Origin of the sequence: Xanthomonas sp. D-109, assembly GCF_017746095.1 — a bacterium.
GTDB lineage: Bacteria > Pseudomonadota > Gammaproteobacteria > Xanthomonadales > Xanthomonadaceae > Xanthomonas_A > Xanthomonas_A sacchari.
In genome coordinates this window covers 56,729-99,988 of sequence record NZ_JAGHWV010000017.1, presented here as the reverse complement: position 1 = coordinate 99,988, position 43,260 = coordinate 56,729, and the positions used below count along the sequence as shown (strand labels likewise).

General features: G+C 70.5%; 42 protein-coding genes and 1 pseudogene. 31 read left to right on the top strand and 12 right to left on the bottom strand.

Features of this window, described 5'->3' with window-relative positions:
* Window positions 1–53: 53 nt before the first annotated feature.
* Window positions 54–677 carry a DUF998 domain-containing protein gene (locus J7357_RS16705; protein WP_209248212.1) on the bottom strand — a complete coding sequence of 208 codons (624 nt, stop codon included), beginning with the start codon at window positions 675–677 and terminating at the stop codon, window positions 54–56.
* A gap of 154 nt (window positions 678–831) precedes the next feature.
* Here J7357_RS16705 and trxA point away from each other — a divergent pair, with 154 nt between their 5' ends.
* From trxA to J7357_RS16680, 5 genes are all read left to right on the top strand, one after another.
* A complete protein-coding gene (trxA, locus tag J7357_RS16700; RefSeq protein ID WP_209248210.1) occupies window positions 832–1,692 on the top strand; it encodes a thioredoxin in 861 nt (286 codons plus the stop codon).
* A gap of 187 nt (window positions 1,693–1,879) precedes the next feature.
* Window positions 1,880–2,329, top strand: a complete 450-nt coding sequence (locus J7357_RS16695; RefSeq protein ID WP_209248208.1) for a DUF4442 domain-containing protein — start codon at window positions 1,880–1,882, stop codon at window positions 2,327–2,329.
* Window positions 2,330–2,534: 205 nt separating this feature from the next.
* The gene (locus J7357_RS16690) at window positions 2,535–3,212 is read left to right on the top strand and encodes a DUF502 domain-containing protein (RefSeq protein WP_209248206.1); all 678 of its coding nucleotides are present in this window, start codon (window positions 2,535–2,537) and stop codon (window positions 3,210–3,212) included.
* On the top strand, window positions 3,209–3,991 hold the full coding sequence (locus tag J7357_RS16685) for a queuosine precursor transporter (RefSeq protein ID WP_204243685.1): 783 nt from the start codon (window positions 3,209–3,211) through the stop codon (window positions 3,989–3,991). Before J7357_RS16690 ends, J7357_RS16685 begins: the two co-directional genes overlap by 4 nt.
* 199 nt (window positions 3,992–4,190) lie before the next feature.
* Window positions 4,191–6,065, top strand: a complete 1,875-nt coding sequence (locus J7357_RS16680) for a DUF885 family protein (RefSeq protein ID WP_209248204.1) — start codon at window positions 4,191–4,193, stop codon at window positions 6,063–6,065.
* Between the two features lie 414 nt (window positions 6,066–6,479).
* On the opposite strand, the gene mmuM is transcribed toward J7357_RS16680, so the two are convergent.
* Entirely contained in the window at window positions 6,480–7,418 is a 939-nt protein-coding gene (gene mmuM, locus J7357_RS16675) for a homocysteine S-methyltransferase (RefSeq protein ID WP_209248202.1), read from the bottom strand.
* Window positions 7,419–7,556: 138 nt separating this feature from the next.
* Here mmuM and J7357_RS16670 point away from each other — a divergent pair, with 138 nt between their 5' ends.
* The 18 genes and pseudogenes from J7357_RS16670 to J7357_RS16585 all read left to right on the top strand — a co-directional run bounded on the left by J7357_RS16670 (window position 7,557) and on the right by J7357_RS16585 (window position 23,504).
* Complete coding sequence (locus J7357_RS16670) at window positions 7,557–7,898, top strand: VOC family protein (protein WP_280515407.1); 342 nt, start codon at window positions 7,557–7,559, stop codon at window positions 7,896–7,898.
* Window positions 7,899–7,900: 2 nt separating this feature from the next.
* Window positions 7,901–8,290 (top strand): VOC family protein, encoded by a 390-nt coding sequence (locus tag J7357_RS16665; RefSeq protein WP_209248220.1) that lies wholly within the window; start codon window positions 7,901–7,903, stop codon window positions 8,288–8,290.
* A gap of 126 nt (window positions 8,291–8,416) precedes the next feature.
* Entirely contained in the window at window positions 8,417–8,869 is a 453-nt protein-coding gene (locus J7357_RS16660) for a DUF2147 domain-containing protein (RefSeq protein WP_010342365.1), read from the top strand.
* A gap of 367 nt (window positions 8,870–9,236) precedes the next feature.
* Window positions 9,237–11,300: a methionine--tRNA ligase gene (gene metG, locus J7357_RS16655; RefSeq protein ID WP_209248198.1), complete on the top strand. Its 2,064-nt coding sequence runs from the start codon at window positions 9,237–9,239 to the stop codon at window positions 11,298–11,300.
* A 93-nt stretch (window positions 11,301–11,393) separates the two neighbouring features.
* The gene (locus J7357_RS16650; protein WP_209248196.1) at window positions 11,394–11,984 is read left to right on the top strand and encodes an HAD family hydrolase; all 591 of its coding nucleotides are present in this window, start codon (window positions 11,394–11,396) and stop codon (window positions 11,982–11,984) included.
* Between the two features lie 4 nt (window positions 11,985–11,988).
* On the top strand, window positions 11,989–12,579 hold the full coding sequence (locus J7357_RS16645) for a hypothetical protein (RefSeq protein ID WP_209248194.1): 591 nt from the start codon (window positions 11,989–11,991) through the stop codon (window positions 12,577–12,579).
* Between the two features lie 107 nt (window positions 12,580–12,686).
* Window positions 12,687–13,097, top strand: coding sequence for an Rnf electron transport complex subunit RnfB (gene rnfB / locus J7357_RS16640; protein WP_209248192.1), 411 nt, complete (start codon window positions 12,687–12,689; stop codon window positions 13,095–13,097).
* A gap of 90 nt (window positions 13,098–13,187) precedes the next feature.
* Window positions 13,188–13,976: a hypothetical protein gene (locus tag J7357_RS16635; protein ID WP_209248190.1), complete on the top strand. Its 789-nt coding sequence runs from the start codon at window positions 13,188–13,190 to the stop codon at window positions 13,974–13,976.
* 88 nt (window positions 13,977–14,064) lie between these two features.
* Window positions 14,065–14,436: a hypothetical protein gene (locus tag J7357_RS16630; protein WP_019801199.1), complete on the top strand. Its 372-nt coding sequence runs from the start codon at window positions 14,065–14,067 to the stop codon at window positions 14,434–14,436.
* A 58-nt stretch (window positions 14,437–14,494) separates the two neighbouring features.
* Complete coding sequence (locus tag J7357_RS16625) at window positions 14,495–15,052, top strand: sigma-70 family RNA polymerase sigma factor (protein ID WP_209248187.1); 558 nt, start codon at window positions 14,495–14,497, stop codon at window positions 15,050–15,052.
* Window positions 15,049–15,837: an anti-sigma factor gene (locus J7357_RS16620; protein ID WP_209248185.1), complete on the top strand. Its 789-nt coding sequence runs from the start codon at window positions 15,049–15,051 to the stop codon at window positions 15,835–15,837. The genes J7357_RS16625 and J7357_RS16620 overlap by 4 nt, the downstream gene beginning before the upstream one ends.
* 844 nt (window positions 15,838–16,681) lie before the next feature.
* Entirely contained in the window at window positions 16,682–17,659 is a 978-nt protein-coding gene (locus J7357_RS16615) for an acyl-CoA desaturase (protein ID WP_209248183.1), read from the top strand.
* Window positions 17,656–18,909 (top strand): FAD-dependent oxidoreductase, encoded by a 1,254-nt coding sequence (locus tag J7357_RS16610; protein ID WP_209248181.1) that lies wholly within the window; start codon window positions 17,656–17,658, stop codon window positions 18,907–18,909. Before J7357_RS16615 ends, J7357_RS16610 begins: the two co-directional genes overlap by 4 nt.
* 86 nt (window positions 18,910–18,995) lie before the next feature.
* Window positions 18,996–19,775, top strand: a pseudogene (locus tag J7357_RS16605) (DUF1365 domain-containing protein); the annotation flags it as partial.
* Window positions 19,772–21,085, top strand: coding sequence for a cyclopropane-fatty-acyl-phospholipid synthase family protein (locus tag J7357_RS16600; protein ID WP_244667610.1), 1,314 nt, complete (start codon window positions 19,772–19,774; stop codon window positions 21,083–21,085). The pseudogene J7357_RS16605 and the gene J7357_RS16600, both read left to right, overlap by 4 nt.
* Window positions 21,082–21,627, top strand: coding sequence for a DUF2878 domain-containing protein (locus tag J7357_RS16595; protein ID WP_209248177.1), 546 nt, complete (start codon window positions 21,082–21,084; stop codon window positions 21,625–21,627). The genes J7357_RS16600 and J7357_RS16595 overlap by 4 nt, the downstream gene beginning before the upstream one ends.
* Complete coding sequence (locus J7357_RS16590; RefSeq protein ID WP_209248175.1) at window positions 21,624–22,406, top strand: DUF1295 domain-containing protein; 783 nt, start codon at window positions 21,624–21,626, stop codon at window positions 22,404–22,406. The genes J7357_RS16595 and J7357_RS16590 overlap by 4 nt, the downstream gene beginning before the upstream one ends.
* 21 nt (window positions 22,407–22,427) lie before the next feature.
* Window positions 22,428–23,504, top strand: coding sequence for a cyclopropane-fatty-acyl-phospholipid synthase family protein (locus J7357_RS16585; RefSeq protein ID WP_209248174.1), 1,077 nt, complete (start codon window positions 22,428–22,430; stop codon window positions 23,502–23,504).
* 214 nt (window positions 23,505–23,718) lie between these two features.
* Here the strand turns inward: J7357_RS16585 and J7357_RS16580 are convergent, their stop codons facing one another.
* Together J7357_RS16580 and J7357_RS16575 are read right to left on the bottom strand one after the other, a co-directional pair.
* Window positions 23,719–24,063, bottom strand: coding sequence for a RidA family protein (locus tag J7357_RS16580; protein ID WP_010342343.1), 345 nt, complete (start codon window positions 24,061–24,063; stop codon window positions 23,719–23,721).
* Window positions 24,060–24,761, bottom strand: a complete 702-nt coding sequence (locus J7357_RS16575) for a DUF998 domain-containing protein (protein ID WP_209248172.1) — start codon at window positions 24,759–24,761, stop codon at window positions 24,060–24,062. Before J7357_RS16575 ends, J7357_RS16580 begins: the two co-directional genes overlap by 4 nt.
* Window positions 24,762–25,236: 475 nt before the next feature.
* On the opposite strand from J7357_RS16575, the gene mprF reads away from it, so the two are divergent.
* On the top strand, window positions 25,237–27,801 hold the full coding sequence (gene mprF, locus J7357_RS16570; RefSeq protein WP_209248170.1) for a bifunctional lysylphosphatidylglycerol flippase/synthetase MprF: 2,565 nt from the start codon (window positions 25,237–25,239) through the stop codon (window positions 27,799–27,801).
* 353 nt (window positions 27,802–28,154) lie between these two features.
* Here mprF and J7357_RS16565 read toward each other — a convergent pair whose 3' ends face one another.
* The 5 genes from J7357_RS16565 to J7357_RS16545 all read right to left on the bottom strand — a co-directional run bounded on the left by J7357_RS16565 (window position 28,155) and on the right by J7357_RS16545 (window position 31,763).
* Window positions 28,155–29,579 carry an AcvB/VirJ family lysyl-phosphatidylglycerol hydrolase gene (locus tag J7357_RS16565; protein WP_244667609.1) on the bottom strand — a complete coding sequence of 475 codons (1,425 nt, stop codon included), beginning with the start codon at window positions 29,577–29,579 and terminating at the stop codon, window positions 28,155–28,157.
* Window positions 29,580–29,701: 122 nt separating this feature from the next.
* Complete coding sequence (locus J7357_RS16560) at window positions 29,702–29,887, bottom strand: oxidoreductase-like domain-containing protein (protein ID WP_010342339.1); 186 nt, start codon at window positions 29,885–29,887, stop codon at window positions 29,702–29,704.
* A 62-nt stretch (window positions 29,888–29,949) separates the two neighbouring features.
* Complete coding sequence (locus tag J7357_RS16555; RefSeq protein ID WP_209248168.1) at window positions 29,950–30,549, bottom strand: hypothetical protein; 600 nt, start codon at window positions 30,547–30,549, stop codon at window positions 29,950–29,952.
* Window positions 30,546–31,166 carry an RNA 2',3'-cyclic phosphodiesterase gene (thpR, locus tag J7357_RS16550; protein WP_209248166.1) on the bottom strand — a complete coding sequence of 207 codons (621 nt, stop codon included), beginning with the start codon at window positions 31,164–31,166 and terminating at the stop codon, window positions 30,546–30,548. The genes J7357_RS16555 and thpR overlap by 4 nt, the downstream gene beginning before the upstream one ends.
* A gap of 141 nt (window positions 31,167–31,307) precedes the next feature.
* Complete coding sequence (locus J7357_RS16545) at window positions 31,308–31,763, bottom strand: PA2169 family four-helix-bundle protein (RefSeq protein WP_041500455.1); 456 nt, start codon at window positions 31,761–31,763, stop codon at window positions 31,308–31,310.
* A gap of 585 nt (window positions 31,764–32,348) precedes the next feature.
* Between J7357_RS16545 and J7357_RS16540 the strand changes: the two genes are divergently transcribed.
* Window positions 32,349–33,365, top strand: a complete 1,017-nt coding sequence (locus J7357_RS16540) for a tetratricopeptide repeat protein (protein WP_244667608.1) — start codon at window positions 32,349–32,351, stop codon at window positions 33,363–33,365.
* Between the two features lie 6 nt (window positions 33,366–33,371).
* On the opposite strand, the gene J7357_RS16535 is transcribed toward J7357_RS16540, so the two are convergent.
* Entirely contained in the window at window positions 33,372–34,574 is a 1,203-nt protein-coding gene (locus J7357_RS16535; RefSeq protein WP_209248164.1) for an MFS transporter, read from the bottom strand.
* A 256-nt stretch (window positions 34,575–34,830) separates the two neighbouring features.
* Here J7357_RS16535 and J7357_RS16530 point away from each other — a divergent pair, with 256 nt between their 5' ends.
* A complete protein-coding gene (locus J7357_RS16530; RefSeq protein ID WP_209248162.1) occupies window positions 34,831–35,919 on the top strand; it encodes an alkene reductase in 1,089 nt (362 codons plus the stop codon).
* A gap of 41 nt (window positions 35,920–35,960) precedes the next feature.
* Here J7357_RS16530 and J7357_RS16525 read toward each other — a convergent pair whose 3' ends face one another.
* Together J7357_RS16525 and J7357_RS16520 are read right to left on the bottom strand one after the other, a co-directional pair.
* Window positions 35,961–38,486 (bottom strand): alpha/beta fold hydrolase, encoded by a 2,526-nt coding sequence (locus J7357_RS16525; RefSeq protein ID WP_209248160.1) that lies wholly within the window; start codon window positions 38,484–38,486, stop codon window positions 35,961–35,963.
* Between the two features lie 321 nt (window positions 38,487–38,807).
* Window positions 38,808–39,149: a zinc ribbon domain-containing protein YjdM gene (locus J7357_RS16520; RefSeq protein ID WP_209248158.1), complete on the bottom strand. Its 342-nt coding sequence runs from the start codon at window positions 39,147–39,149 to the stop codon at window positions 38,808–38,810.
* 90 nt (window positions 39,150–39,239) lie between these two features.
* Here J7357_RS16520 and J7357_RS16515 point away from each other — a divergent pair, with 90 nt between their 5' ends.
* The 5 genes from J7357_RS16515 to J7357_RS16495 all read left to right on the top strand — a co-directional run bounded on the left by J7357_RS16515 (window position 39,240) and on the right by J7357_RS16495 (window position 43,123).
* On the top strand, window positions 39,240–40,196 hold the full coding sequence (locus tag J7357_RS16515; RefSeq protein WP_209248156.1) for a cation diffusion facilitator family transporter: 957 nt from the start codon (window positions 39,240–39,242) through the stop codon (window positions 40,194–40,196).
* Between the two features lie 126 nt (window positions 40,197–40,322).
* A complete protein-coding gene (locus J7357_RS16510) occupies window positions 40,323–40,793 on the top strand; it encodes a peptidylprolyl isomerase (RefSeq protein ID WP_010342327.1) in 471 nt (156 codons plus the stop codon).
* Window positions 40,794–40,914: 121 nt separating this feature from the next.
* Window positions 40,915–42,273, top strand: a complete 1,359-nt coding sequence (locus J7357_RS16505; protein ID WP_209248154.1) for an Hsp70 family protein — start codon at window positions 40,915–40,917, stop codon at window positions 42,271–42,273.
* Between the two features lie 306 nt (window positions 42,274–42,579).
* Entirely contained in the window at window positions 42,580–42,906 is a 327-nt protein-coding gene (locus tag J7357_RS16500; RefSeq protein ID WP_209248152.1) for a YkgJ family cysteine cluster protein, read from the top strand.
* Window positions 42,907–42,922: 16 nt separating this feature from the next.
* Window positions 42,923–43,123, top strand: coding sequence for a hypothetical protein (locus J7357_RS16495; RefSeq protein ID WP_209248150.1), 201 nt, complete (start codon window positions 42,923–42,925; stop codon window positions 43,121–43,123).
* Window positions 43,124–43,260 lie beyond the last annotated feature (137 nt).

Genomic DNA, 43,260 nt, shown 5'->3' with positions numbered 1-43,260 from the left:
CCCCGGCCACGGCAGCGCCCGCCGCGCCGGCCAACTGCGCAAGCCCGGCAGGGTCAGCCGCGGCGCGCGACCGCCCGGGGGCCGGGCCAGCACGCCAGCAGTGCCAGCCAGCCCCACCACAGCAGGAACACCAGCCGCTGCGCCAGCGCCGGCGACAGCAGCCGGTCCAGCGCGAACGCGCCCAGCGCCACCAGTAGCGCCATCGCCAGCGCCAGCGCGGCCCAGCCGCGCGCGGCGGGATCGCGGCGCGCGCCCAGCCCCAGCAGGGCCGCGGCCGCGACCAGCGCCACCACCCACAGCAACCAGGCGCTGGCATGCAACTGGGTCGCGCGCGCCTCCAGGTCGGTCGGGTCCAGCGGCAGCAGGCCCATGCCGGCGAAGGCCAGGCCGGCCAACAGCAGCAACTGCCCACCGACCCGCACCGACCAGGGCGCCTGGCGGCCGGCGCGGCGCAGCAGCCGCAGCGCCAGCGCCAGCGCCAGGGCCCCGGGCAACACGAATGCCAGCAGGTTGAACGCCCAGGCATGCGGGATGCCGCGCGCACCGAGCAGGGCCAAGGGATGCGACCACGGCAGATAGCCGGGCAGCACCGCGCCGAAGCCCAGCATCGCCGCCACCGCCGCCACCGCCAGCAGCGGCCCGATCCAGCGCAGCACCCGTTCGCTCACCTCGCCCATCCGTTACCGTCCTTTCGCGCCGCCATGGCGCCCGAAACCCGGCATTGTCGCCGCTGCGGCCGCGGCCGGCATCCGTGGCGCGACGCCGCCGCCCTTGCATCGGCGCCGCCGCGCCTCCATACAGAGCGTCTTCTCGACTGCGATGACGCCGCCCATGTCCGACACGCCCCACGTTTTCGACGCCAAGACCGAGACCTTCGAAGCCGATGTATTGCAGCGCTCGCTGCAGACGCCGGTACTGGTGGACTTCTGGGCGCCCTGGTGCGGCCCGTGCAAGACCCTGAGCCCGATCCTGGAAAAACTGGCGGCCGAGTACAACGGCGGCTTCGTCCTGGCCAAGGTCGACGTGGACCAGGAGCAGCAGATCGCGGCGGCGTTCCAGATCCGCTCGGTGCCGACGGTGTTCCTGGTCAAGGGCGGACAGTTGGTCGATGGCTTCCCCGGCGCCCTGCCCGAGGGCCAGTTGCGCGAGTTCCTGACCCAGCACGGTATCGTGCCGCTGGCGGCGCAGGAGCCGGCCGAGGACGTGCCGGCCGCGCCGCTGGATCCGCAGGCCGAGGTACAGCGCCTGCGCGAGGCGGTGGAGGCCGAGCCGGACAAGGATGAGTTGAAGCTGGATCTGGCCCTGGCCCTGGTCAAGGTCGGCGCCGCCGCCGAGGCAGAGACGCTGATCGATGCGCTGCCGGCCAACCTGGCCACCGACGAGCGCGCGGTGCGGGCACGGGCGCGGCTGGGCTTCGTCGGCGCGCTGCAGGCCGCGCCGCCGCTGGAAGCGCTGCAGGCCACGCTGGCGCAGGATCCGAGTGATTTGAAGGCGCGCTACCTGCTGGGCGTCCGCCACCTGGTCGGCGGCGACGACGCGGCCGCGCTGGAGCAGTTCCTGGAGATGCTGCGCCAGGACCGCACGTTCGAGGACGGCCTGCCGAAGAAGGCGCTGATCGATGCGTTCCGGGTGATCGAGGACGAGGACCTGGTGGGGCAGTACCGCCGCAAGATGTCCGCCCTGCTGTTCTGAGGCGGCCGCGGCACGGGCGTCGGCGGGCCGCGTGCACCGCCGACGCCGTCGGCGGCGGTTGGTCATGCGGACTGGCCGCTGCTGCCGACGTGTCAGACGCGCCAGGGCGCGCAACAGGCGCCCCACCGATGCACCATACGCATGCGTCTGGTAGGCTCGCGTTCTCTGTTCCAGCCCTTCCCGCACGATGAAGCCATCGCTGTTCCGCCTGGGCCTGAACCTGTGGCCGCCGTTCCTGTTCGCCGGCATCCACGTGACCGCGCTGAGCGCCGACTACCGCCATGCGCGGGTCGAACTGCGCATGCGCCCCTGGAACCGCAACTACGTCGGCACCCATTTCGGCGGCAGCCTGTTCGCCATGACCGACCCGTTCTGGATGCTGCTGACCATGCAGAACCTGGGGCGCGACTACTACGTCTGGGACAAGGCCGGCAGCATCGAGTTCGTGCGGCCGGGCCGCGGCACGGTCAGCGCGCGGTTCGACCTGGACCAGGCGCTGCTGGACGAGCTGCGTGCCGCCACCGCCGGCGGCGACAAGCACCTGCGCTGGTTCGAGACCGACGTGGTCGACGCCCAGGGCGAGGTGGTGGCGAGGACGCGCAAGCAGCTGTACGTCAAGCGCAAGCCGGCGCGATAGCCGGTCGACCCGCGGTTTCGCCAAGACCGGCCCTGTCTCTGCGCAAACACGTACACACCGCGAGCTGATGCGACCTCACCTTCCGCGCGCGGCGCGACGATTCGGGTGGCGTGCGCATGCTCCGGCCCAATCGCAGCTGCACAGCCGCGCCGCGAGACCATGCCGCGCCGCACCAACGGCCATCAGGCGCCGCTACACTACGCGGATGTCGCCCGATCTCGCCGCCCCCGTTCCCCGCCCGTCCCTGCAACGGCTGTTCTTCACCGGCCTGCTGACCCTGTTGCCGATCTGGCTGACCTGGGTCGTGGTCAAGTTCGTGTTCGTGCTGCTCTCGGGCATCAGCAGCCCCTGGGTGGTGCCGCTGTCGGTGCGCATCGCCGCCTCGTTCCCGCGCGAGTTGGGCTGGGCCACCGCGCAGTGGGTACAGAACACCATCGCCCTGATCGCCACCCTGGCGGTGATCCTGCTGGTCGGCTTCCTCAGCAGGCGCGTGATCGGCCAGCGCCTGCTGCGCTGGTTCGAGGCGGTGATGCGCCGCATCCCGCTGGCCAGCGTGGTCTACGACAGCGTGCGCAAGCTGGTGGACATCCTGCAGACCCAGCCCGGCAGCACCCAGCGCGTGGTGCTGATCGACTTCCCGCACCGGGACATGAAGTCGGTGGGTCTGGTCACGCGGGTCATCAAGGAACACGGCACCGGCCGCGAGCTGGCCGCGGTGTACGTGCCGACCACGCCCAACCCGACCTCCGGCTACCTGGAGATCGTGCCGGTGGAACTGCTCACGCCCACCGACTGGAGCGTGGACCAGGCCATGAGCTTCATCATCTCCGGCGGCGCGGTGGCCCCGGAGAGCGTGCCGTTCACCCGGACCGTGGACCGCTGACGCCGATGCGCCGCGGCACGCTCGACGATCGCGCGGTCCGTCTGTTCATCGCCCTGGCGGCGTTCTTCTGCGTCAACGCCGCGCTGGCCGAGTTCATCGGGGTCAAGATCTTCGCCCTGGAAGACACCCTGGGCATCGCCCCGCTCAACTGGAACCTGTTCGGGCAGACCGGCTCGATGAACTTCACCGCCGGCACCCTGCTGTGGCCGCTGGTGTTCATCCTCACCGACACCATCAACGAGTTCTTCGGCCGCCGCGGCGTGCGCTTCATCTCCTGGTTGGCGGTGGCGCTGATCGGCTACGGCTTCCTGTTCGCCTTCGCTGCGATCGCGCTGGCCCCGGCCGGGTTCTGGGTCACCGCCGCGCAGAACCAGGGCGTGCCCGACTACCAGGCCGCGTTCGCCGCGGTGTTCGGCCAGGGCATGTGGACCATCGCCGGCTCGCTGGTCGCGTTCATGGCCGGCCAGCTGATCGACGTGGCGGTGTTCCACCGCATCCGCAGCGTGACCGGCGAGAAGCACGTGTGGCTGCGCGCCACCGGCTCCACCGCGGTCTCGCAGCTGATCGACAGCTTCGTGGTGATCTACATCGCCTTCGTGCTCGGCCCGCAGCACTGGTCGATGCAGTTGTTCCTGGCGGTGAGCACGCTGAACTACATCTGCAAGATGCTGCTGGCGGTGCTGCTGATCCCGTTGCTGTACCTGATGCGGCGCCTGATCACCGACTATCTGACCCCCGAGCGCGCCGAGCAACTGCGCGAGGAAGCCGCCGCCGACTGAACGCCGGCACACGCGCGAGCGCCCCGCGCGCCCTCGCGCGCGGCCATCGTGCAGCGCCGCAGAGGCCGCTGCCGCCTGGCCCGTCGCGCCACGGCGCCCGCCCGCGACAGGCCGGCGGGCGCCCGCGGGCAGCGGCCATGGGTGGCCTCGGCGGAGCGGATCGGGCAAGCTCCCCGCTCGCTTGTCGTTGGAGCCCGCAATGCCGCCCCGCTTTTCCCGCCTGCTGTCCCTCGCCATCGCCACCGCCCTGAGCCTGTCGCTGGCGGCCCCGGCGGACGCGGCCAAGAAGAAGACCACCAAGCAGACCACCGCGCAGACCCGCGCCAAGGCGAGCAAGGCCCGCAAGGCGCGGCCAGCGCCGGCCCCGGTGGTGCTGACCAAGGCACAGCAGTTGAACAAGCTGTACGACGACTACTGGGAAGCCTCGCTCAAGCTCAACCCGCTGCAGGCCACCTTCCAGGGCGACAGCCGCTACAACGACCAGTTGCCGAACTTCCTCTCGGCCGCGTTCCGCCAGCAGTCGCACGACTTCACCGTGGAGTGGCTGGGCAAGGCCGAGGCGATCGGCAAGGACGGCCTGACCGGGCAGGACCTGCTCAGCTACGAAATCTTCGTCGGCGACGCGCGCAACGCGCTGGAGGCGGAGAAGTACCCGAGCTGGATGCAGCCGGTGAACCAGTTCTACAACGTCGGCAGCATCATGGTGATGCTCGGCTCCGGCACCGGCGCGCAGCCGTTCCACACGGTCAAGGACTACGACAACTGGTCGCGGCGCGCGCTCGGCATCCCGGCGCTGTTCGACCAGGCCATCGCCAACATGCGCGAGGGCATGAAGGCCGGCGTGGTGCAGCCGCGCGCGCTGATGGAGAAGGTGCTGCCGCAGCTGGATGCGATCATCAAGCCCACCGCCGAGGAAAGCCTGTTCTGGGGCCCGGTGCGCAACCTGCCCGCCGACATCCCCGAGGCCGAGAAGCAGCGCATCACCGCCGAATACAAGCGCATGATCGAGTACCGCATCATGCCCGCCTACCGCTCGCTGCGCGGCTTCATCGCCACCGAGTACCTGCCGGCCACGCGCAGCACCGCCGGCGTCGGCGCCCTGCCCGGCGGCGATGCGTGGTACGCCTGGAACGTGCGCCAGAGCACCACCACCGACCTGACCCCCGCCCAGATCCACCAGATCGGCCTGGACGAGGTGGCGCGCATCCAGGGCCAGATCCAGGCGGTGATGAAGCAGGTGCGCTTCCGCGGCTCGATGCAGAAGTTCTTCAAGTTCATGCAGACCGACAAGCGCTTCAGCTTCAGGAGCGAGGACGAGCTGCTGAGCTACTACCGCGGCCTGGAGGGCCGTGTCGACGCGGCGGTGCCGCGCATGTTCTCGCTCAAGCCCAAGGCCGCGTTCGAGATCCGCCCGGTGGAACCGTACCGCGCGCAGTCGGCGGCCAGCGGCTCGTACATGCGCCCCAGCGAGGACGGCCGCCCAGGCATCTTCTACGTCAACACCTACGACCTGCCCAGCCGCAAGACCTGGGATGCGGAAGACCTGTACCTGCACGAAGCCATTCCCGGCCACCACTTCCAGCTCGGCCTGCAGCAGGAGCTGACCAACCTGCCCAAGTTCCGCCGCTTCGGCGGCGAGACCGCCTTCATCGAAGGCTGGGGCCTGTACGCCGAATCGCTGGGCAAGGACCTGGGCCTGTACCAGGACCCGTACAACTATTTCGGCTATCTGCAGAACGAGCTGTGGCGCGCGATCCGCCTGGTGGTGGATACCGGCCTGCACAGCAAGGGCTGGACCCGCGAGCAGGTGATCGACTACATGCTGCAGAACTCGGCCACCAGCCGCACCGACGCCGAAGCCGAGGCCGAGCGCTACATGGCCATCCCCGGCCAGGCGCTGTCCTACAAGATCGGCGAGATGAAGATCCTGCAGTTGCGCGACTACGCCCGCACGCAACTCGGCGACAAGTTCGACATCCGCGAGTTCCACGCCGAAGTGCTGAAGGACGGCTCGGTGCCGCTGAACGTGCTGCAGGAGAAGATCGAGCGTTGGGTGGCGAGCAAGAAGGGGTAAGCGGGGCGCCGCTTCGCGCGCGGGGCAAGCGGCCTGATGCGTCGCGGGGGTTTTTGTAGGAGCGGCTCTTGTCCCCTTTTCGGGGATCAGCCGCGACGGGGCATTCCTGGTGAAGCCCGGTCGCGGCTGATCCCCGAAAAGGGGACAAGAGCCGCTCCTACGAAAGGCCGCATCGGCGGCTGCGCCATCGCCTTCCCGCTGCGCCCATCCCACTCGGTGCGGATAGCGCGCCGGTTCCATCAAGGCATCGGACGCAAACGAACCCATTGTGGGAGGGACTTCAGTCCCGACGCCCTTCACTGCAACGCGTCGGGACTGAAGTCCCTCCCACAACAGCAGGAGGCCGCCGACATCAGCTGCGCCCCCACCGGCCAAGACGGCGTACGGTCGCGTGCAAGGCGACCCACCTCCTCGCTACGACGATGCCAGACGCAGCGCCAGCTGCGCGATGTCCTGCGGCGTGGTGCGACAGCAGCCGCCGATCAGGCGGGCGCCGGCCGCACGCCAGTCGGCGAGGTGGTCGGCAAGGGTGCCGGCATCGGCACTGTCGGCCTGCCAGCATTTGCGGTCGGCGTCGTAGCGCTCGCCGGCATTCGGATACACCACCAGCGGCACGCGGGTCAGTGTCGCCAAGTGGCGCAACGCCGCGGTGGCCAGCGACGGGGCAACGCAGTTGACGCCGAGCGCGACCACCTGCGGATGGCCGTCGAGCAATGCCACCACCTCACGCAACGGCGTGCCGTCGCTGAGATGCGTCGCATCGCGCAGCGTGCAGGTGAACCAGGCGACGATCTGCGGGAATGCCTCCAGCACCTCCAGCAAGGCCACCATTTCCACCAGTGACGGCTGCGTCTCGCACGCCAGCAGGTCCACACCCGCCTCCACCAGCGCGGCGATGCGCGGGCGGTGGAAGTCACGCAATGCCGCCTGCGGCAAGGCGTAGTCGCCACGGTACTCGGACCCGTCGGCCAGGAAGGCGCCATACGGACCGACCGAGCCGGCAACCAGCAACGGCCCCGCCTGCGGATGCCGCGCGAGATGCGCCTGCCGCGCCTGTTGCGCAAGTTCGACGCTGCGCGCGATCAAGCGCTGTGCTTGCGCGAGGTCGATCCCGCGTGCGGCAAACCCCTGCGGCGTGGCCTGGTAGCTGGCGGTGATCGCACACTGCGCACCGGCGGCGAAATAGTCGCGGTGCACCTGGCGGATCAGGTCCGGCTGTTCCAGCAGGATCTTCGCCGACCACAGCGGATCGCGCAGATCGCAGCCGCGCCGTTCCAGTTCGGTGGCCAGCGCGCCATCGAGCACCAGGCAACGGTCATCGGCCAGCAGCGCGGCGAGCGGGTTGTGCGGCATGGCTTAGCCTCGCAGCGACGGAATGCGCAGTGTCGCAGACGGCGGCGGCACGGTCGCGACGCTGCGCTATGCTCCGCAGATGGATCGCTTCCCTCGCTCGCGCCGGGTCAACCCGTGACCTTCACTTCTTTGACCCCAATGCTGCGCTGTGCCGACCTGACCGCGGCATTGGCGTTCTACACCAAAACGCTGGCGTTTCGCCTCGACAGCGGCACGGTGGCGACGGGCTGGGTGTCGCTGCGGCACGGCCCACTGGCGCTGATGCTGGCCACGCGACTGTCGGAGGACGAGGCAACCGTCTCCGATGTCGCCTGCTCGCTGTACTTCCGCACCGACCAGGTCGATACCTGGTGGCAGCGGCTGCAGCCGCACGCGCGTATCGTCTATCCGTTGCAAGACTTTGCTTACGGCATGCGCGAATTCGCGATCCGCGATCCGGACGGCCATCTGCTGCAATTCGGACAGGCGCTGTGCCGATGAGCCTGACCCTCGACGGCCTGCACCACGTGGCGATCATCGCCTCCGACTACGCGCGCTCGAAGGATTTCTATTGCCGCGTCCTGGGCCTGCCGGTGATCGCCGAGGTCTACCGCGATGCGCGCGACTCCTGGAAGCTGGACCTGGCCCTGCCCGACGGCAGCCAGCTCGAACTGTTCTCGTTCCCGACCCCACCGCCGCGACCCAGCCGCCCGGAAGCCTGCGGCCTGCGCCACCTGGCGCTGCGCGTGCGCGACCTGGACGCCGCCGTCGCGCACCTGCAGGCGCACGGCGTGGCGGTCGAACCGATCCGCGTCGACGAATACACCGGCCGCCGTTTCACCTTCTTCGCCGATCCCGACGACCTGCCGCTGGAACTGTACGAAAACGGCTGAACGCCCACCGCCGCCCACGCTGAACCGCATGACGCAGTGCAGATTCCCAGCACCATACGCTTGGGTATACAGTCGGATCAGGCCGGCATCGCGCCGGCCGCACCGGACATCCCTCGGGAGGGGAACATGCGCACGAGCTTCAAGACCCTGATGCTGGCCCTGCCGCTGAGCGCGGCGGCATTCATGGCGCACGCCGCCGACACCTCGCCGGTCGGCCGCTGGCAGACCATCGACGACGAAACCGGCAAGCCCAAGTCGATCGTGCAGATCGAACAGGCCGGCAACGGCACGCTGAGCGGCAAGGTGGTGGAGATCCTGCAATCCAACCACGGCCCCAACCCGATGTGCGACAAGTGCGACGGCGAGCGCAAGGGCAAGCCGATCAAGGGCATGACCATCCTGTGGGGCCTCAAGCCCGACGGCACCGCGGTGTGGGACGGCGGCTCGGTACTGGACCCGGCCAAGGGCAAGACCTACAAGGCCAAGATCACCCTCACCGACGGCGGCAAGAAGCTGCAGATGCGCGGCTACATCGGCATCGAGGCGTTGGGGCGGACGCAGACCTGGATCAGGGAGTGACGGAAGCCGGAAATCGGGAGTGGAGAATCGGGAATCGTAAAAAGCGGCATCTGCCGGCCTGAGACCACCCCACTCCGACAAGGCGCCTGCAAAGGCGCCTTTTTCGTTGCCAATCAGTTCGCAGGCCACCGCTCTTGCGATTCCCCATTCCCGACTCCCCATTCCCGCGAATCGGGAGTGGAGAATCGGGAATCGTAAAAAGCGGCATCCGCTGACCTGATGCCGCCCAACTCCGACAAGGCGCCTGCAAAGGCGCCTTTTTCGTTGCCAATCAGTTCGCAGGCCACCGCTCTTGCGATTCCCCATTCCCAATTCCCCATTCCCCGCTCCATGCAATAATCCCCGGCCCCCAGAAACGCCGGCCGCCATGACCACCGCCCTCGTCACCACCGCCCTGCCCTATGCCAACGGACCGCTGCATCTGGGGCATCTGGTCGGCTACATCCAGGCCGACATCTGGGTGCGCGCGCGGCGGTTGCGCGGCGACCGCACCTGGTTCGTGTGCGCCGACGACACCCATGGCACGCCGATCATGCTGGCCGCGGAGAAGGCCGGGGTCACCCCGGAAGACTTCATCGCCGCCATCCAGGCCAGCCACGAGCGCGATTTCGCCGCGTTCGGCGTGGCCTTCGACCATTACGACTCGACCAACTCGGACGCCAATCGCGCCCTGACCGAGGCGTTCTACGCCAAGCTCGACGCCGGCGGCCACATCGCGCGGCGCTCGGTGGCGCAGTTCTACGACCCGGCCAAGGGCATGTTCCTGCCCGACCGCTACATCAAGGGCATCTGCCCGAACTGCGGCAGCGCCGACCAGTACGGCGACAACTGCGAGGTCTGCGGCGCCACGTATGCGCCGACCGAGCTGAAGGAGCCCAAGTCGGTGATCTCCGGCGCCACGCCGGAACTGCGCGATTCGGAGCACTTCTTCTTCGAGGTCGGCCGCTTCGACGGCTTCCTGCGCGATTGGCTGGCCGGCGACGTCGCCCTGCCCGGGGTCAAGGCCAAGCTGATGGAGTGGCTGGACAGCGAAGGCGGCCTGCGCGCCTGGGACATTTCCCGCGACGCGCCCTACTTCGGCTTCCAGATCCCCGGCCAGCCGGGCAAGTACTTCTACGTTTGGCTGGACGCGCCGATCGGCTACCTGAGCAGCTTCCAGACCCTGTGCGCGAGCCTGGGCGAAGCCTTCGAGCCGCACCTGGCCGCCGGCACCGCCACCGAACTGCACCACTTCATCGGCAAGGACATCGTCAACTTCCACGGCCTTTTCTGGCCGGCGGTACTGCACGGCACCGGCCACCGCGCGCCGACCCGGCTGCACGTCAACGGCTACCTGACCGTCGACGGCGCCAAGATGTCCAAGTCGCGCGGCACCTTCGTGATGGCCCGCACCTACCTGGACGTGGGCCTGGAGCCGGAAGCGCTGCGCTACTACTTCGCGGCCAAGTCCTCCGGCGGCGTCGACGACCTCGACCTGAATCTGGGCGACTTCGTGGCGCGGGTCAACGCGGACCTGGTCGGCAAGTTCGTCAACCTGGCCAGCCGCTGCGCCGGCTTCATCGACAAGCGCTTCGGCGGCGCGCTCGCCGACGCGCTGCCGGATGCGGCGCAGTACACGCGCTTCGTCGCCGCGCTGGCGCCGATCCGCGAGGCCTACGAGCGCAACGACCCGGCCAGCGCGATCCGCCAGACCATGGCCCTGGCCGACGAGGCCAACAAGTACATCGACGAACACAAGCCCTGGGTGCTGGCCAAGCAGGACGGCGCCGAAGCGCAACTGCAGGCCGTGTGCACGCAGGGCCTGAACCTGTTCCGCGTGCTGGCCGCCGCGCTCAAGCCGGTGCTGCCGCGCACCTGTGCCGAGGCCGAGGCGTTCCTGTCGTCCCCGCTCACCGCCTGGGACGACCTCGACGCCCCGCTGCTGGCACACGCCATCCAGCCCTACGCCCCCCTGTTCACCCGTATCGACCCAAAGCTGCTCGACGCCATGACCGACGCCTCCAAGGACACCCTCGCCCCCGCCCCGGCCGCCGCGGCCCCCGCCGCCAAGCAGGAGGCGAAGGCAGTGACGCATCCCCAATCCCCACTCCCCACTCCCGGCGTCATCGGCATCGACGATTTCGCCAAGCTCGACCTGCGCATCGGCAAGGTAATGGCCTGCGAATTCGTCGAAGGCTCGGACAAGCTGCTGCGCTTCGAACTGGACGCCGGCGAGCTGGGCAAGCGGCAGATCTTCTCCGGCATCCGCGGCAGCTATGGCGAGCCGGAAAAGCTGGTCGGCCGCAACGTGGTGTTCATCGCCAACCTCGCCCCGCGCAAGATGCGCTTCGGCCTCAGCGAAGGCATGATCCTGTCGGCCGGCTTCGACGGCGGCGCCCTGGCCCTGCTCGACGCCGACAGCGGCGCGCAGCCGGGCATGCCGGTGCGGTAAGCCGGGAAAGGAGAATCGGGAATCGGGAATCGCAGAGCTGCAGCCGCCGCCAGACCCGCTTTTACGATTCCCGTTTCCCCATTCCCCATTCCCATGGACTTGGCCCTTTTCGACTTCGACCACACGGTCACCACCGCCGATACCTATTCGGGGTTCCTGCGGCGGGTGGCCACGCCGGCGCAACAGGCGCAGGCGCGCTGGACGGTCGGGCCCTGGCTGGCCGGCTATCGGCTGGGGCTGGTGTCGGCGGCGGCATTGCGCACGCGGGTCACCCGGCTGGTGTTCGCCGGACGCGACGCAGACGAGATCGCCCGCGAAGCCGAGCGCTATGCGCACGAGGCGCTGCCGCCGCTGCTGCGGCCGGACATGATGCAGCGGATCGCCTGGCACCAGGCGCAGGGGCACAGGGTGGCGCTGGTGTCCGGTTCGCTGGACCTGTATCTGCAACCCTGGTGCAAGCAGCATGGGCTGCACCTGATCTGCAATCGCCTGGAAGTGCAGGACGGGCGCCTGACCGGCCGCTATCGCCACGGCGACTGCGGGCCGCGCAAGGCCGCCCTGGTCCGCATGCAGTACGACCTGAACGCCTATCCGCGCATCTACGCGTACGGCGACAGCCGCGAGGACCGGCCGATGTTGGCGCTGGCGCACGAGCGCTGGTACCGCGGGCGCCGGATCGCCTGAGCCGATGACGCCGCGCCAGACACCGCCGCCCCTGCCGTCCGCTGCGCAGCGCGCGGCCGCCTCCGCACCACGCAGCGACGCCGAGGCCACGCCACCGCGCGACCGCAGCGCGGTCGTCGCCTTGTCGATCGTGGCGCTGGCGGTCCTGCTCGGCATCGGATTCGCCGTCAGCGTGTGGGGGTGGCGCATGTACCCCGCGGCGCGCAGCGACGACGCCTGGGTGGCGACGCCGGCGTCGCGCGCCGGTGGCGCCAGGCCCGGCGCGCCGGCCGCCGCCTCCACGCATGCGTCCACGGACGACGCGACCGTGGTGATCGCCCGGTTCCGCGAGGACGTGCTGCCGGCGATCCGGGTCGGCCAGACCGCGCAGGTGCGCCTGGCCGGCGATGCGGAGAGCGCCTGGGTCGGCCACGTCCAGGCGATCGGCGCCGACACGGACGCGGCGCTCGACAGCGCCGCGCAGGCCGGCAACCATGTCCAGCGCGTGCAGCGGCAGCCGGTGCGGATCGTGCTGGACCGTGCCCAGGACGCGCCCGCCACGCCGGCGCCGGGCACCGCGGTCCAGGTCGTGATCGATACCTACAGCGCGCGCTAGGCTCGGGCCGCAGCGGACGCCGCGCTACACTGTGCCGGCTCGCCACGCCGGCGTTTCCGCTTTTCGCCTCTGCTCCACGCCGTGCGCCGCCGCGCGCCGCCTCCGCCATGACGCCCACCCACGACGCCCTGCTCGAACGTCTCGATCGCCTGCTGCCGCAGACCCAATGCGGCCAGTGCGGGTTCGACGGCTGTCGTCCGTATGCCCAGGCGATGGCCGCCGGCACGGCGCAGGTGGACCGCTGCCCGCCCGGCGGCGACGCCGGCGCGCGCGCCCTGGCGCGGGTGCTCGGGGTCCCCGCCCTGCCCTACGACCGCAGCCGCGGCACGCACACGCCGCCGCAGGTGGCGTGGGTGGTCGAGGCCGACTGCATCGGCTGCACCAAGTGCATCCAGGCCTGCCCGGTGGACGCCATCGTCGGCGGCGCCAAGCACATGCACACGGTACTGGCGCCCTTGTGCACCGGCTGCGCGCTGTGCCTGCCGGCCTGCCCGGTGGACTGCATCGTGCTGCGCTGAGACGCCCGCGCAGCGCGGCCGCCACCGCGGGCGCATCCGGATCGGCGCCGCCTGCGTATGTCCTGGTGTCATCCCACCGGAGCGCCGTGCATGCCGACGTCGACCGCCGCCTTCCCGTTCACCCGACCGCACCTGCCGCTGGCGCTGGTGCTGAGTACCGCCGCGCTCGTCGCCGCGGCACCGGCCAGGGCGATGCTGCACTACGAGGGCATCGCCTATGCCGCCGACAGCAAGCAGGTGCTGTACCGCGAAAGCCATTGGGTCCGCGACGATGGCGCGCGCGTGGTGCTGTACCAGTGCGCCGATGGCAGCGCGTTCGCACGCAAGCGCGTGGACGACGGCAGCGCCGCGCCGGATTTCGAGCTGGTCGATGCGCGCAGCGGCTACCGCGAGGGCGTGCGCCGCAGCGGCGGCGGGCGCGAGATGTTCAGCCAGGCCAAGGGCCAGGCCGAGCGGCGTGCGCCACTGCCCAAGCACGAGCAGGCGCAGGTGATCGACGCCGGTTTCGACGCCTACCTGCGCCAGCGCTGGGACAGCCTGGGCAGCGGCGCGCCGCAGCGCATCGCCTTCGTGCTGCCCAGCGAACTGCGCACGCTGGACTTCCGCATCACCCCCGGCCCGGCCGATGCCGAGGTGCAGCGCTACACCCTGAGCCTGGCCGCCTGGTACGGCACGCTGCTGCCCGACCTCAGCGTCGCCTATGCGCGCCAGGATCGGCGCCTGCTCGAGTTCCGCGGCGTCGGCAACATCCGCGACGCGCGCGGCCGCTACCCGACCGTGCGCATCGAATTCCCCGAACGCCTGCGCGGCCAGGCCGATGCCGGCGCCTGGGAGCAGGCGCTGCAGCAACCGTTGGTCGCGCAATGCAGCGCGCGCTGAGCCGCGCCGCCAGCGCATTCACGCCGGCCATCGCCACACCCGCTACAACCATGCCTGCGCATCGCCCGCGCATCGACGAGGACACCTCATGGCCAAGGCCTACCTGTGGTTCAACGCCGCGCTCTACGCGCTCCTGGCCGTCTGGTGCACGCTGCTGCCGGCGCAGACCGCCGCCGCGGTGGGCTATGTCGGCCTGGACCGTTCCGGCCAGTCCGAATACCTTGTCATCTACGGCGGCCTGCAATTGGGCATGGCGTTCCTGTTCGGCTATTTCGCCCGCACCGGGCAACTGCGCACCGGCCTGCTCCTGGCGCTGGCGTTCTACGTGCCCATCGTGCTCTACCGCAGCGCCAGCCTGCTGCGGCTGTGGCCGGTGGGCCCGACCACGACCGGCCTGGCCGCGTTCGAGATCGTGCTGCTGCTCGCCGCACTCATCCTGTGGCGGCGCCAGCGCGCCTGAGCGACGGCCGCGGCGAAAGCCTGTAGCATCGCGCCGACCTTCGCTACCGTCTCCCGGCATGACCGAGTCGCCCGATCACGACGAAGCAGGACAATTGCTGGTCGCCACCGCCACCGGCGACAGCGCCGCCTTCGAACGCCTGTACCGCACCACCTCGCCGCGCCTGTTCGGCGTGTGCCTGCGCATCGTGCCGCAGCGCGGCGAAGCCGAGGACGTGCTGCAGGAAGTGTTCTCCTCGGTCTGGCGCAAGGCCGCGCAGTTCGACCCGCAGCGCGCGCGCGGCCTGACCTGGCTGACCATGATCGCCCGCAACAAGGCCATCGACCATCTGCGCGCACGCGCCCCTGCGCGGCAGTCGGTGGCGCTGGACGACGCCGGCGAATTGCAGGACGAAGGCCGCGATCCGCTCGCCGATACCGAGTGGCGGGTGGCGGGACGGCGCCTGGACGTGTGCATGGGCGAGCTGGAGCCGCCGCGCGGCGAGTTGATCCGCACCGCGTTCTTCGAGGGCATCACCTACGAGGAACTGGCCCACCGCAGCGGCACGCCGCTGGGCACGGTCAAGAGCTGGATCCGCCGCGGCCTGGCCAAACTGAAAGCGTGCCTGGAACGATGAACGCCTCCGTGCCCGATCCGCAGGAAACCCCGCCGCCGCGCGACGTGCTGGCCGGCGAATACGTGCTCGGCGTGCTCGACGCAAAGGAGCGCCGCGCTGCCGAAGCGCGCATCGACAGCGACTCCGAATTCGCCGAGGCGGTGCTGCAGTGGCAGCAGCACCTGATGCCGCTGGCCGACGAGATCGCGCCAGCCGAGGTGCCCGAGCGCGTGTGGGTGCGCATCCGCGCCTCGCTGGGCCTGGATGCGCCGGCGCCGCGCGCGCGGCCCGCTGCGCCCGGGTTCTGGGACAGCGTGCGGACCTGGCGCTGGCTCAGCGCCGGCGGCTTCGCCACCGCCACCGCCTGCCTGCTGGCGCTGCTGCTGGCGCGTGCGCCGGTGCCGCCGCCGGCCGCGCAGCCGCCACCGGTCGCCACCACCACGCCCAAGCCCAGCGGCATCGCGATGACCTCCACGCTGATGCAGGACGACGGCAAGCCCGGCTACGTGGCGCTGATGGACGCCGACAAGCGCAGCATCACCCTCACCCCGCTGGGCGGCACCCACGACAGCGCGCGCGTGCCCGAGCTGTGGCTGATCCCGGCCGACGGCAAGGCGCGCTCGATGGGCGTGTTCGATGAGGCCAAGGCGCGCGTGGCGCGCATCCCCGACGCGCTGATGCCCATGCTCAGCGACGGCGCGGTGCTGGCGGTGACCATGGAACCGCCCGGCGGCGCGCCCGGCGGCGTGGCCACCGGCCCGGTCGTGGCCAAGGGCGGCATCAGCACACTGCAACTGGCGCCGTAGACAACCCCTTCTCCCATCGGGACCATGGATTTCCTTCTCCCGTCGGGAGAAGGTGTCCCGAAGGGGCGGATGAGGGTACGGGCGAAGCCTCGTGGACCTGATTCCGCGAGGCGCTTCGCGCCGCACCCTCACCCCAACCCCTCTCCCGGTGGGAGAGGGGCAATACGCCTTAGCACGCTGCAACTCGCACCGTAGACAACCCTTCTCTCACCGGGACCATGGATTCCCTTCTCCCATCGGGAGAAGGTGCCCCGAAGGGGCGGATGAGGGAACGGGCGAAGCCTCGTAGAGCGTCCGGTAGCGCAAGTTGGATGCGCGAGGCGCTTCGCGCCGCACCCTCACCCCAACCCCTCTCCCGGTGGGAGAGGGGCAATACGCCTTAGCACACTACAACTGGCGCCGTAGACAACCCCTTCTCCCGTCGGGACCATGGATTTCCTTCTCCCGTCGGGAGAAGGTGCCCCGAAGGGGCGGATGAGGGTACGGGCGAAGCCTCGTGGACCTGATTCCGCGAGGCGCTTCGCCCCGCACCCTCACCCCAACCCCTCTCCCGGTGGGAGAGGGGCAGTTCCAGGCGTCTTGCGCGCGCCGCAGGCAGTCCGTGCCGCGCTACTCTGCAAGAACCCGGCGCGCATTCACCCGCCCACCACTCGTGCGCAGGCAACATCGCCGCCGCCATCGCGCATCCGCACGACAGCCAGATCTTCCGATTCGTGCGACGCCTGCGCTTCGCCGTCGTGGCCGCCATGCCGCGTCCGCAGCCGTGCAGGGGAAATGCGACGCGGGTGCATCCGTCTTCCGGTTTCGCCCGTATCGCTCCCAAGTCCCCCAATGAGACGCGCTTGTGCCGAGTCCCGTTCCGGAACCCCGCCCTTCCACATCGCCGCCTGCGCCGCGTGGCCGCATCCTGCGCACCCTGCGCCGCTGGTTTGACACCAGCGCCGAGATCGAGCTGGACCCGGCGCGCGCCGACCGTATCGACTGGCTGCGCGCCGCGCCCTACATCGGCCTGCACCTGGCCTGCCTGGGCGTGTTCTGGGTCGGCGTGTCGTGGTTCGCCGTCGGCATGGCGGTGGCGATGTACGCGGTGCGCATGTTCGCGCTCACCGGCTTCTACCATCGCTATTTCGCCCACCGTGCGTTCAAGACCTCGCGCCCGGTGCAGTTCCTGTTCGCCGCGATCGGCGCCACCTGCGTGCAGCGCGGGCCGCTGTGGTGGGCCGCGCACCACCGCAACCATCATCGCCACACCGACACCCCGGCCGATCCGCATTCGCCGCGCCAGCACGGCTTCTGGTGGAGCCATAGCGGCTGGTTCCTGACCCCGCGCGGCTTCCGCACCGACTGGGAGGCGATCCCGGACCTGCGCCGCTTCCCGGAACTGCGCTTCCTCGACCGCTTCGACCTGCTGCTGCCGGTGCTGCTGGCGCTGGCGCTGTTCCTGCTCGGCGGGTGGCTGCAGCGGCACATGCCGCAGCTCGGCACCGATGGCCCGCAGTTGCTGGTGTGGGGCTTCTTCGTCTCCACCGTGGCGCTGTTCCATGCCACTTTCACCATCAACTCGCTGGCGCACCGCTTCGGCAGCCGCCGCTTCGACACCCGCGACGACAGCCGCAACAACCTGTGGCTGGCGCTGCTGACCTTCGGCGAAGGCTGGCACAACAACCACCATTTCTTCCCCGGCGCCGCGCGCCAGGGCTTCCGCTGGTGGGAGCTGGACCTGACCTGGTACGGACTGAAGGCGCTGTCGTGGACCCGCGTGATCCGCGAGCTCAAGCCGGTGCCGGCCGGGCTGGTGCGCGCACAGGCGCGTGCCCGATGAGCCGGATCGCGGTGGTGGGCTCGGGGATCGCCGGCCTCGGCGCGGCGTGGCTGCTGTCGCAGCGCCACGAAGTGACGCTGTACGAGGCGGCCGACTATCTCGGCGGCCATACCCACACCCATGCGATCGAACTGGATGGCGCGGAGTACGCGGTGGACAGCGGCTTCATCGTGTTCAATCCGGAGCACTACCCGCTGCTGAGCGCGCTGTTCGCGCGGCTGGGAGTCGAGTCGCAGCCGACCACGATGAGCTTCTCGGTGCACGAGGAACGCACCGGACTGGAGTACAACGCCGGCACGCTCGACGGGCTGTTCTGCCAGCGCCGCAACCTGCTGTCGCCGCGCTTCTGGCGCATGCTGCGGGACCTGCGGCGGTTCTACCGCGAGGCGCCGCAGGTATTGCACGACGCCTCCCTGGCGCAGCTCACCCTCGGCGAATTCCTGCAGCGCCACGGCTACTCCCAGGTGTTCCGCGACGCGCACCTGGTGCCGATGGCCTCGGCGCTGTGGTCCTCGCCATCGCGGCAGATCCTCGATTTCCCGATGCGTCAGCTGATCGGCTTCATGGCCAATCACCACATGCTGCAGGTCAGCGGCCGCCCGCAGTGGCGGGTGGTGCGCGGCGGCTCCAACAGCTACGTGCGCGCGCTGCGCAGCCGCTGGCGGGTGCGCGAGCGGCTCGGCACGCCGGTGCGCGCGATACAGCGCACCGCGCACGGCAGCGTCGCCATCGCCTGCGATGCCGATACCCAGCAATACGACCATGCGGTGCTGGCCTGCCATGCCGACGACGCGCTGCACCTGCTCACCGACCCCAGCGAGGCCGAAACCGCGATCCTCGGCGCGATCGGCTACCAGGACAACGAGACCGTGCTGCACACCGACGCGCGCGTGCTGCCGCGCGACCGCCGCGCCTGGGCCGCCTGGAACGCGCACGTGCCGGCCGATCCGGACGCGCCGTGCACGGTCAGCTACTGGATGAACGCACTGCAGTCGTTGCAGGCGCCGCAGCCGTTCATCGTCAGCCTCAACCGCAGCGATGCGATCGATCCGGCCAAGGTGTTGCGGCGCATGCGCTACCGGCATCCGCTGCAGACCCAGGCGTCGGTGGCGGCGCAGGCGCGCAAGGGCGAGATCCAGGGCCAGCGCAACACCTGGTTCGCCGGCGCCGGCTGGGGCTTCGGCTTCCACGAGGACGGCCTGCGCAGCGCGGTCGACGTGGCTGCCGCGCTGGGGGTACCCTGGTCATGACCCTGATGCGCCGTGCTGCCGTGTCCGCCCCGCCGGCTGGCGCCGTCTCGACAACGTCGGCGGCGGCGGGCACGACCTTGCACGGCCTGCACAGCGCGGTGTACACCGGCTGGGTGCGGCATCGCCGCTACGCGCCCAAGGCGCTGGCGTTCCGCTATCCGCTGTTCCTGCTGTACCTGGACCTGGACGAACTGGAGCAGGTGTTCGCGCGGCGCTGGCTGTGGTCGGTGAACCGGCGCAACCTGGCCGAGTTCCGCCGCAGCGACTATCTCGGCGACCCCGCACAGCCGCTGGACGAAGCGGTACGCGACCGCGTGCAGCAGCACACCGGCGAACGCCCGCTCGGCCCGGTGCGCATGCTCACCCACCTGCGCTACTTCGGCCATTGCTTCAATCCGGTCACGTTCTACTACTGCCACGACGCGCAGCAGCGCCTGCACAGCATCGTCGCCGAGATCACCAACACGCCGTGGCGGCAGCGCCACGCTTATGTGCTGCCGATGGCCGAGGCGCGCAGCCATGGCACCACCCACGCCTGGCGCTTCGCCAAGCGCTTCCACGTGTCGCCGTTCATGGCGATGGCGCACACCTACGCCTGGCGCTTCAGCGAACCCGGTGCGCAACTGCGCGTGCACATGGACGTGCTCGATCCTGCGCCCGCAACCGTGCGGCGGCGCTTCGACGCCACCCTCGTCCTGCAGCGCCGCGCCCTCGACGGCGCCAGCCTGGCGCAGGCATTGCTGCGCTATCCGGCGATGACCCTGCAGGTCATGGCCAAGATCCACTGGCAGGCGCTGCGGCTGTGGCTGCGCGGCAATCCGGTACACGATCACCCCGACCATTCCCTTCCGCGAGAACGCCGATGAACGCTCCGCACGCGCCCTCTTCCGCCGCCGCGCTGGCCCCGGCCGCACCGCCGTTGCGCGGGCTCGACCGCCTGCTGCGGAAGCGCCTGCTCGCCACCCTCGATGGCCTGCGCGAGGGCCAGTTGCGCATCGAGGAGGCCGGCACGCTGACCACGCTGGGCGATGCCGGCGCCGATGCCGACGCGCTGCAGGCGCATCTGCGCATCCACGATCCGCGCTTCTACCGCCAGGCCGCGCTCAACGGCAGCGTCGGCGTCGGCGAGGCGTACATGGATGGGCTGTGGGACTGCGACGACCTGGTTGCGCTGGTGCGCCTGCTGGTGCGCAACCGCGACCGCCTGGACGCGATGGAGACCGGCCTGGCCCGGCTCGGCGGCCTGGCGATGCGCGGCCTGCACGCGTTCGCGCGCAACACCCGCGCCGGCAGCCGCCGCAACATCGCCGCGCACTACGACCTGGGCAACCCGTTGTTCGAGCTGTTCCTGGATCGCAACCTGATGTACTCCTCGGCGATCTTCCGCGATACCGATGCCGCATTGGGCGAGGCGGCGCTGGAACGCGCCGCCGAGCGTAAGCTGCAGCGCATCTGCACCAAGCTCGATCTGCAGCCGCATCATCATCTGGTCGAGATCGGCACCGGCTGGGGCGGCTTCGCGCTGTACGCGGCCAAGCACCATGGCTGCCGCGTCACCACCACCACCATCTCGCGCGAGCAGTACGAACTGGCCCGGCAGCGCATCGCCGCCGCCGGGCTGTCGGACCGGGTCGAGGTGTTGCTGCGCGACTACCGCGATCTGGATGGCCGCTACGACCGCCTGGTCTCGATCGAGATGATCGAGGCGATCGGCCATCAGTACCTGGACACCTACTTCGGCAAGGTCGGCAGCCTGCTCAAGGACGACGGCCAGGCGCTGATCCAGGCCATCACCATCGAGGATCACCGCTACGCGCAGGCGCTCAAGTCGGTGGACTTCATCAAGCGCCACATCTTCCCCGGCAGCTTCATTCCCTCAGTGGCAGCGATGACCGGCGCGATCGCCCGCGCCAGCGACCTGCGCCTGTTCAACCTGGAAGACATCGGCACCAGCTACGCGCTGACCCTGCGCGCCTGGCGCGAGCGCTTCATGGCCAGGCTGCCGCAGGTGCGCGCGCTCGGCTACGACGAACGCTTCATCCGCATGTGGGAGTTCTACCTGGCCTACTGCGAAGGCGGCTTCCTGGAGCGCTCGATCGGCGACGTGCACCTGTGGCTGAGCAAGCCGCGCGCGCGGCCGGCGCAGTTCGCCCCGGCGCTGGCGGGCGACGCATGAGCAACCTCGTCAACTACCTGGCCCTGCAGGGGCTGTGGCTGGCCGCGGTGGTCGGCGCCGCGCATGGGCTGGCCTGGGCCGGCCCGGCGGCATTGGCGCTGTTCGCGCTGTACCAGCTGTGGCCGCGCCGCCGCGCCCGTGGCGACGCGGCGCTGGTGGCCTTGGCATTGCCGTTGGGCGCCGGTGTCGATGCCGCCATGCGCGCCGGCGACTGGGTGCACTACGCCGCCGCGCCGCCATCACCGTGGCCGCCGCTGTGGATCCTGGCGCTGTGGGCCGGCTTCGCGCTGACCTTCCAGCATTCGCTGGCGTGGGTCATGCGCCATCCCTGGCGCGCGGCGCTGTTCGGCGCCACCGCCGGCCCGCTGGGCTATGTGCTGGCCGCGCGGGGCTGGCAGGCGGTGACGCTGGTAGCGCCGTTGCCGCAGGCGCTGCTGGCACTGGCCGTCGGCTGGGCCACGGCGCTGACCTTGCTGAGCCTGGCGACGCGCCGCCTGATGGTCGCCACGCCGGCGCTGCCGGCCACCGGAGCGGTGCGATGAACGCCTGGCCGCTGCTGCATGTGGGCATCTTCACCGTGCTGGTCATGCTCGCCGGCTGGGCCTGGCAGCGGCACACCCGCAATGCCGGCGTGGTCGACGTGCTGTGGTCGGCGTGCATGGCGCTGACCGCGGTGTACTGCGCCTGGCGCGCCGACGGCGCACTGCTGCCGCGGGTGCTCACCGCCGTGCTGGGCGGGCTGTGGGGCGCACGCCTAGCCTGGCACCTGGGCGTGCGCGTGTTCGGCGATGCGCACGAGGACGGCCGCTATCGCGCCCTGCGCGAGCACTGGCAGGGCGACCAGCGCAAGTTCCTGGCGTTCTTCCTCGGCCAGGCGCTGGTGGTGCTGGCGTTCGCGGTGCCGCTGTCGGTGGCCGCGCACAATCCGCAGCCGCAGTGGAGCGTGTGGACCACTCTGGCGGTGGCGACCTGGCTGGTCGCGGTCGGCGGGGAAAGCCTGGCCGACCGGCAACTGGCCGCGTTCCGCGCCGACCCGGCGAACAAGGGCCACACCTGCCGCCGCGGCCTGTGGCGCTATTCGCGGCATCCGAACTACTTCTTCGAATTCGTGCACTGGTTCGCCTACGTGTTCCTGGCGGTGGGCAGCGGCGCGCTGTGGGTCGGCGTGGCCGCACTCGGGCCGCTGCTGATGTTCGCCTTCCTGTACCGCGTCACCGGCATTCCCTACACCGAACAGCAGGCCCTGCGCTCGCGCGGCCGCGACTACGCCGACTACCAGCGCAGCACCAGCGCCTTCTTCCCCATGCCGCCGCGGCACTGAGCCGCGCCAGGAGATCCGCCGATGTCCAGCACTTTCGCCACCTCTTCCCCGCCCGCCGCGCCGGCCGAACCGCTGGCCACGCGCCTGGCCGAATCCGGCCTGCTGCCCGACGCCATGCTGCGCGCGGCGATGCGCCGGCTGTGCGCGCAGCGCCTGCGCGAGGAGCGCGCCGGCGGCGCCGACGCGGCCTGGGAACGCCAACGCCTGCTGATCGAATCGCTGCGCGAGAGCGCCATCGCCATCGAGACCGATGCGGCCAATCGCCAGCACTACGAAGTGCCACCGCGTTTCTTCGAGTTGTGCCTGGGCAAGCGCCTGAAGTACAGCAGCTGCTACTGGGACGCGACCACGCCCGATCTCGATGCGGCCGAGGAACGCATGCTGCAGCTGTACGGCGAGCGCGCGCAGTTGCGCGATGGCCAGCGCATCCTCGAACTGGGCTGCGGCTGGGGCTCGCTGACCTTGTGGATGGCCGAGCAGTTTCCCGGCGCGCGCATCACCGCGGTGTCCAACTCGCGGCCGCAGCGCGAGCACATCGAAGCGCAGTGCCGCGCGCGCGGGCTGAACAACGTCAAGGTGATCACCCACGACGCCAACACCCTGACCCTGCCGACCGAGAGCTACGACCGCGTGGTCTCGATCGAGATGTTCGAGCACATGCGCAACTACCGCGAACTGCTCAAGCGCGTCAGCCACTGGCTGGTGCCGGGCGGGCGGCTGTTCGTGCACATCTTCTGCCATCGCGACCTGGCCTACCCGTTCGAGGTGCAGGGCGAGGACAACTGGATGGGCCGGCACTTCTTCACCGGCGGGCTGATGCCCGCGGCCGACACCCTGCTGCAGTTCCAGGACGACTTGGCGATCGAACGCCGCTGGCTGCTGTCCGGCCAGCACTACGAGAAGACCGCCAACGCCTGGCTGCACAACCAGGACCGCCATCGCGATGCGCTGATGCCGGTGCTGCAAGCCACCTACGGCGCCGACGCCAAGATCTGGTGGCAACGCTGGCGCATGTTCTGGATGGCCTGCGCGGAACTGTTCGGCTATGAACAGGGCCAGCAGTGGGGCGTGGCGCATTACCGGTTCGTGCGGCGCTGAGGCGCTTGGGCGCCGGGAATGGAGAATGGGGAAACGGGAATGGGCGTCCCGCGAGTCCCGGCATTACCTGGGAAACCCGAGGAACTCGCGGTCAGCGGGAACGGGCCTTACCGGCGACGCCTCTCGTGGCTAAAGCAACTGATCCACGCGGTCGCCCAGGCGACGACACTGCCGCCTTTCCCATTCCCCATTCCCGACTCCCCATTCCCGGCTTTCACGCCGCCGCGGTAATGACGATCTCGATCTTCCAGGCCGGGTCGGCCAGCTTGGCCTGCACGGTGGCGCGCGCCGGGGTGTTGCCGGGGCTGACCCATTCTTCCCAGACCTTGTTCATCTCGGCGAACTCGGCCAGGTCGGTCATGTAGATCTCCGCGCGCAGGATCCTGCTCTTGTCGGTGGCGGCGAGCGCCAGCAGCCGGTCGATCGCGGCGAGCACTTCGCGGGTCTGGCCGGCGATGTCGGCGCTGGTGTCCTCGGCGATCTGGCCGGCCAGGTAGGCCACGCCGTTGTGCACGGTCATTTCCGACATGCGCGGGCCGGTATCGAAACGCTGGATCATGATGCGCTGTCCTGTAGTGGGAAGAACGCGCCATTGTCGCGCGATTGCGCCGCGGCTGCAGGCACCGGCCGCCACACGCGGTACGCCACCGGCAACAACCAGGCCAGGATCAGCACGATCGCCAGCTTCTGGGTCAGGCCGCGCGGCGGCGCGCGCCACAGCACATGCAGCCACAAGGCCGCGAACGCCAGCACCGCCAGCACCGCCAGCAGCAGCAACGGCCCGGCGCGGCCCTTCCACGCCGCCTGCCCGCGCAGCCACGCGCTTTGCAGCAGCATCGCGGTGGTCGCGCACAGGAACGCGGTCTGCGCGGAGAGCCCGTGCACCAGCGGCGCCAGCAGCGGTGCGCGCTGCGGCAGGTAGCTGTCGCCGATCGCGACGCCGCACAACCCCAGCGCCGCGCCACCGAACAGCAGCACCGGCGCGCCGCTGCGCGCGCGTGGCGGCGCTTGCGCGTACAGGCCGGCTGCCAAGGCCATCACAGCCGCCGCCAGCAGGACGTAGACAGTGCGCAACAGCAGGCCGCCTGGCCCATGCAGGTATTGGCTGAGCGTGGCCTGATGCCAGTGCAGATCGGCACGCAGGATCTGAAGCGCCAACGCCACACCGAGGAACAGCAGCGCCAGCAGCAGCGCGACGGCACCAGCCAGGCGCGTCCAGCGCGGCGGCGCGGGAAAAGGAGATGCGGACAGCGGCATCGACAGGCTCCGGAACCGACAAGGGCCGTCGCCACACGCGTCGGCCACGCTCCCGCCGCGGTCCCCGACGCCGTGGCGACGTACGATTCCACTATCATGCGCGTCGCCGGCGCGACCGGTATAGCCTAGGGCGTGCGATGTGCGGTGGAGGAACGGCAGTGATGAGGGAGGATGCAGTGCGCACGCGACGCGGTACCGCCCCGGATGGCGCCACGCGCGTCCGTGCGGAATCGTCTCGCGCCGCTGATCGCCGCCCTGTCTGGATGTGGCGCGCGGCGTGTCGGGGCAACCGGCCTCGCCACAGCCCCGCACCTACCGCGCCCTGGCCTCCGTTTCGCAGCCCCTCCATGTTCGTGACACGCTTTCATTCAACCGGTATCGCGATGGCCCGTCTCCGTTTCACCCGCAATTCCGCTCCGGCCCCGTCGCGCACCGTGCGCCGCGCGCCGTGGCGCCTTGCCGCCGCCTGCCCGCAATGACCGACGCCGCGCCCTCTACTCCCGCGTCCACGCCCGGCTGGCGCCGTGCGCTGCCGGTGCTGGCCAGCCTGGCGATCCTGGCCCTGGCGCTGCATGCGCTGGCCACGGAATTCAGTACCCACGGCTACAGTGCGATCCGTCACGCCTTCAACCAGCTAAGCCTGACGCAGATCGTGCTGACCCTGCTGCTGGGCCTGAGCAGCTATGCCTGCCTGATCGGCTTCGACGCCGTCGGCCTGCGCCGCAGCGGGCGCAAGCTGCACCCGATGCGGATCAGCATCACCGCGTTCCTGGCGCATGCGGTCGGGCAGACCCTGGGCTTCGCCGCGCTGACCGGCGGCGCGGTGCGCCTGCGCGGCTACGGCCGGGTCGGGCTGAGCCTGGCCGAGATCGGCCAGGTGGTGCTGATGAGCACGCTCGGCTTCGTGTTCGGCGCCTGGCTGCTGCTGGCGCTGGCCCTGACCCTGGAACCGGCCGCCGCGGCGCTGGCGCTGCCGGTCGGCGCCACTGCGGTACGCGCGATCGGTATTGTCCTGCTGGTTGGCTTCGCCACGATGCTGCTGCTGGCCGGTCGCGACGGCCGCACCCTGCGCTGGCGCAGCCATGAGCTGTGGCTGCCGGACCGGCGCACCACCCTGGGCGTGACCGCGCTGAGCGTGGTCGAGCTGGGCCTGGCCAGCGCCGCGTTCTACGTGCTGCTGCCCAACGAATCGGGGATCGAATACATCGGCTTCGTCGGCCTGTACCTGGTCGCGGTGGTGGCGGGCCTGGTCTCGACCGTGCCGGCCGGCCTGGGCGTGTTCGAGTGGAGCCTGCTCAAGCTGCTGCCCGGCGTGGCGCCGGCGGCGGTGCTGGCGGCGGCGCTGATCTACCGCATCACCTACTACGTGGTGCCGCTGCTGCTGTCGGTGCTGATGGCGTCGCTGTCCGGCCTGCGCCGGCCGCTGGCCGCCAGTGCCGGCGGGGTGCGCGTGGCCTGGCGCACGCTGCGCCCGTGGCTGCCGCAGATCATCGCCCTGGCGGTGTTCGCGGTCGGCGCAGCGCTGGTCATCGACGGCACCCTGCCCACGCCCAAGCGCCGCCAGGACATGGCGCCGCTGTCGATCATGGAGACCTCGCACCTGCTGGCCAGCCTCGGCGGCGTGGTGCTGCTGCTGATCGGCCAGGGCCTGCAGCGGCGCAGCCATGCCGCCTGGGTGCTGGCGATCGGCATCTGCGTGCTGCTGCCGCTGCCGGCCTGGCTGCGCGGCGGCCACGTGTCGGTGGCGCTGTCCTCGCTGGTGGTGGCGGTCGGCCTGTGGGGTGCGCGCCGCGAGTTCTACCGCGAAGGCGCGCTGCTCGACGAGGCCTGGTCGTGGCCGTGGCTGCGCAACCTGGGCCTGGTGCTGATCGCCACGATCTGGCTGCTGTTCTTCGTCTACAGCCACGTCGAATACCAGAACGAACTGTGGTGGGAGTTCGCCACCTCGGCCAATGCGCCGCGTGCGCTGCGCGCGGTGCTGCTGGTCAGCGTGGCGGTGGTGGTGTTCGGGCTGGCTCGGCTGCTGCACAGCACCCGCTCGCCGTTGCCGCCGGCCGATGGCGCGCAACTGGACGCGCTGGCGCCGGTGCTGGCCGAGGCCACCGACACCCAGGCCTGCCTGGTGCTGACCGGCGACAAGGCGCTGCTGCAGGCCGAGGACGGCCCCGGCTTCGTGATGATGCAGCGCTACGGCGGCTCGCTGGTGGCGATGGGCGACCCGGTCGGCACGCCGGAGGTGGCCCGCGCGCTGATCTGGCGCTTCCGCGAGGAAGCCGACCGCATGGGCCTGCGCCCGGTGTTCTACCAGGTCGGCGAGCAGCACTGGCAGACCTACCTGGACCTGGGCCTGACCCTGGTCAAGCTCGGCGAGGAAGCGATGGTGTCGCTGGAGGGCTTCCACCTGGAGGGCCGCGACCGCGCCGACCTGCGCCAGGCCTGGAACCGTGGCAAGCGCAGCGGGCTCAGCTTCCGCATCGTCGAAGCCGACGCGGTGGACGCGCTGATGCCAGTGCTGGCCGAGGTCTCGCAGCAATGGCTGGAAGACAAGGCCGGCGCCGAGAAGGGCTTCTCGCTGGGGAGCTTCGACCGGGCCTATCTGCGCCGCTTCCCGATCGCGGTGGTGGAGTTCGAAGGCAAGGTCGTGGCCTTCGCCAACCTGTGGCAGGCGCCGGCCGGGCACGAGCTGTCGGTGGACCTGATGCGGCACATCGCCGACGCGCCGAAGGGCACGATGGATTTCCTGTTCATCGAGCTGTTCCTGTGGGGCCGCGACCAGGACTACAAGCGCTTCTCGCTGGGCATGGCGCCGCTGTCGGGCCTGGCCCAGCACCGCCTGGCCGGGCGCTGGAACCGCTTCGGCAACCTGATCGTGCGCCACGGCGAACGCTTCTATGGCTTCACCGGCCTGCGCCGCTTCAAGTCCAAGTTCGCCCCCGCCTGGCGCACCCGCTACCTCGCCGCCCCCGGCGGCATGCACCTGCCGGCCGCACTGCTGGACGTGACCCGTCTGATCTCGCTGGATCCGCGCAAGCCGGAGTGAGGCGGGGATTGGGGAGTCGGGATTGGGGAGTGGCCTGGCTATCCCGTTTGCGGGGGGCATTGCGAGGCTGCGCGCCGTACGCTCATCCGCCCCTTCGGGGCACCTTCTCCCGAGGGGAGAAGGGAGATACCAAAGCCCCTCTCCCACCGGGAGAGGGGTTGGGGTGAGGGTACGACCGCCATGGAGTCCGGCGACACCGAACGGGCGCTTGTCCCGCGCAGAACCGGCGTTTCAGTGGCCCGCGTCGCGGCTGAAGCCGCTCCTACGAGGGCGCGAGCGGACAAGCCAACACGCGCGACCACCCCACCAATCCCCAATCCCGCCTCCCCAATCGCGCCTCCCCAATCCCGCCCCTACTGAATCCGCTGCAGGATCTGCTTGGCCAGCGTGGCGTAGTCGCCCTGGAAGTGATGGTCGCCGGGCAGCTTGACCAATTGCGCCCCGCCCTTGGGCAGGTCCGGGCACAACGCGTCGTCGTCGTCCTGCCCGTAGATGCACAGGGTCTGCGCCGGCGGCATCTTCGCCACTTCCGGGGCGATCGGCAGGCCGTCGTCGCCGGAACTGATCCAGTTGGACACATGGAACTCGTAGTCGGCGGTCTTGCCCACCGACAGCAAGGCGGTGAGCTGCACCTGGTCGCGCATCGCCTCCGGCAACTGGTTGTAGGCCGCCGGCAGCACGTCGGCGCCCTGCGAGAAGCCGATCAGCACCACCCGTCCGCGTTGCCACAGGTGGCTGTAGTGGCGGTAGATGCGGTCCAGGTCGGTGGCAAAGCCCTGCGGCGTGCGCTCGCTCCAGAAGTAGCGCAGCGAATCCACGCCCACCACCGGGATGCCAGCCTTGGCCAGGGCGCCGGCGACCTGCTGGTCGAGCCCGGCCCAGCCGCCGTCGCCGGAGACGAAGATTGCGAACACGTTGCCGTTGTCGGCGTCGGACGCCGCCGCGGCGGCCGGCACTTCGACCACCGGCAGCCCGGCCAGGTCGGCCGGAGTCGGCGGCAGGCTGACGCCGGGCCGATCGCCCAGCGAACGCACCGCCGCGCGCAGCCCCGGCAACGCATCGCCGCTGGCGCTGCGGCGGAACTGCCGCGCCTGCGCGACCTTCTGCAGGAACGCATCGCTCTGCTGGGTGCAGCGGTCGCGCCGGCTCTTGGCGTCCAGCGCCGCCAGCCACGGCACCGGCAGCGCGGTCGGCTGCAGCGCGCGCGCCGGCGCGGTAATGCCGGCGCCGCAGATCTGGTCGTCGAGCACCTGCACCGGGCAGAAATCTTCGGTCAGCAGGCCCGCCAGCAGATGCTTGGGCGCCTGCGCGGCGACCGCGTAGGCCAGCGCGGCGCCGTCGCCGTCGCCGACCAGCAGCGGCAGGTGGTAGGTCGGCACGTGGAAATAGGCCTGCACGTAGCGCGAGAAGTTCTCCACGTCGCCGGCAGAGAAGCCGCAGGTGCCGTCGATCTTGGCCAGCACCGCCTGCAGGTGCGCGCTGTCGATCACCGCCACCATCGCGCCGTCGTCGCGCAGCGCCTCGATCTGGCGCATGCGCTCGGCATCGGCGTGCTTGCCGCCGGCGAACCACAGCACCACGCGCTTCGCATTGCCCTTGGGCAACAGCACCGGCACCTGCTCGAAGCGCCCATGGCTGAGCTTTTCCGGCGATGTCGCCGGCGCACCGGCACTCGGCGCGGCGGCGGTCGCAGCGCCCGGCGCCGCACCGGCGATGCCGGCCACAAGCAGTCCACCCAGTGCACATCCCCACACCCAACCGCCACGCTTCTGCATCATCCAGCCATCCTGAAAAGGCGCGTTAAAGATAATCCCGAACGGCGGCGGCGCGAAGCGCGGCGCGCGCGGCGGTTCATGCCGGGTACGCCGGACCCGGGCCATCGCCTGCACCGGCAGCCCTGTCAGCCATCCGCGTCGGCGCCGGGGTGGCGCAGCTGCCAGGCCGCCAGCGCCTGCCGGTAGCGCTCCAGTTCCTCGTGGTAGAGGTCGTAGACGCACAGCGGACAGCCGCTGTCGCAGCAGTCGCTGGGGGCTGGCGGCAGCGGCGCCTGCGGGCGGGGATCGGCGTTGGCGGCGGGGTCGGACATGGGGCTTGGTGGTGGCGGCCGGAAGGACCGGCGCGGCAGTGTAGAAGAAGGCGGCGGCGGCCTCAGCCGATGGCCTGGCGCAGGTTGGCGCGCGCGGCCGCGTCGTAACGCGCGTGGAAGCGCTCGCTGAGGAAGATGCGCGGCTGCGCCAGCACGGTGCGCAGGAAGGCACGGCGCTTGCGCCGGTACAGCCACCCCGGCACCACCCTACGGTATTCCTCGGCGATGGCGCGGTCGTAGGCGGCGAAGGCCTCCGGCGTGGCGCCGAGGATGGCCATGTCGCAGTCCAGGAACAGCGCCGCGTCCGCATCCACCGAATCGACGGTCAGTTGCCCGTGCCGCGCGGTGAGTTCGATCAGCGCGGCGACCCGCGCCGCGTCCACGCCGGCATCCGGCAGCCACTGCGCGATCGCCGCCTCGGCCAGGCGCGCCGACTGCGCTTCGTTGTCGCCGCGGCCGGCGCGGTACACCGCATCGTGATAGAGCACCGCCAGGTAGACCTCGCGCGGCTGCTGCCAGCCGGTGTCGGCGGCGACCTCGGCAAAGTGCGCCAGCACCGCCTCGACGTGGCCGAAATGGTGATAGGCGCGCGGCGGTTCGGCGTAGGCCGCCCGCAGCTGCGCCCACTGCGCATCGGGCAGGGTCAGCGGCGCCGCACTCATGGGCCGCTCTGCGCGGGATCGGTCCGCAACGGCCAACTCGCTTCGTGCAGGTAACGGCCCTGGCCCTGCACGCTGCGGATCAGGCTCAGCGACGCCGCCTGCCAGCACAGCGCCGGTACACGCTGCGGCGCCAGCGGCTGCTCGACATAGGCCAGGGTCATGTGCGGCAGATAGGCGCCGTCGGCACGTGCGGCGACCCCGTGCCGGGCCAATTGCTGCTGCAGCGCCTGGCGCAAGGCCTGCAGCGGCTGGGGCTCGGCATCGCCGCGCAGCACCAAAGGCCGGCTGCGCGCGCGGCTGTCGAAGGTCAGCGCCTGGTCGAATGCAAGGTCAAATGGCGAGGCCGCAAGCGCCTGCCCGGCGGCGCAGGCCTGCTGCAGCAAGCGTGGCGGAATCCCGGCGTATTCGCCCAGATAGTGCAAGGTCACATGCAGCCGCTCGGGCGGCAGCGCGCGGCCGCGCAATCCATGGTCGTGGCAGAGCTGCTGACCGAGGCCATGCACCGCCTGCGCGGTCTGCGCGTCCGGCAACAACGCGAAGAACAGGCTTTCGCGCGCGGCGGGCGCGTCGAAGCCGAGCGAGAACTGGGCGCCGTCGGGCGCAGTGTCGGGATACATGGAGTGGAGCGGCAAACGCCGCAAGCGGATCGGGCAGCGGTCGAGCGCGCATGGTAGCAAGCGCGCCTGATCGCTGCAGATCCGGCACGCCGCCCGGGCGGCGCCGCGATGGCGGCGCGCCGGGCAGGCGGCGGATGGCGGTCAGGCCGCGTTCTTCATCGCATGCTTGCGGGTGCGCATCACGTCGTGGCAGGCGCGCACTTCCGGCAGCAGGCGGGTGGCGGCGTCGCGTGCGGCCACCGGGGTGTCGGCGTCGGCGATGGTCTCATTGAAGGCCTTCAGCAGGCGGTCCTCGGACTCCTCCAGTTCGGCGACATAGCCATACTTGGTGTCGCCCAGCGCGGCGCGGACCTTGCCGTACATCTGCTGCATGCTGCCGACCATGGTGCCGTGCTCTTCCGGCTTGCCGCCGACCGACTGCACCACCGCGCTCAGGCTGCTCACGATGTCCGACTTGACGCCGGCGATGCGCAGGAACAGCGCGGACAACTCGGCGTCGCCCACCTTCTTGGCGGCTTCTTCGTAGAAGTCCTTGCCGTCGCGGGAAATGGCGATGAGGTCGTTGAGGCTGTGCGTGGTCTTGCTCTGGATGCTCATGGAAAACTCCTGTGGCGAAGCCGGCGATATCGCGCAACGGGCACGCGGGGTGGACCTGGATATCGCACGGCGCGGTCGAGAGAATTGCCGCGTTGCGTGGTGTTGGCGATGCTCGCCAGAACGGCATAAAGCGCACGTGAGCCGTTCGCCCTTGTTCGTCACGCGCCATTGCCGGTGGTGAACATGCGTTCATTGGGAACTGCACGCAGTCAGGCATGTGGTGAAATTTTCACCATCCTGTCTGCGCGTGTTGCGGCGCTTCGCCGAACGCGACTTATCCACATGGTTGCCCCCTGATCGTCCACAGTGGCTGTGGATGACTGCCATCGAGCGTGCCGGTCCAGGACCGCCCGTCGGCGCAGCCACGGCGGCCTCCCGGCACCGCGGCCAAAGGCCTATAGTGCAGACGAGCCCTCGCCACTGCAGGGCGCCGCGAGGTGCGTCATGTTCGCCTGGACTGCGTTCGCCCTGCTCGCTACCGCTGCGGCCGCCCCATCGCCGCCGATGCCACCGTCGTACGCGGCAGAAGCGGCACAGGCTGCCGCGCCAGTCCCAGCGCCAACCGCCGCACCGACGCCGACGCAGATGCCGACGCCGGAGCAGATCCTGCAATTGCCGCCGGCGCTGCACGCGCTGCTGCAGCAGCGCATCGATCGCAACGGCGACGCCGAGCACCGCCTGCAGCAACTGGTGGCATTGGCCTTCGACGCCAACGGCCTGAACCTGCAATACGACCCCAAGGCCACCCACAGCGTCGCCGAGAGCTACGCGACCCGTCGCGTCAATTGCCTGTCCTTCACCCTGCTGTTCGTGGCGATGGCGCGCGACATCGGACTGCAGGCGCAGGTCCAGGAGGTGCGCCGCGTGCTGAGCTGGTACGAGGACGGCAATGCGCTGTACAACGTCGGCCATGTCAACGCCGGCGTACGCGTGGACAGCGGCCGCGGCAGCATCGACCTGGACCGCAGCGTGCTGATGGACCGGCGCGGGCCGCAGCCGATTTCCGACCGCCGCGCCCTCGCCCACTACTACAACAACCGCGGCGCCGAGCTGATGGTCGACGGCGATCTGGACGGCGCCCGCGCGCATCTGGCGATGGCCCTGCAGATGGACCCACGCTTCGCCGGGGCCTGGAACAACCGGGGCGTGCTGGCGATGCGCGACGGCGACAGCGCCACCGCCGCACGCGACTACGCCAAGGCGCTGGAGATCGATCCGGAGCACCTGCCGGCGCTGTCCAATGCCGTGGGCCTGGCCCGACGCCTGGGCGACGGCACCCGCGAGGCCACGCTGCAGCGGCAGATGGAACAGGTGCGCCGACGCGACCCATTCCAGCAATACCTGCTCGGCAACGAGGCGGAGCGGCGCCAGGACTACGCCGCGGCGATCGCCTACTACCGGCATGCCCTGCACCTGTACGACGGCGCCCACCTGCTGTATTTCGCCCTGGCCCGCGCCTACCTGCACAGCGGCGACACCCGCCGCGCCACCGCGGCGCTGCGCAAGGCCATGGCCCACGCCGATCCGGCCACGCAACCGCGCTACCAGGGCAAGCTGGACGCGCTGCGCAGGCTGTCTTCCACGGCGCGGCCGCTGCGCTAGCGCACCCTAGCCAGCCGCGGGCGCGCATGCCGCACGCCGTGCCGCGTGGCGCGCCCACAGGTAGATCAGCAGGCCGCCGACGGCCATCGCCGCGCCCACATAGCCGGTGGAGGTCCAGCCCAGGCCGGCGCCGATCGCGATGCCGCCCAGCCACGGCCCCAGCGCGTTGGCCAGGTTGAACGCGGCATGGTTGGAGGCCGCGGCCAGGGTCTGCGCGTCGCTGGCCACATCCATCAGGCGGGTCTGCAGCACCGGCGCCAAGGCGCCCATGCTGCCGACCGCGACCACCGCCGGCAGCACCGCCCACGGCGAGGTCGCCGCCAGCGGGAACGCCAGCAACACTGCCAGCGACCACAGCAGCACCAGCGGCACCGCGCGGAACTGCATGCGGTCGAACAGCCAGCCGCCGGCCAGGTTGCCGAGCAGCCCGCCCAGCCCGAACGCGGCCATCGCCACCGGGATCCAGTGTTCGGACACGCCGGTGACCTCCATCAGGGTCGGCGCCAGATAGCTGAAGACGCAGAACATGCCGGCAAAGCCGATCGAGCCGATGCCCAGCGCCAGCCACACCTGCGTGCGGTTGAAGGCGCGCAACTCGCGCAACGGCGAGGGCCGCGCCTCCTGCGGATCGGCCGGCAGCAGGCGCCACACCAGCAGCACCGTCAACACCGCGATTACCGCGACCAGGGCATAGGCGTAGCGCCATTGGGCCACCTGGCCGAGCCAGGTCGCCAGCGGGTTGCCGACCAGCACCGCCAGGTTCAGGCCCAGCAGCACCCGGCTGACCGCGGCACCGCGCTGGTCGGGCGGGCCGATCGAGGCGGCCACCAGGGTCGCCACGCCGAAATAGGCGCCGTGCGGCAGTCCGGCGACGAATCGCGCCACCAGCATGCTGTGATAGTCCGGCGCCACCGCGCTGGCCAGATTGCCGAACGCATAGAAGCCCATCAGCGCCAGCAGCAGATCGCGCCGCGGCCAGCGCGCGCCCAGGATCGCCAGCAGCGGCGCGCCGACCACCACGCCTAGCGCATAGGCGCTGATCAGGTGCCCGACCTGCGGCGCATCGATGACCAGGCCACGGCCGATGTACGGCATCAAGCCCATGGTGGAGAACTCGCTGGTGCCGATCGCGAAACCGCCCATTGCCAGCGCGAACAGGATCAGCACGTAGCCGCGCCGCGACAGCGGCGCCGTGGCGGATGAGGTCATGCGCACGTCCCAGGAGAAAGGGCTGCCCATTATTGTGCATTGCAGCAATTCCTGCAGCCCTACATGCGCAACGCCGCGTTGCGTGGCGCAGCCGTCAGGGCCGGCCGACCAGGTGCGCAAAGGTGCCGCCGAGGCAACGCACTGTCCCATGGCGCCACCGCGAAACCGCCGCGCGCGTCCCCATGTCCTGTACGCACATCGCCTTGCAGCGCCCGCTGTAGGGTCGCCCGCCCACTCCACAACGAGAGTCCCATAGATGACCGATACTCCTTCCCCGCTGTTCACGCCGCTGCGCCTGGGCGCGATCGCACTGGCCAACCGCATCGTGATGGCGCCGCTGACCCGCAACCGCGCCGAAGGCGAAGGCCGCATTCCCTCGCCGCTGGCCGCCGAGTATTACGGCCAGCGCGCCAGCGCCGGCCTGCTCATCGCGGAAGCGACCCAGATCAGCCCGATGGGCCAGGGCTACAAGGACACCCCGGGCATCTACAGCGACGCGCAGGTCGCGGCCTGGAAAAAAGTCACCGATGAAGTGCACCGCCGCGGCGGCAAGATCGTGCTGCAGCTGTGGCACGTCGGCCGTATCTCGCACGTCAGCCTGCTGCCGGACGGCGCCGCGCCGGTGGCGCCCAGCGCGCTGCGTGCCGACGCCAAGACCTTCACCGCCGAAGGCTTCACCGATGTCTCCGCACCGCGCGCGCTGCGCCTGGACGAGATCCCCGGGCTGATCGAGGACTTCCGCCGCGCCGCCCGCAACGCCATCGCCGCCGGCTTCGACGGCGTGGAAGTGCACGCCGCCAACGGCTACCTGATCGACCAGTTCCTGCGCGACGGCAGCAACCATCGCGACGACGCCTACGGCGGCAGCATCGAGAACCGCACCCGCCTGCTGTTCGAAGTGGTGGAGGCGGTGGCGCAGGAAATCGGCGCCGACCGTACCGGCGTGCGCCTGTCGCCGGTGACCCCGGCCAACGATGCGCGCGACAGCGACCCGCAGCCGCTGTTCGAGCGCGCGGTGGAACGCCTGGATCCGCTGGGCCTGGCCTTCGTGCACGTGATCGAAGGCGCCACCGGTGGCCCGCGCGACAACATCGCCTTCGACTATGCGGCGCTGCGCGCCAAGTTCCATGGCCCGTGGCTGGTCAACAACGGCTACGACAAGGCGCTGGCCGAAGACGCCGTGGCCTCCGGCCGCGCCGACGCGGTGGCGTTCGGCCGCCCGTTCATCGCCAACCCGGACCTGGTGGAACGGCTGCGCCGCAACGCCCCGTTGAACCAGGTGGACGCCGACACGCTGTACGGCGGCGGCGCCAAGGGCTACACCGACTACCCGACGCTGGACTGATCGCGTCCTGCGGCGGCACCGCAACGGTGCCGCCGCAGCGGTCAGGGCGCGGCCGTGGGTGTGGCGGCCGCCGTCGGCGCCGGCGCGGCTTGCGGCCCGGACAGATGCGTCTGCAGGAAGCCGGCCACGCCGCTCCACAATGCGACGCGGTGCTCGACGTCGCCGAAACCGTGGCCCTCGTCCTTGAAACTCAATCCCACCGGCGCGTTGCCGGCCATGTCGAGCATGCGCAGCATGCGCCGGGTGTGCTCGTAATCCACCCGCCGGTCCTCCAGGCCGTGCGCCAGCATCACCGGCACCTTGATCGCGTCGTAGTGGTACAGCGGCGAGGTGTCGATCATCTGCGCCAGCTCCGCCTTGGGATCGCCCAGGTGCTTTTCCAGGTTCGCGCGTCCCTCGGCGCTGCGCGCGCCGTCGCTGGCGGTATAGAACAGGATGCGATCGGCCACGCCGGCGATGGAGACGGCGCAGCGGAAGCGTTGCGGCCAGCGGATCGTCATCACCAGCGCCGAATAGCCGCCGTAGCTGGCGCCGACCACGCACATGCGCTGCGGGTCCAGCGGATAGCGCGCCTGCGCCTGCACGATCGCCGCATCGATATCGTCCTCGATCAACGTGCCGAAGCTGCCGCGTCCGGCCTCGCGGAAAGCGCGACCGTAGCCGTCCGAGCCGCGGAAGTTGACCCGCAGCACCGCGTAGCCCATCGAGGCCAGGAACTGGGTCTCCGGATCGAAGCCCAGCGCATCGGCGACGCCGATCGGCCCACCGTGCGGAAACACCACCAGCGGCTTGGGCCCGGCACCAGGCGGCAGGGTCACGAAGGCTTCCAGCGGCAGTCCGTCGCGCCCCTTGAATCGCAACACCTCGCTGGGGGCGAAGGTCATGCCGTGCAGCCATGGCATGGTCTCGCCGATCGTGCGCGCCACGCGCTTGTCCAGGTCGAGATGGTAGAGCTGCGGCGGCTGGTCGCTGGCGTCGGCCCACAGCACGATCTGCTTGCCGTCGGCATTGCGCGCGGCGATCTGCAGGTTGCGCCCGGGCAAGGCCGCGCTGAGCGCGCGGCCCACACGATCGTCGGCACTTTCGAAGTAGTGGCTGACCAGGCGTCCGCTTTCGTAGTAGGTGACGCCGATCGGCGTGCGCTGCGGACCCTCGATCAGGTCGACCACGTCGACTCCGCTGCGGCTGAACAGCGTGCGCACGATCTTGCGCGTGGCCACGTCGTAGGCGACCAGGTCCCGCTGCGCGCGTCCGTCGTCGGTCACCGCATAGATCTCGTCCGCGGCGTAGGACAGGCCGACCGGCTCAAAATCGCGCAGGTGGTCGAGCGTCATCACGTCGCGATAGGACGCTCCTTCGCTGTCGCGGTAGCGCAGCACGTAGCCGTCGTCGCGGCGCACGATCGCAAGGCGCAACTGCCCTTCCCCATCGGTCAGCCAGCCGACGTCGCGCTCCAGGCCGACGTTGACCCGGTCGCGCAGGCGCGGCCGCCAGCGGTCGATCGCCGCCTGGCTGGAGACGTCCAGGACCTGCACTGCATTGTCGCCGTTGCTCAGGGTGGTGGCGTACAGCACCTGGTTGGGGCGTTGCGGCAGCGCGTCGACCAGGAACCCGCCATCGGGCAAGCTCAGCGGGCTCCATTTGCGCTTGCCGTCGGCCCCCGTATCGGCGCGGATGCCGCGCACCACGTCGCGCCCGTTCTTCACCGGCACGGTGAACAACAACGCGTCGTTGCCGGCCCACAGCATCTGCCGGATCGGATCGACGCTGGTGGCGAGCACCCGCTGCTGATCGCTGGACAGGTCCAGCAGTTCGATGCGCCACTCGTCCTTGCGCTCGCGCACCTGCAACGCCAGCAGGTCGCCGCGCGGATTCAGGCTCAGGCCGGTGATGCGGCTATCGCGGAACAGCGTGGCCGGCGCGATCGGCAGCGCGCCGGGCGCCGGCGGTGCGCGCAGCGCCACCTGCGCCGCGGGACGTGCGTCGGGGTGCTGCGCCAGCGCCTTGCGGTAGAACTCCGGAAACGGGTCCGGGTAGTGCCCGGCGTAACGCAGGGTGTAGCGCGCCCACAGCGCCGGATGGGTCTGCTGCAACCAGTCCATCGCCGCCAAGGCGCGATTGACCATGCCCATGTCGCCGCTGAAGAACGAGGACGGCCGGAACAGCAGGTCGCCCGGGTAGGTGATCTGCCCCGGCTCGAGCCGGAAGCGGAACTCGTCGCTGTCGCGCAGGTTGTAGCCGAACTGCGAGATCAACAGCACCCGGCGCCAGGCATAGTCGCCGGCCGGTGCAATGTACAGCCGGTAGCTGATGCCCGGCTTGAGACCGGACATGGTGCCGCCACCGAAGACCTTGCCGTCCTTGTTCAACTCCACGCCGCTCAATGCGACGTCGGTGTCCACCGCCACCACCACCAGGCCTTCGCCCGGCGCCAGCTCCGGCGTTTGTCCCGGCTTGACTTCCTGCATCCGCGCCCAGGCCGGCAGCGCCAGCAGGCAGAGCCCCCAGGCCAGGATCAAGGTGCGCGCTAGACGGCCGGCAGCCGTCGCCCCTGTGTTCGTTCGCATGTGCATCCCCTGTTGCGTGTCTGCGCCGGTCTGGCCGGCGGCGCCCCCCGGCGCCGTTGCACATGATAGCCGCCGCACCGCGCACGCTGGGCGCCGGTGGCGACGACGGCCACGTCGCGGGTGATCGCTTCTCTCCCTTCGCAGACAGGACGCACGCCGTGCGCAGTTGGCGCCCGGACGGGCGGCATCGCGTGTAGGAGCGGCTTCAGCCGCGACGGGCAGTCCTGATGACGTCAGTCGCGGCTGAAGCCGCTCCTACGGGGCATCTGCCTCCCGACAGACGCCCGAACGCCGCCAGCGCGCGGCCCCGTCGCCCCAGGCTCAGGCCTTGCGCAGGAAGCAGGTCTTCAGCACCAGGCCCTTGATCTTGTCCGAGTTGCCTTCGATGTGTTCGGCATCGTCCTCGACCAGGCGGATGCCGCGGATCACCGTGCCCTGCTTCAGCGGGATCGACGAGCCCTTGACCTTCAGGTCCTTGATCACGACCACGGTGTCGCCGGCCTGCAACACGTTGCCGTTGCTGTCGCGCACCACCGTCGTCGCGTCGTTGGCAGCGTAGGCCGCGACCGGCCACTCGTGGCCGCAATCCGCGCACACCCAGTTGGCGCCGTCGACGTAGGTGTTTTCCAGGGTGCATTGCGGGCAGGCGGGTGCGGCGGGCATGGGAGTCCTTGATACGGCGACGACGGCGAGCCGCCTATTGTAGCCGCCCGCCCCGTGCCGCCGTGCGGCCGCCCCAGCCGCAGGAATGCCATGTCCGCTTCGTCCGGGTCCCGTCTCGCGATCTACGCCGCGCTCGCCGGCAATCTCGCCATCGCCATCGCCAAGTTCGTCGCCGCCGGGCTCTCGGGCAGCTCGGCGATGCTCAGCGAAGGCGTGCATTCGCTGGTGGACACGGTCAACGAGTTGTTGCTGCTGTACGGCCTGCGCCGCGCCGCGCGCCCGGCCGATGACACCCATCCGTTCGGGCACGGGCGCGAGCTGTACTTCTGGAGCTTCATCGTCGCCCTGCTGGTGTTCGCGCTCGGCGCCGGGGTGTCGCTGTACGAGGGCATCGCCCACATCCGCGATCCGCAGCCGGCCAGCGACCACACCCTCAACTACATCGTGCTGGGGCTGTCGCTGTTGTTCGAGGGCGGCTCGTGGTGGGTGTCGCTGCGCGAGTTCCGCGCGCGCAAGGGCCGCCTGAGCTACGTGCAGGCGTTCCGCGAGAGCAAGGACCCGAGCCTGTTCACGGTGCTGGTGGAGGACAGCGCAGCGCTGATCGGCCTGCTGATCGCGCTGGCCGGGCTGCTCGCCGCGCAGTGGCTGGACATGCCGGAACTGGACGGCGTCGCCTCCGTCGGCATCGCCGCGGTGCTGGCCTGCTCGGCGTTCGTGCTGGCGCGCGAGACCAAGGGCCTGCTGATCGGCGAGCCGGCGGCGCGGCCGCTCGGCGACGCGCTGCGGCGCATCGCCGCGACTGATCCGGACGTGCGCGCGGTCAACGGCGTACTCAGCGTGCAGATGGGACCGGACCAGGTGGTGGCCGCGCTCAGCGCCGAGTTCGAGGACCAGCGCAGCACCGCGCAGATCGAGGCGTGCATCGAGCGCATCGAGGCCGCCGCGCGCGCCGAGCACCCGGAGCTGCAGGCGCTGTTCGTCAAGCCGCAGACCCCGGAGACCTGGCTGGCCCGGCGCACCGCGCTGCGCCGCCCGCCGGTGCCCTGAATGGCGGCGCGCCGACGCGACTTGCGGCCCTGCGCCGCTTTTCGTTAGGGTAGCCGGGTAGCACCCCTCTCATCGCGCTGTGACCGTGCCGGCGTATCCCCCCTTACTCACTGAACGAGGTTTCCCATGGAGATCGCCAACGGGCTTGTCGCCACCATCCACTACACCCTCACCGACGATGCCGGTGAAGTGATCGACCAGTCCTCGCCGGACAATCCGCTGAGCTACCTGCATGGCGCCGGCAACATCGTGCCGGGCCTGGAGAAGGCGCTGACCGGCAAGCGCACCGGCGAGTCGGTCAAGGCCGACGTGATCCCGGCCGAAGGCTACGGCCCGCGCCACGAGCAACTGGTGCAGCAGGTACCGCGTGGTTCGTTCCCGGATGCCGCATCGCTGGCACCGGGCATGCAGTTCCAGGCGCAGACCGACCAGGGCCCGCTGCTGGTCACGGTCACCGAGGTCGGCGAGCAACTGGTGACCATCGACGGCAACCACCCGCTGGCCGGGCAGGTGCTGCACTTCGCCGTGGAAGTGGCCGGCGTGCGCGAGGCCACCGAGCAGGAAAAGAACCAGGGCCACGCCGGCGCCGCGCTGTAAGCGACCCGCTTTCCTGTTCCCCACGAGGCCCGCCGATGCGGGCCTCGTGCGTTCCTGGCCGCGCTTGCGTCGCGCCGCGGCTTGCCCCACAGTGCGCGGCCCTCCCGCCCCCGGCACCGTCATGCGCCTCGGTATCGACTTCGGCACCAGCAATTCCGCCGCCGCCGCGGTGATCGACGGCCGCGTGGTGCCGATCGACTTCGGCGCGCAGCAGCAGTTCCGCACCACGGTGTACTTCCCCGAGGTGATGCGCGACCCGGCCGAGTTCGACCTGACCCCGGCGCTGGAACGGCAGGTGGACGAGCTGGTCGAGTCAGGCCGCCGCGATGCGCTCGCGGCCGGGCGCGAGCGCAGCCCCGACGCGTTGCGCCGCGACGCCATCCGGGTGGTGCGCCGGCAATGGATGGAAACGCAGATGCGCGAGCCACGCAGTTCGGCGGCACTGCTGCAGAACGCGGTGTACGGCGACGACGCACTGGACGCGTATTTCGTCGAGGGCGAAGGCAACCTGGTGCAGAGCCCCAAGTCGATGCTGGGCTACAACCTGCACCCGCGCGCACGCCAGACCATCACCGGCATCGCCGCGCACATTCTCGAACACATCCGCCTGACCGCCTCGCAGCAACTGGGCGTGCAGGTGCGCCGCGCCCTGCTCGGGCGCCCGGTGCAGTTCCGCAGCTCGATCGGCGAGGCCGGCAACGCACAGGCGCTGGAGATCCTGCACAGCGCCGCGATCACCGCCGGCTTCGACGACGTCGCGTTCCTGGAGGAACCGGCCGCCGCGGCGATGCACTACCACGCGGTCAGCCGCGAGCGCCACGCCGCGGTCGTGGTCGACATCGGCGGCGGCACCACCGACATCGCCTACGCCAGCGTCGGCGGCGACGCCGCGCCGCAGGTGCACCGCGCCTGGGGCATCCCGCGCGGCGGCACCGACGTCGACCTGGCGCTGAGCCTGGCCGGGTTCATGCCGCAGTTCGGCCGCGGCCTCACCCGCGTGCCCTCGCACCACTACGTCGAGGCGGCGATGGTGCAGGACACCACCCGCCAGCGCGATTTCCGCCAGCACCGCTACGACGTCGTGCCCGCCCCCTACGACACGCGCCTGCAGGCGCTGCAAGAGCCCGGCAACACCGCGCGCCTGTACCGTGCGGTGGAGCGCAGCAAGATCCGCCTCAGCGACGCCGAGCGGCACGAGGAAACACTGGACTACATCGAAGCCGGGCTGCAGGTGCAGGTGCGCGCCGAGGAACTGGTGCAGGCCGCACGCAGCTACCTGGAGGCGCTGCAGGAGCTGCTGGCGCAGGTCCGCCAGGACATCGGCGGCGATCCGGCCGCGGTGTTCCTGACCGGCGGCATGTCGCGCGCCGGCTACCTGAAGCGCCTGGTCGCCGCGGCCTTCCCGCAGGCGCGACTGGTCCACGGCGATCCTTCGTTCGGCGTGGTGCAGGGCCTGGCGCTGGCCGCCGCGCAGGACTAGCGCAGCACGGGCCTGGCGGCGCGCCCCCGGCCGGCCACGCACGGCCTGCGGCCGACGTTGTTCATACTGAGGCGGCGCGACTGGCGTAGCATGGCTGCACGCTTCAGCGTCACGTCGCTACGCGCGTCTCGTCCGGCCGTTCCTGTCGCCCGACTCGCTTCCTTCTCGCGCCACCCTCCGTCCCGTGACCGGCCGGATCCTTCGGAGCGCCATGTCTCCCGCCCCTGCAACGCTCCAGGCCCAGCGCCTGGCGCCGCCGCTCCAGCCACCTCGCCGACCGACACGCCCGGATCGCGGCGGCTGCGCATGAGCGAGCCGATGCGGGACACGGCCGACCCGGCCATCACCTGCGACCGCTGCGACGCGATCTGCTGCCGCCTGACCGTGCTGGTGATGCCGGACGACCAGGTCCCGGACCATCTCACCGAGTACACCCGCGAGGGTCTGCACGTGATGGCGCGCGACGAGGACGGCTGGTGCGTGGCGGTGGACGGCGCGCGCATGTGCTGCTCGATCTACGCGCAGCGCCCGGCGATCTGCCGCAAGTTCGCGATGGCCGGCCCGTACTGCCGCGAGATCCGCCGCACCCACCACGAGCAACTGACCCGTGGCATTCCCCTGACGATGTACTGACTGCAGGAGTTCCAGCATGGCACGACCGACCAGCACCACCGCTTCGCCCAGCGCACGGAACGCACGCGGCGCCAGCACCGCCGACAAGGCGCAGAAGGGCCTGAGCCGCGAGCGCATCGAGGCCGACCTGGCCGCCTTCCACCAGGCCGGTGGCCGCGTCGAGGTGCTCGGCACCACCCGCGTACTGAAGAAGGTCGACGTCGCCGACGCGGGCTAGCGCCCGCCCGCGCGCCGCGCGCCGCCGTGGCGCGTGCCTGCGCAGGACGCCGCGAGAACCTGGACGCCGGTCCGCGCCGAACCAAGGCGCGACGCCCGGCACGCCACGACGGCGCATCTGGTCTGCGGTCGACGCCC

Excerpts from the sequence above, each read along its gene's own strand:
- J7357_RS16705 (WP_209248212.1), bottom strand. The coding sequence starts at position 677 with ATGGGCGAGGTGAGCGAACGGGTGCTGCGCTGGATCGGGCCGCTGCTG.
- trxA (WP_209248210.1), top strand. The coding sequence starts at position 832 with ATGTCCGACACGCCCCACGTTTTCGACGCCAAGACCGAGACCTTCGAA.
- J7357_RS16695 (WP_209248208.1), top strand. The coding sequence starts at position 1,880 with ATGAAGCCATCGCTGTTCCGCCTGGGCCTGAACCTGTGGCCGCCGTTC.
- J7357_RS16690 (WP_209248206.1), top strand. The coding sequence starts at position 2,535 with ATGTCGCCCGATCTCGCCGCCCCCGTTCCCCGCCCGTCCCTGCAACGG.
- J7357_RS16680 (WP_209248204.1), top strand. The coding sequence starts at position 4,191 with ATGCCGCCCCGCTTTTCCCGCCTGCTGTCCCTCGCCATCGCCACCGCC.
- mmuM (WP_209248202.1), bottom strand. The coding sequence starts at position 7,418 with ATGCCGCACAACCCGCTCGCCGCGCTGCTGGCCGATGACCGTTGCCTG.
- J7357_RS16670 (WP_280515407.1), top strand. The coding sequence starts at position 7,557 with ATGCTGCGCTGTGCCGACCTGACCGCGGCATTGGCGTTCTACACCAAA.
- J7357_RS16660 (WP_010342365.1), top strand. The coding sequence starts at position 8,417 with ATGCGCACGAGCTTCAAGACCCTGATGCTGGCCCTGCCGCTGAGCGCG.
- metG (WP_209248198.1), top strand. The coding sequence starts at position 9,237 with ATGACCACCGCCCTCGTCACCACCGCCCTGCCCTATGCCAACGGACCG.
- J7357_RS16650 (WP_209248196.1), top strand. The coding sequence starts at position 11,394 with ATGGACTTGGCCCTTTTCGACTTCGACCACACGGTCACCACCGCCGAT.
- J7357_RS16645 (WP_209248194.1), top strand. The coding sequence starts at position 11,989 with ATGACGCCGCGCCAGACACCGCCGCCCCTGCCGTCCGCTGCGCAGCGC.
- rnfB (WP_209248192.1), top strand. The coding sequence starts at position 12,687 with ATGACGCCCACCCACGACGCCCTGCTCGAACGTCTCGATCGCCTGCTG.
- J7357_RS16635 (WP_209248190.1), top strand. The coding sequence starts at position 13,188 with ATGCCGACGTCGACCGCCGCCTTCCCGTTCACCCGACCGCACCTGCCG.
- J7357_RS16630 (WP_019801199.1), top strand. The coding sequence starts at position 14,065 with ATGGCCAAGGCCTACCTGTGGTTCAACGCCGCGCTCTACGCGCTCCTG.
- J7357_RS16625 (WP_209248187.1), top strand. The coding sequence starts at position 14,495 with ATGACCGAGTCGCCCGATCACGACGAAGCAGGACAATTGCTGGTCGCC.
- J7357_RS16620 (WP_209248185.1), top strand. The coding sequence starts at position 15,049 with ATGAACGCCTCCGTGCCCGATCCGCAGGAAACCCCGCCGCCGCGCGAC.
- J7357_RS16610 (WP_209248181.1), top strand. The coding sequence starts at position 17,656 with ATGAGCCGGATCGCGGTGGTGGGCTCGGGGATCGCCGGCCTCGGCGCG.
- J7357_RS16600 (WP_244667610.1), top strand. The coding sequence starts at position 19,772 with ATGAACGCTCCGCACGCGCCCTCTTCCGCCGCCGCGCTGGCCCCGGCC.
- J7357_RS16595 (WP_209248177.1), top strand. The coding sequence starts at position 21,082 with ATGAGCAACCTCGTCAACTACCTGGCCCTGCAGGGGCTGTGGCTGGCC.
- J7357_RS16590 (WP_209248175.1), top strand. The coding sequence starts at position 21,624 with ATGAACGCCTGGCCGCTGCTGCATGTGGGCATCTTCACCGTGCTGGTC.
- J7357_RS16585 (WP_209248174.1), top strand. The coding sequence starts at position 22,428 with ATGTCCAGCACTTTCGCCACCTCTTCCCCGCCCGCCGCGCCGGCCGAA.
- J7357_RS16580 (WP_010342343.1), bottom strand. The coding sequence starts at position 24,063 with ATGATCCAGCGTTTCGATACCGGCCCGCGCATGTCGGAAATGACCGTG.
- J7357_RS16575 (WP_209248172.1), bottom strand. The coding sequence starts at position 24,761 with ATGCCGCTGTCCGCATCTCCTTTTCCCGCGCCGCCGCGCTGGACGCGC.
- mprF (WP_209248170.1), top strand. The coding sequence starts at position 25,237 with ATGACCGACGCCGCGCCCTCTACTCCCGCGTCCACGCCCGGCTGGCGC.
- J7357_RS16565 (WP_244667609.1), bottom strand. The coding sequence starts at position 29,579 with ATGATGCAGAAGCGTGGCGGTTGGGTGTGGGGATGTGCACTGGGTGGA.
- J7357_RS16560 (WP_010342339.1), bottom strand. The coding sequence starts at position 29,887 with ATGTCCGACCCCGCCGCCAACGCCGATCCCCGCCCGCAGGCGCCGCTG.
- J7357_RS16555 (WP_209248168.1), bottom strand. The coding sequence starts at position 30,549 with ATGAGTGCGGCGCCGCTGACCCTGCCCGATGCGCAGTGGGCGCAGCTG.
- thpR (WP_209248166.1), bottom strand. The coding sequence starts at position 31,166 with ATGTATCCCGACACTGCGCCCGACGGCGCCCAGTTCTCGCTCGGCTTC.
- J7357_RS16545 (WP_041500455.1), bottom strand. The coding sequence starts at position 31,763 with ATGAGCATCCAGAGCAAGACCACGCACAGCCTCAACGACCTCATCGCC.
- J7357_RS16540 (WP_244667608.1), top strand. The coding sequence starts at position 32,349 with ATGCCGACGCCGGAGCAGATCCTGCAATTGCCGCCGGCGCTGCACGCG.
- J7357_RS16535 (WP_209248164.1), bottom strand. The coding sequence starts at position 34,574 with ATGACCTCATCCGCCACGGCGCCGCTGTCGCGGCGCGGCTACGTGCTG.
- J7357_RS16530 (WP_209248162.1), top strand. The coding sequence starts at position 34,831 with ATGACCGATACTCCTTCCCCGCTGTTCACGCCGCTGCGCCTGGGCGCG.
- J7357_RS16525 (WP_209248160.1), bottom strand. The coding sequence starts at position 38,486 with ATGCGAACGAACACAGGGGCGACGGCTGCCGGCCGTCTAGCGCGCACC.
- J7357_RS16520 (WP_209248158.1), bottom strand. The coding sequence starts at position 39,149 with ATGCCCGCCGCACCCGCCTGCCCGCAATGCACCCTGGAAAACACCTAC.
- J7357_RS16515 (WP_209248156.1), top strand. The coding sequence starts at position 39,240 with ATGTCCGCTTCGTCCGGGTCCCGTCTCGCGATCTACGCCGCGCTCGCC.
- J7357_RS16510 (WP_010342327.1), top strand. The coding sequence starts at position 40,323 with ATGGAGATCGCCAACGGGCTTGTCGCCACCATCCACTACACCCTCACC.
- J7357_RS16505 (WP_209248154.1), top strand. The coding sequence starts at position 40,915 with ATGCGCCTCGGTATCGACTTCGGCACCAGCAATTCCGCCGCCGCCGCG.
- J7357_RS16500 (WP_209248152.1), top strand. The coding sequence starts at position 42,580 with ATGAGCGAGCCGATGCGGGACACGGCCGACCCGGCCATCACCTGCGAC.
- J7357_RS16495 (WP_209248150.1), top strand. The coding sequence starts at position 42,923 with ATGGCACGACCGACCAGCACCACCGCTTCGCCCAGCGCACGGAACGCA.